Annotated in this window: 52 protein-coding genes (2 of these 52 cut by a window edge); 31 read left to right on the forward strand and 21 right to left on the reverse strand. The window is 65.7% G+C overall.

The window, feature by feature from the left end; genetic code table 11:
• Window positions 1–639, forward strand: partial view of an MFS transporter gene (locus tag NRS07_RS06610; RefSeq protein WP_259211988.1) — the 3' portion only. 564 nt of this gene lie to the left of the window's left edge; only the last 639 of its 1,203 coding nucleotides appear in the window; the start codon falls outside the window, past its left edge; it ends in the stop codon at window positions 637–639.
• 12 nt (window positions 640–651) lie between these two features.
• On the opposite strand, the gene NRS07_RS06615 is transcribed toward NRS07_RS06610, so the two are convergent.
• Complete coding sequence (locus NRS07_RS06615; protein WP_307729927.1) at window positions 652–1,944, reverse strand: amidohydrolase family protein; 1,293 nt, start codon at window positions 1,942–1,944, stop codon at window positions 652–654.
• A 92-nt stretch (window positions 1,945–2,036) separates the two neighbouring features.
• The gene (locus NRS07_RS06620; protein WP_259211989.1) at window positions 2,037–2,963 is read right to left on the reverse strand and encodes a hypothetical protein; all 927 of its coding nucleotides are present in this window, start codon (window positions 2,961–2,963) and stop codon (window positions 2,037–2,039) included.
• A gap of 274 nt (window positions 2,964–3,237) precedes the next feature.
• On the opposite strand from NRS07_RS06620, the gene NRS07_RS06625 reads away from it, so the two are divergent.
• Window positions 3,238–3,561, forward strand: a complete 324-nt coding sequence (locus NRS07_RS06625) for a hypothetical protein (RefSeq protein WP_259211990.1) — start codon at window positions 3,238–3,240, stop codon at window positions 3,559–3,561.
• A gap of 1 nt (window position 3,562) precedes the next feature.
• Here NRS07_RS06625 and NRS07_RS06630 read toward each other — a convergent pair whose 3' ends face one another.
• The 3 genes from NRS07_RS06630 to NRS07_RS06640 form a co-directional block, all read right to left on the reverse strand.
• On the reverse strand, window positions 3,563–4,810 hold the full coding sequence (locus tag NRS07_RS06630) for a CaiB/BaiF CoA-transferase family protein (RefSeq protein ID WP_259211991.1): 1,248 nt from the start codon (window positions 4,808–4,810) through the stop codon (window positions 3,563–3,565).
• A gap of 92 nt (window positions 4,811–4,902) precedes the next feature.
• Complete coding sequence (locus NRS07_RS06635; protein WP_259211992.1) at window positions 4,903–6,669, reverse strand: cation:proton antiporter; 1,767 nt, start codon at window positions 6,667–6,669, stop codon at window positions 4,903–4,905.
• A gap of 110 nt (window positions 6,670–6,779) precedes the next feature.
• Window positions 6,780–9,098, reverse strand: coding sequence for a family 1 glycosylhydrolase (locus tag NRS07_RS06640; RefSeq protein WP_259211993.1), 2,319 nt, complete (start codon window positions 9,096–9,098; stop codon window positions 6,780–6,782).
• A gap of 315 nt (window positions 9,099–9,413) precedes the next feature.
• Here NRS07_RS06640 and trpS point away from each other — a divergent pair, with 315 nt between their 5' ends.
• Window positions 9,414–10,448 carry a tryptophan--tRNA ligase gene (gene trpS, locus NRS07_RS06645; RefSeq protein WP_259211995.1) on the forward strand — a complete coding sequence of 345 codons (1,035 nt, stop codon included), beginning with the start codon at window positions 9,414–9,416 and terminating at the stop codon, window positions 10,446–10,448.
• Between the two features lie 81 nt (window positions 10,449–10,529).
• On the opposite strand, the gene NRS07_RS06650 is transcribed toward trpS, so the two are convergent.
• On the reverse strand, window positions 10,530–10,961 hold the full coding sequence (locus tag NRS07_RS06650) for a DUF3597 domain-containing protein (protein WP_259211996.1): 432 nt from the start codon (window positions 10,959–10,961) through the stop codon (window positions 10,530–10,532).
• A 300-nt stretch (window positions 10,962–11,261) separates the two neighbouring features.
• On the opposite strand from NRS07_RS06650, the gene ugpQ reads away from it, so the two are divergent.
• From ugpQ to NRS07_RS06680, 6 genes are all read left to right on the forward strand, one after another.
• Window positions 11,262–12,017 (forward strand): glycerophosphodiester phosphodiesterase, encoded by a 756-nt coding sequence (gene ugpQ / locus NRS07_RS06655; RefSeq protein ID WP_259211997.1) that lies wholly within the window; start codon window positions 11,262–11,264, stop codon window positions 12,015–12,017.
• Window positions 12,018–12,099: 82 nt separating this feature from the next.
• Complete coding sequence (gene alaS, locus NRS07_RS06660; protein ID WP_259212001.1) at window positions 12,100–14,709, forward strand: alanine--tRNA ligase; 2,610 nt, start codon at window positions 12,100–12,102, stop codon at window positions 14,707–14,709.
• A 299-nt stretch (window positions 14,710–15,008) separates the two neighbouring features.
• The gene (locus NRS07_RS06665) at window positions 15,009–15,236 is read left to right on the forward strand and encodes a sulfurtransferase TusA family protein (RefSeq protein WP_259213060.1); all 228 of its coding nucleotides are present in this window, start codon (window positions 15,009–15,011) and stop codon (window positions 15,234–15,236) included.
• Between the two features lie 391 nt (window positions 15,237–15,627).
• On the forward strand, window positions 15,628–16,377 hold the full coding sequence (locus tag NRS07_RS06670; RefSeq protein WP_259212004.1) for an electron transfer flavoprotein subunit beta/FixA family protein: 750 nt from the start codon (window positions 15,628–15,630) through the stop codon (window positions 16,375–16,377).
• Window positions 16,378–16,409: 32 nt separating this feature from the next.
• Window positions 16,410–17,351, forward strand: a complete 942-nt coding sequence (locus NRS07_RS06675; protein ID WP_259212006.1) for an electron transfer flavoprotein subunit alpha/FixB family protein — start codon at window positions 16,410–16,412, stop codon at window positions 17,349–17,351.
• Window positions 17,352–17,501: 150 nt separating this feature from the next.
• Entirely contained in the window at window positions 17,502–19,292 is a 1,791-nt protein-coding gene (locus tag NRS07_RS06680) for an acyl-CoA dehydrogenase (protein ID WP_259212008.1), read from the forward strand.
• A 111-nt stretch (window positions 19,293–19,403) separates the two neighbouring features.
• Here NRS07_RS06680 and NRS07_RS06685 read toward each other — a convergent pair whose 3' ends face one another.
• The 4 genes from NRS07_RS06685 to NRS07_RS06700 form a co-directional block, all read right to left on the reverse strand.
• Entirely contained in the window at window positions 19,404–21,551 is a 2,148-nt protein-coding gene (locus NRS07_RS06685) for an ATP-binding protein (RefSeq protein ID WP_259212009.1), read from the reverse strand.
• A gap of 48 nt (window positions 21,552–21,599) precedes the next feature.
• Window positions 21,600–23,834, reverse strand: coding sequence for an ATP-binding protein (locus NRS07_RS06690; protein ID WP_259212010.1), 2,235 nt, complete (start codon window positions 23,832–23,834; stop codon window positions 21,600–21,602).
• 173 nt (window positions 23,835–24,007) lie between these two features.
• Window positions 24,008–24,781, reverse strand: coding sequence for an anti-sigma factor (locus tag NRS07_RS06695; RefSeq protein WP_259212011.1), 774 nt, complete (start codon window positions 24,779–24,781; stop codon window positions 24,008–24,010).
• Window positions 24,778–25,266 carry an RNA polymerase sigma factor gene (locus NRS07_RS06700; protein ID WP_259212012.1) on the reverse strand — a complete coding sequence of 163 codons (489 nt, stop codon included), beginning with the start codon at window positions 25,264–25,266 and terminating at the stop codon, window positions 24,778–24,780. The genes NRS07_RS06695 and NRS07_RS06700 overlap by 4 nt, the downstream gene beginning before the upstream one ends.
• A 109-nt stretch (window positions 25,267–25,375) precedes the next feature.
• Between NRS07_RS06700 and NRS07_RS06705 the strand changes: the two genes are divergently transcribed.
• Window positions 25,376–26,719 carry a S8 family serine peptidase gene (locus NRS07_RS06705; RefSeq protein ID WP_259212013.1) on the forward strand — a complete coding sequence of 448 codons (1,344 nt, stop codon included), beginning with the start codon at window positions 25,376–25,378 and terminating at the stop codon, window positions 26,717–26,719.
• A 95-nt stretch (window positions 26,720–26,814) separates the two neighbouring features.
• Window positions 26,815–27,780, forward strand: a complete 966-nt coding sequence (locus tag NRS07_RS06710) for a hypothetical protein (RefSeq protein WP_259212015.1) — start codon at window positions 26,815–26,817, stop codon at window positions 27,778–27,780.
• A 48-nt stretch (window positions 27,781–27,828) separates the two neighbouring features.
• On the opposite strand, the gene NRS07_RS06715 is transcribed toward NRS07_RS06710, so the two are convergent.
• Together NRS07_RS06715 and NRS07_RS06720 are read right to left on the reverse strand one after the other, a co-directional pair.
• Window positions 27,829–28,911, reverse strand: coding sequence for a sensor histidine kinase KdpD (locus NRS07_RS06715; protein WP_259212017.1), 1,083 nt, complete (start codon window positions 28,909–28,911; stop codon window positions 27,829–27,831).
• 147 nt (window positions 28,912–29,058) lie between these two features.
• Entirely contained in the window at window positions 29,059–29,472 is a 414-nt protein-coding gene (locus tag NRS07_RS06720; protein ID WP_259212019.1) for an NINE protein, read from the reverse strand.
• Between the two features lie 317 nt (window positions 29,473–29,789).
• On the opposite strand from NRS07_RS06720, the gene rpsP reads away from it, so the two are divergent.
• The 10 genes from rpsP (at window position 29,790) to NRS07_RS06770 (ending at window position 38,584) form a co-directional block, all read left to right on the forward strand.
• A complete protein-coding gene (gene rpsP, locus NRS07_RS06725; protein WP_259213061.1) occupies window positions 29,790–30,038 on the forward strand; it encodes a 30S ribosomal protein S16 in 249 nt (82 codons plus the stop codon).
• Window positions 30,039–30,054: 16 nt separating this feature from the next.
• Complete coding sequence (gene rimM, locus NRS07_RS06730; RefSeq protein ID WP_373889863.1) at window positions 30,055–30,615, forward strand: ribosome maturation factor RimM; 561 nt, start codon at window positions 30,055–30,057, stop codon at window positions 30,613–30,615.
• Window positions 30,616–30,641: 26 nt separating this feature from the next.
• Window positions 30,642–31,403: a tRNA (guanosine(37)-N1)-methyltransferase TrmD gene (trmD, locus tag NRS07_RS06735; protein WP_259212020.1), complete on the forward strand. Its 762-nt coding sequence runs from the start codon at window positions 30,642–30,644 to the stop codon at window positions 31,401–31,403.
• Between the two features lie 116 nt (window positions 31,404–31,519).
• Window positions 31,520–31,906 (forward strand): 50S ribosomal protein L19, encoded by a 387-nt coding sequence (gene rplS, locus NRS07_RS06740; RefSeq protein WP_259212021.1) that lies wholly within the window; start codon window positions 31,520–31,522, stop codon window positions 31,904–31,906.
• Window positions 31,907–31,974: 68 nt separating this feature from the next.
• Window positions 31,975–32,643: a CoA pyrophosphatase gene (locus NRS07_RS06745; protein ID WP_259212022.1), complete on the forward strand. Its 669-nt coding sequence runs from the start codon at window positions 31,975–31,977 to the stop codon at window positions 32,641–32,643.
• A gap of 125 nt (window positions 32,644–32,768) precedes the next feature.
• A complete protein-coding gene (locus NRS07_RS06750) occupies window positions 32,769–33,728 on the forward strand; it encodes a CobD/CbiB family protein (RefSeq protein ID WP_259212023.1) in 960 nt (319 codons plus the stop codon).
• Window positions 33,729–33,831: 103 nt separating this feature from the next.
• Window positions 33,832–34,170, forward strand: a complete 339-nt coding sequence (locus tag NRS07_RS06755) for a DUF3579 domain-containing protein (RefSeq protein ID WP_259212024.1) — start codon at window positions 33,832–33,834, stop codon at window positions 34,168–34,170.
• Between the two features lie 152 nt (window positions 34,171–34,322).
• A complete protein-coding gene (locus NRS07_RS06760; protein ID WP_259212025.1) occupies window positions 34,323–34,772 on the forward strand; it encodes a CBS domain-containing protein in 450 nt (149 codons plus the stop codon).
• Between the two features lie 90 nt (window positions 34,773–34,862).
• Window positions 34,863–37,685 (forward strand): pitrilysin family protein, encoded by a 2,823-nt coding sequence (locus NRS07_RS06765; protein WP_259212026.1) that lies wholly within the window; start codon window positions 34,863–34,865, stop codon window positions 37,683–37,685.
• Window positions 37,686–37,792: 107 nt separating this feature from the next.
• Window positions 37,793–38,584: an SDR family oxidoreductase gene (locus NRS07_RS06770; RefSeq protein WP_259212027.1), complete on the forward strand. Its 792-nt coding sequence runs from the start codon at window positions 37,793–37,795 to the stop codon at window positions 38,582–38,584.
• Between the two features lie 14 nt (window positions 38,585–38,598).
• On the opposite strand, the gene NRS07_RS06775 is transcribed toward NRS07_RS06770, so the two are convergent.
• From NRS07_RS06775 to NRS07_RS06800, 6 genes are all read right to left on the reverse strand, one after another.
• Window positions 38,599–39,669 carry a flavodoxin family protein gene (locus NRS07_RS06775; protein WP_259212028.1) on the reverse strand — a complete coding sequence of 357 codons (1,071 nt, stop codon included), beginning with the start codon at window positions 39,667–39,669 and terminating at the stop codon, window positions 38,599–38,601.
• A gap of 152 nt (window positions 39,670–39,821) precedes the next feature.
• A complete protein-coding gene (locus NRS07_RS06780; protein WP_259212030.1) occupies window positions 39,822–41,129 on the reverse strand; it encodes a hypothetical protein in 1,308 nt (435 codons plus the stop codon).
• 152 nt (window positions 41,130–41,281) lie between these two features.
• Entirely contained in the window at window positions 41,282–42,814 is a 1,533-nt protein-coding gene (gene nagZ, locus NRS07_RS06785) for a beta-N-acetylhexosaminidase (protein WP_259212031.1), read from the reverse strand.
• A 15-nt stretch (window positions 42,815–42,829) separates the two neighbouring features.
• Window positions 42,830–43,840, reverse strand: a complete 1,011-nt coding sequence (locus NRS07_RS06790) for an SIS domain-containing protein (RefSeq protein WP_259213078.1) — start codon at window positions 43,838–43,840, stop codon at window positions 42,830–42,832.
• Window positions 43,841–43,851: 11 nt separating this feature from the next.
• Window positions 43,852–44,949 (reverse strand): N-acetylglucosamine-6-phosphate deacetylase, encoded by a 1,098-nt coding sequence (gene nagA, locus NRS07_RS06795; protein ID WP_259212033.1) that lies wholly within the window; start codon window positions 44,947–44,949, stop codon window positions 43,852–43,854.
• Entirely contained in the window at window positions 44,946–45,824 is an 879-nt protein-coding gene (locus NRS07_RS06800; RefSeq protein ID WP_259212034.1) for a BadF/BadG/BcrA/BcrD ATPase family protein, read from the reverse strand. Before NRS07_RS06800 ends, nagA begins: the two co-directional genes overlap by 4 nt.
• A gap of 299 nt (window positions 45,825–46,123) precedes the next feature.
• Here NRS07_RS06800 and NRS07_RS06805 point away from each other — a divergent pair, with 299 nt between their 5' ends.
• From NRS07_RS06805 to NRS07_RS06845, 9 genes are all read left to right on the forward strand, one after another.
• The gene (locus NRS07_RS06805) at window positions 46,124–48,403 is read left to right on the forward strand and encodes a TonB-dependent receptor (RefSeq protein WP_259212035.1); all 2,280 of its coding nucleotides are present in this window, start codon (window positions 46,124–46,126) and stop codon (window positions 48,401–48,403) included.
• Window positions 48,404–48,534: 131 nt separating this feature from the next.
• Window positions 48,535–48,720 carry a hypothetical protein gene (locus NRS07_RS06810; protein ID WP_259212037.1) on the forward strand — a complete coding sequence of 62 codons (186 nt, stop codon included), beginning with the start codon at window positions 48,535–48,537 and terminating at the stop codon, window positions 48,718–48,720.
• A 5-nt stretch (window positions 48,721–48,725) separates the two neighbouring features.
• Window positions 48,726–49,220, forward strand: coding sequence for a hypothetical protein (locus tag NRS07_RS06815; protein ID WP_259212039.1), 495 nt, complete (start codon window positions 48,726–48,728; stop codon window positions 49,218–49,220).
• Between the two features lie 11 nt (window positions 49,221–49,231).
• Window positions 49,232–50,821, forward strand: coding sequence for an AAA family ATPase (locus tag NRS07_RS06820; RefSeq protein ID WP_259212041.1), 1,590 nt, complete (start codon window positions 49,232–49,234; stop codon window positions 50,819–50,821).
• 2 nt (window positions 50,822–50,823) lie between these two features.
• The gene (locus tag NRS07_RS06825; RefSeq protein ID WP_259212043.1) at window positions 50,824–51,492 is read left to right on the forward strand and encodes a general secretion pathway protein GspB; all 669 of its coding nucleotides are present in this window, start codon (window positions 50,824–50,826) and stop codon (window positions 51,490–51,492) included.
• Between the two features lie 58 nt (window positions 51,493–51,550).
• Window positions 51,551–52,102 carry a molybdopterin-guanine dinucleotide biosynthesis protein B gene (gene mobB, locus NRS07_RS06830; protein ID WP_259212045.1) on the forward strand — a complete coding sequence of 184 codons (552 nt, stop codon included), beginning with the start codon at window positions 51,551–51,553 and terminating at the stop codon, window positions 52,100–52,102.
• A 1-nt stretch (window position 52,103) separates the two neighbouring features.
• Window positions 52,104–52,301 (forward strand): YjfB family protein, encoded by a 198-nt coding sequence (locus NRS07_RS06835; RefSeq protein ID WP_259212046.1) that lies wholly within the window; start codon window positions 52,104–52,106, stop codon window positions 52,299–52,301.
• Window positions 52,302–52,412: 111 nt separating this feature from the next.
• On the forward strand, window positions 52,413–52,715 hold the full coding sequence (locus NRS07_RS06840; RefSeq protein WP_259212047.1) for a DUF2282 domain-containing protein: 303 nt from the start codon (window positions 52,413–52,415) through the stop codon (window positions 52,713–52,715).
• 4 nt (window positions 52,716–52,719) lie between these two features.
• Window positions 52,720–54,459 (forward strand): DUF692 family multinuclear iron-containing protein, encoded by a 1,740-nt coding sequence (locus NRS07_RS06845; RefSeq protein WP_259212049.1) that lies wholly within the window; start codon window positions 52,720–52,722, stop codon window positions 54,457–54,459.
• Here the strand turns inward: NRS07_RS06845 and NRS07_RS06850 are convergent.
• The 3 genes from NRS07_RS06850 to fumC form a co-directional block, all read right to left on the reverse strand.
• The gene (locus NRS07_RS06850; RefSeq protein WP_259212050.1) at window positions 54,456–54,740 is read right to left on the reverse strand and encodes a DUF883 family protein; all 285 of its coding nucleotides are present in this window, start codon (window positions 54,738–54,740) and stop codon (window positions 54,456–54,458) included. The genes NRS07_RS06845 and NRS07_RS06850 overlap by 4 nt on opposite strands.
• A gap of 134 nt (window positions 54,741–54,874) precedes the next feature.
• Entirely contained in the window at window positions 54,875–55,087 is a 213-nt protein-coding gene (locus NRS07_RS06855) for an RNA-binding S4 domain-containing protein (RefSeq protein WP_259212051.1), read from the reverse strand.
• Between the two features lie 66 nt (window positions 55,088–55,153).
• Window positions 55,154–56,551 carry a class II fumarate hydratase gene (fumC, locus tag NRS07_RS06860; RefSeq protein ID WP_259212054.1) on the reverse strand — a complete coding sequence of 466 codons (1,398 nt, stop codon included), beginning with the start codon at window positions 56,549–56,551 and terminating at the stop codon, window positions 55,154–55,156.
• 89 nt (window positions 56,552–56,640) lie between these two features.
• On the opposite strand from fumC, the gene NRS07_RS06865 reads away from it, so the two are divergent.
• Window positions 56,641–56,783, forward strand: partial view of a FimV family protein gene (locus tag NRS07_RS06865; protein WP_259212056.1) — the start only. Its footprint extends 922 nt past the window's final position; 143 of the gene's 1,065 nt are visible here — the first part of the coding sequence; it begins with the start codon at window positions 56,641–56,643; its stop codon lies beyond the right edge, outside the window.

A 56,783-nucleotide genomic window follows, 5' to 3' on the forward strand; every position in this document is an offset into this window, starting at 1 on the left:
TCGCGCAGCCTGCCGCCGTCGCGCCACGCGGGCATAGTGCACGTGCGTGGGCCCGGCTGGCGCGACGGCCTGCGCATCCACTTGCGCGACGCAGGCCTGCCCTGGCTGTTCGTCTTGCCTTTTTTGATGATGGGCGTATTCGTCAGCCTTTATAACTACATCGGCTACCGCCTGCTGGCGCCGCCCTTCGGCCTGAGCCAGAGCGAAGTGGGCGCCGTCTCGCTGCTCTACCTGCTTGGCATCGTCAGCTCGATGTGGGCCGGGAAGCTGGCCGACCGCCTGGGCCGGCGCAACGTGCTGTGGCTGGTGCTGGGCATCATGCTGGCCGGGCTGCTGGTGACGCTGCACGATTCGGTGGCGGCGATCGTGCTGGGCACGGGCCTGGCCACCTTCGGTTTCTTCGCCTCGCATTCAGTGGCCAGCAGCTGGGTCGGGCGCAGGGCGCGCCCACCCCAGGCGCTGGCATCAAGCATCTACCTGTTCAGTTACTACGTGGGCTCGAGCGTGATCGGCTGGTGCACCGGTTATGTATGGGAGCACTGGGCCTGGCCCGGTGTGGTCGCGGCACTGGGGGCGCTGCTGGGGGTGGCGCTGGGCATCGCGTTGCGGCTACGCTACCTGGCGCCGGCAACGCGATGAACCCAATTCGGATCAGGGCGCGCTGCGCTTGACCACTACGCCGCCCTGGATCACCACCGCCGGGGCCTCCAGCAGCTGCACGTTCGCCGTCGGATCACCCGGTACCGCCACCATGTCGGCGAAGCGGCCCGCCTCGATCACGCCGACATCCTTGCGCGCCAGCGCTTCGGAGGCATTGATGGTGGCGGCCTGGATGGCTTGCAGCGGCGTCATGCCGTACTTGACCATGACCGCGAACTGCTTGCCGTTGCCGCCGTGGGGATGGACGCCGGCGTCGGTGCCGTAGACCATCTTCACGCCGGCAGCATGGGCCTTGCGGAAGTTCTGGCGCTGGAGATCGGTCACTTCGCGGTCCTTGCGCAGGTTATCTTCGAGCACGCCGTTGTTCTTGCCCTCGGCAGCGGTGTAGTCGCCGTTATAGATATCCATCGACAACCAAGTACCGTGTTTTTTTGCCAGCGCAATGCCTTCGTCGTCAATCAGGCTGGCGTGCTCGATCGTGTTGACGCCGGCGCGGATGGCATCCTTGATGCCGGCTGCGCCATGCGCGTGGGCCGCGATCTGCAGTCCCCATTGCTTGGCTTCGTCGACCGCGGCGCGCATCTCGGCGAGGTTCATCTGCTGCTGGCCGGGTTCGGTATTACGCGAGAACACGCCGCCGGTGGCGCAGATCTTGATGACCTGGGCGCCGTATTTGCGCAGCGCGCGGATCGACTTGCGCACCTCGTCGGGGCCGTCGGCGTTATACGGCCCTTTTTCTTCCATCGACGGCGGGAAATAGGTGCTGTCGCAGTGGCTGCCGGTCGGCCCGAACGACCATGCGGCCGGAACGATGCGCGGACCGCGCACCTTGCCGGCGGCGATGGCCTGGCCCAGGCCCACGTCGTTCCAGTCGGACGCGCCCAGGTTGCGCACCGTGGTGAAGCCCGCGTCCAGCGTCTTGCCTGCATGGACCACGCTCAGGGCCGACCAGAAGCGGTCGTTGTATTGCAGGTTGGTGTAGCCGCCGTAGGTCGGATCCGAATCGAGGTGCACGTGCATGTCGATCAGGCCGGGAACCAGGGTCATGCCGGGCAGGGCGATGCGGGTGGCGCCGGTAGCGCTCACGGCCGCCGCATCGGGCTTGATGCTGACCACCTTGCCGTCGCGCACCAGGATTTCGGGGTTCTGGATCATGCGTCCCGCGCGCACGTCGAGCAGGCGGTCGGCGGTGATGATCACGTCCGCGGCCAGCGCGGCAGGGCAGGTGAGTAGTGCGAGGCAGAACAGGGCGGTGCGCGATATTGGGCGATGCAGTTGGTCCAAAAGATTCCCCTTACGTGTGATGTAGGCAAGTAGCAACTTATACAGATAGTCGCCGCCAGCGTCCAGATGCACGTAAGGGGGAGCAAGGCGCGTTAGCGGTATGTCGACACCAGCGCCTTGAGCCGGGCGGTGGCGGTACGGACCGAGAGGTCGAGCTTCGGTTGCAGCGCCGGATGCTCGGCCGTGAATAGCTGCAGGCGCGTACTGGGGGGGTAGAGCTCGTCGAAGTCGATGTGATAGCGCTCGACGAACTGCAATCCGAGCCTGCGGGTCGCCGCTTCGATCGCGGCCAGGCGCCCGAGCTCGAAGCGTTCCGGCAGCATCTCGCCTAGCTTGTGCTGTCCATGCGCGGTGGCCAGCAAGAACCTGAGCTTGGCTTCGTCTTCGGTGAGCGAGACCCGCCGGATCTCGTCGCGCAATGCGCTCCGCTGGCGCGGCTGCAGCGCGCGCAGCAGCTTCGCGTCCGGGTCGAACGCATCGGGGCGCAATGCCAGCACCAGGTCGATCGCGTTGTTCAGCGCGATCAACTCGGAGCGGAAGCGGGCCGCGATGCCGGCCCACTTCACCGCATGGTCGTCGGCCAGAAAGGCATCCCAGCCCGCGTTGGTCAGGGTGGCGCGGGCCAGTTTGCCGTAATTGCGCGCCCATGCGTCGTGCGCGGCGAACAGCGGCGTGATGCTGTTGCAGAGCTGGTCGTTGATGTCGACATAGCGGCTGGCGATCTGGCGCACCTGCGCGGCGGTCAATTCCGGATGCTTGTTGACGCCAACCCCGCGATGCAGGCCCTGCAGCAGCCCGATGCTGACCAGGCCAAGCTTGTCGCAGCGATCTTGCTCAAGGAAGCGTGAGGTGAGGATGACATTGACCACCCCGGCCGGGCTGGCGGCAGCGGCGGGCAGGGCGGCGCCGAGCGCGAGCAGCGCAGCTGCACAGGCAGCGCAGCTGCGCAAATAGCGCCGCAGACACTGGCGGACGAAGCGAAGCGCCGGATGCTGCGGCGTGGGAGCGTGAACGGGCATGGCGTCTCCGGGCGGTGGCGTGAAACGGTCGACAACCCGGAAATTGTAGGGAGTGCTTGCGGTTGGCAAGTCGGGAACGCGCACGTGCGGCGAACTTTACCTATCAATGCGTTTGATCGGTATCGATTGTTTTACCGATTTCTCGGACGCAAACTAACCGGCAGCCTGCACCAGCTTGACCGCACACGGCAGAAATGCTCCCTTGACCTCTGCGCAGGGCGGTCTAAAGTGAGTAGGTCCAGCGGCCTTGCCGCGCCACTAACAGGAGCCCATCATGCTACAGCCTGCCGAAATTCAACAACGCTTCAGCCAGATCCAGCAGACGATCAACCAGGCCGAAGAAGTCACCCGCAACGACCAGGGTGCGCCCGACGACATTCGCGACTGCATCCAGAAGATCGCGCATGAGATGCCGGCCGCCGAACGCGCGATGCGTTCGAACGACCAGAGCCGCATCATCGAATGCATCGACCGCCTCGAAGAGATGGGCGACGATGCCAAGCGCATGGTACGTAGTTCACAGCCTTCGCCGCAGGTGGCGTCGGTGGTGACGCGGGTGCACGACGTGTTATCCGATCTGAAGCACCAGCTGCACTGAACTACACGACGCCCTTGCCGCGCAATGCGGCAATCTCGGCCTCATCCAGGCCCAGCACGCCGGCCAATACCTCGTCGGTGTGCTGGCCCAGCAGCGGCGGCGCCTTGTCGCTGGTCGCCGCCGTGCCCGACATCCTGATCGGGTTGCGCACCAGCTTGACCTTGCCTGCGGTCGGATGCGGCAGCTCGAATGCGACCTCGCGCGCCTGTACCTGGGGGTTGGCGAACACGTCGCCGATATCGTTGATCGGTCCGCAGGGCACGCCGACCGATTCGAGCAGGTCGATCCAGGCGTCGCGGCTGCGCAGCTTGACCATCTCCGCCAGCATCGGCACCAGCAGGTCGCGGTTCTGCACCCGCAGCGGGTTGCTGGCAAAGCGCGGATCGCTGGCCAGTTCCGGGCGGCCGCCGGCCTCGACGAACTTCTGGTACTGGCCATCGTTACCGGTGGCGACGATGATATGGCCGTCCGCGCAGGCGAAGGTCTGGTAGGGCACGATGTTGGCGTGCGCATTCCCCCAGCGCTTGGGCGGCTTGCCGCTATTGAGGTAATTGCTGCCCATGTTGGCCAGCATCGCCACCTGCGTGTCGAGCAGGGCCATGTCGATGTGCTGGCCTTGTCCGGTGCGGTCGCGCTGGGTCAGCGCGGCCAGCACCGCCACGGTGGCATACATGCCGGTCATCAGGTCGGTGAGGGCCACGCCGGCCTTTTGCGGGCCGCCGCCGGGCAGGTCGTCGCGCTCGCCGGTGACCGACATCAGGCCGCCCATGCCCTGGATCAGGAAGTCGTAGCCGGCCCGGTGCGCATAGGGGCCGTCCTGGCCGAAGCCGGTGATCGAGCAATAGACCAGGTCGGGCTTGATGCCCTTGAGCGTAGCGTAATCCAGGCCATAGCGTGCCAGGTGCCCGACCTTGAAGTTCTCCAGCACGACGTCGCAATGGCGCACCAGTTCGCGCAGCAGCGCCTGGCCCTGGCTGCTGGCGATATCCACCGTCACCGAGCGCTTGCCGCGGTTGGCCGCCAGGTAGTAGGCCGCTTCGCTGGTGTCGCGGCCTTCCTCATCCTTTGCGTACGGCGGGCCCCATGCGCGCGTATCGTCGCCGTGGCCGGGGCGTTCGATCTTGATCACGTCGGCGCCGAGGTCGGCCAGGTTTTGCGAGCACCACGGGCCGGCAAGCACGCGCGACAGGTCAAGCACGCGGATGTGGCCAAGCGCCTTGGGCAGCGCGGCGGAAGAGGTGAGCGTCATGGCGTTCCTGCTGGAATAAGGGACAGCGCGGATTATAGCTGCCTGCGCGTCGTGGGTTGAAGCGAAGCGCGCCCAGCCAGAGCGCTCAGCAATTACGCGCGGTTTTCTGGTTCCAGCAGTCCGGCGGCGAACAGCGCCCGTTCGTGGTCGACGATGCCATCGACCAGGCGCTCGTCCAGGCCCATCGCTTCGAGCACGAAGGCCGACAATTGCAGGCTCGCTTCCAGGGTTTCCGGCACCACCACCGTGGCGCCGGCCAGGCGCAGCGCGCGCGCATCGTTCTCGTCGCGCGAGCGGACAAACAGGGGAATGTGCGGGAACTCGCGCCGGATGCCGCGCACAGCCTGCATCGCCGAGCCGGGGTGGTCCATCGTCAGCACGATGGCCGGCGCTTCGCCGGCATGCACGCGGCGCAGCAACTCGGGGCGCGATGCGTTGCCGAAGTAGACCGGCTTGCCCTCGGCGTGCAGGCTTGACACCAGCTTGGCATTGCATTCGAAGGCGACGAAGGGGATGTGTTGCTGGGTCAGCAGCTTGGCCAGTTGCTGGCCGACGCGGCCGAAGCCGGCAATGATGATGCGCCCGCGCGCCGATGCCAGCTGGGCCCCGTCCTGGCTGGCCGCCAGTTCGCGCGCGGTGGTATCGCCACGCTCGCCGATGATGCGGCCCAGGCGCGCCAGCATTGGCGTGATGAACAGGCTCAGGCCCACCACCAGTATCACGCGCGCGCCCAGTGCCGGCTCGAGCACCTGCGAAGTGACGGCATAGCCGATCGCGACAAAGGCGAATTCACCGCCCTGGCCCAGCAGCAGGCTGCCCTCCAGCGCGCGGCTCCACGGCAACCCGCCGATCCGCAGCAGCGGCGCGATCACGCTGGCCTTGATCAGCACCAGGCTGCCCACCAGGGCGGCCAGCAGGAGCGGACCTTCCAGTACCTGCCGGGTATCGATGCTCATCCCGACACTCATGAAGAACAGGCCCATGAGCAGGCCCTTGAACGGTTCGATCATCAGTTCGACTTCGTGCTTGAATTCGGTCTCGGCCAGCAGCAGGCCGGCGATCAAGGCGCCCAGCGCCATCGACAGGCCGGCGGCGGCGGCCAGGCCCGCGATGCCGAAGGTAGTGAGCAGGATCAGGGCCATAAAGACGTCCGGCTGGCGGTGCTCGGCAAAGGAGCGAAACAGTTTATGCACCACGCGGGCACCGACCAGGTAGATCAGGGCAATGGCGGCAACGGCCTTGGCCAGCGTCAGCAGCGCCAGCATGGCAACACCCTCGCCACCGCCGTGCGCGCCCGGCCCGAGGGCGCCGATCAGCAGCAGGATCGGCACCACGGCCAGGTCTTGCAGCATGAGAATGGCGAAGGTGGCCTGGCCCAGCGGGGTGCCAGTAGCTCCCTGCTGGGCCAGCAGTTGCAAGACCACTGCAGTGGAAGAGAGCGACAGCAGCAGGCCGATGATGATCGCGGTCTGGGTGTCGGGCTGCTCGAACAGGTAATAAGCGCCGCCGATCAGGGCCGCGCTCGCCAACACCTGCGCGCTGCCCGCCCCGAACACCCAGCGCCGCATCGCCCACAGGCGCGCGGTGGACAATTCAAGGCCGATCATGAACATCAGGAACAGCACCCCGATCTCGGCCAGCATCGAGGTTCCTTCGCCGCGCGGAAAGGTCAAAAAGGCGAGCCAGGGCAGTTCGCCGGCCAGCAGGCCGAGCCCGAACGGACCGACCAGCGTGCCGGCCGCCAGGAAGCCGACCACCTGGTTGATGCGCAGGCGTTGCAAGGTAGGGATCAGGACGCCCGCAAGGACCAGGAAGAGAATGATCTCACGCAGGAAGGGAAAGGCGTGTTGCTCTTGCACGTTGGGCGCCTGAAGTCGAGGGTCTGGTCGATTGTAGCGCGAGCAGGCAGGCCGGGCCGCTACGCTGGCGGGCCTGCGCCCGGTCGACGCTTACCAGGGCCGACCAGACCCTAGCAGTTCCCCGCCTGCACCGCCTCTGGCGGAGTCTCTTCTTGCTGCCGGTGGCCGCTGGCGACCGGCTGGCGGCTTTCGGCGGTCAGTTGCAGTTCGTCGATCTCCGGATCGTCGACGTTGCGCAGTTCGAGGTAGCGATCCAGGGCCTGGTCGAGGCGGGGCAGCAAGATGCCGCGTTCGCTGGCCAGTGCGCAATAGGCGGGGCGCGCCGCCGCGAAGGCGACCGGTCGTGCATCCAGGCGACTGGCATCGACGCCGGCGCGCTCGGCCGCTTTAAGGGCCAGCTCGGCCCAGCTCAGCGCGCCGCCGTTGGACAGGTGCCAGATCCCGGCCTCGCGGTCGACTGCCAGGTCGAGGCAGGCGTGCACCAGATCTGGCACATAGGTCGGCGTGATGGTCAGGTCGCTCGAGGCGGTAAACGACTCGCCGCGCGCGAGCGCATCGAGTGCCAGGGTGACGAAATTGTGCTGGTCCCAGGGGCCGAAAAAGGCGCTGGTGCGCACCATGAGCGCGCCCGGATGCTTGTCCAGCACCGCGCTTTCGGCCTCGGCCTTGCTGCGGCCATAGACACCCAGCGGGGCCACCGGGTCGGATTCGACATAGGGGCGCTGTTGCCGGCCGTCGAATACCAGGTCGCTCGAGAAGGTGGTGAGGTGCACGCCGTGGCGGGCGCAGGCGGCCGCCAGGATCGCCGGGCCGGCGGTGTTTTCGCGGAAGCAGCGCTCGGCGTCGTTCTCGGCATCGTCAACCCGCACATAGCCTGCGGTATTGATGACCGCCCACGGCTGGTGTTCGGCCAGGGCGCGCTCGACCGAATCAATGTCGGCGATGTCCATCTCCTGGCGCGACAGCAGGCGGTAGGCGATGTTGCGCTTGCGGCAGACGCGGGCAAAGGCGCGGCCCAGCGTGCCGGTGGCGCCCAGGATCAGGATCGGGGCGGCGCCGGTGCCGACCAGGCGGTGGCCGTCGGCCGCGATCGAGGTCAGGGCGCTCGGGGTGGCCACCGGCGGATGGCACAGGAAGCGGCCCGGACGGCGCCACCAGCCCTGGCCGCGCAGCACCGGATGCGATAGCGGCTGGCCGGAAGAGAGCTCTTGCATCATCTTCGCCAGCGCGGTCGGGCGCGGCGCGGGCGAGCGCACGTCGAACGGCCCCGGCTCGTAATAGCCCTTGTTCTGCGTGACCAGGCTGTTCCAGTCGAAGGAGCCGAGCAGCGACCAGACGGTCACGGCGCGCACGTCGATGCCGTTCTGCTGCGACTGCTGAGCCGCTTCCCAGATTTCGAGCAGCCAGCGCAGCTGGTCCTCGCGGTTGGCGTCGATGTGGGCTTCGGTGATCGCCAGCGGGATGGCATAGCGGTCCCAGACTTCGGCCAGCAAGGGGGCGATGCCGGGCGTCGGCGTGGCCAGCACGCGCGAGGCTTCGATGTCGGCGCAGGCGATGCCATCGGCCATGCCGCGGCGGTTGTCCGGAAAGCGCTCCGGACGATGGTCGAGCCAGCGCTCGGAAGTGACGTAGTAATTGACACCGATGATGTCGGGCGGGCAGGTGTTTTCGCGGAACCACAAAAATTCGGCGGCGTCGATCCCGGTCTTGAGCAGGTAGTTCCAGAGTGCGTGCTCGGGGCCGACCATGCCGCACAACAGGTCCCAGGCCAGCCAGCGCCGTTCGTTGTAGAACTCGGCAACTGCGGCCATTTCAGGCGTGCCATAGGTCTTGCCGAGGTCGTCGGTCTGGACCAGCTTGGCATTCGGGTTGACGGCGCGGATCGCGCGCATCGACAGCACGGTCGCACGGCATTGCACCAGCAGCGCCTCGATGAAGGTGCGGTCGTCGCGGCCATGCGGATACCAGACACCGTACAGGCCGGCGAAGCGGGCGGTGGTGCAGGGCTCGTTAACCGGGGTGTAGAGCTCGACCCAGGGATAGCGCGCGGCGACCGCGCCGGCGTACTCGGCCAGCTGTTGGGCAAAGTCCGGGTCGACCAGGCTGGTATGGCGCGGGCCGCTGCCGTGGTGCACCAGACCGACGATCGGGTTCACGCCGGCCTCGCGCAGCGCCGCCAGGCGCTCGTCGGGCCAGCTCCAGTCGGCATTCGACAGGCCTTCGGGGGCGGTACGCTCCCAGAGCACGGGATAACGGATGGCGCGGATGCCAGTGGAGGCGAAGCGTTCGATGTCGCAGGCGCGTCCGGCATGGCCGTTGCGGTCGAGTTGACTGAAATATTCGTCGCGCACGCGGTTAACCGTGCATTCGAGGCCACCCCACAGTTCCAGGGGGCGGGTTTGGCTGTTCGTGCTCTTTTTTGGATTCATGACCTTCACCATTCTTAATCTTATTGCAACAAAAAAACTGCAGGTCGGCAACCCGGTTAACAAATACTAGAAGGGGAGCCGCGCCTGCCAGGTCATGGCGCCGGAAGCGGTTGACAGCAGAGCGTCAACCTGCAACCATGCAGTCCATGAATTTTCCGAAAGCACATTCTAATTTCCCTGCCTGGTGGCGCTGCTGACAGCGCGCGGCCACGGAAATGATGTGCATTTCAACTAACGCCGCCTCGATCCGGGTGGCGTTTTCTTTTGGGGCGCAGGACGATCGGGGCTTTGAAAGAATAAAGCCAAGGAAACACGATGAGCTCGCAAAACCCCTCCGCACCACCTGCCAACCCTGCGCCAATCATCCTGACCGGTGACCGGCCTACCGGTCCGCTGCACCTCGGCCACTTTGTTGGCAGCCTGCGCAACCGTGTCGCTTACCAGGACACTTACCGTCAGTTCATCATGCTGGCCGACGCCCAGGCGCTGACCGACAACATGGATGACATTGGTAAGGTACACCGGAACGTTGTCGAGGTGGCGCTCGATTACCTCGCCTGCGGCATCGACCCGGCCCGGACCACCATCCTGATCCAGTCGCAAATCCCCGAGCTCACCGAGCTCACTTTCTATTACCTGAACCTGGTCACGGTGGCGCGCCTGGAGCGCAATCCGACGGTCAAGGCCGAAATCGTCCTGCGCGGTTTCGAGCGCGACATCCCGGCCGGCTTCCTGACCTATCCGGCCAGCCAGGCCGCCGACATCACCGCCTTCAAGGCCACCGTGGTACCGGTCGGCGACGATCAGATCCCGATGATCGAGCAGTGCAACGAAATCGTGCGCAAGTTCAATCGCAATGTTGGGCAAGAAATCCTGGTCGAGTGCAAGGCGATCGTGCCTGAAGTAGGCCGCCTGCCGGGCATCGACGGCCGCGCCAAGATGAGCAAGTCGCTGGGCAACACCATCAACCTCGGCGCCTCCGCCGATGAGATCCGCGCGGCGGTCAAGCAGGTATATACCGATCCGCTGCACCTGAAGGTGTCCGACCCCGGCCATATCGAAGGCAACGTGGCCTTCATCTATCTCGATGCCTTCGATACCGACAAGGAAGGCCTGGCCGAGATGAAGGCGCACTACCAGCGTGGTGGCCTGGGTGACAGTGTCGTCAAGAAGCGCCTGGAAGGCATCTTGCAGGAAATGCTGGCGCCGATCCGCGCCCGCCGCGAAGAATTCGCCCAGGACCGGGGGCAGGTGATGCAGATGCTCAAGGAAGGCACGATGCGCGCGCGCGAAGTGGCGGCGGCGACGACCGATGAAGTGCGCAAGGCGCTGGGGCTGTCGTACTTCTGATTGGTCACTGTGTTTCGATGACACGGGCCGGCTGAACCTCAGCCGGCCTGTCGTCTTGCTAGCGCGCGCGGCGCGCGGTCTTCAATCGCGCAGGTCGGCCGGCACCTTGCCGCCATTGGCCGCCAGCTTGTTCATGACCTGCTTGTGCAGCCAGATGTTCATCTTGGCCGAGTCGCTGGTGTCGCCGCTGTAATGCAGTTCGGCGGCCAGTTCCTTGCGGGCCTGCAGGCTGCTGTCCAGGTCGAGCAGCTTGAGCAGGTCGACGATCGAGCTGCGCCAGTTCAGCTGCTGACTGGAGGCCTTTTGCTTGGCAGTCAGGATCTGCTCGACGTCGACCTGGTCCATGGCGGCCGGGGCAGGGGCTGCAGGAGCTGCCTGCGGCTGGGCCTGCGGGGCAGGGGCTGCAGGGGCGGCCGGGGCCGGTGCCGGTGCCTGAGCAGGCGCGGCCGCGTCCTTGTTGGCGGCATGCGATTTCGGGAAGATCTTGCTGAAAATATTGCTTAGAATGCCCATGGGGTCCTCGTCATTGGTGGATGGTTGGCAGGGTGTGGCAAAGCAAGGGCGCAGCTTGTGCGCCATCGCCAGTTCAATGGCGTTCTCAAAGATTCTGCAACGCGCGGTGGAAGATCGAGGGTAGGCGCGATGAGCGGGCTTCTCTGTTCGGTAACCAACGGTGGCCCGGTGAAAGGCGCACTTCGTTTCCATATAGACATCTAGCCACTGGCCGGGTAAGCTCCCTGCATGCGTCGGCCCGCCTGGGCCCGGCGCGGCTGGCAAGCCAGTTGGTTGAGATCCTTCGGGAGGAGTGCAAGCATGTGGCCATATCCCCGCATCCTGTCCCATCGTGGCGGCGGCACGCTCGCTCCGGAAAACACCGTGGCCGGCTTGCGCCGGGCCATGGATCATGGTTTTCGCGCGGTGGAATTCGACGTCATGCTGGCACGCGACGGCGTGCCGGTGGTGATGCACGATCCCTACCTGGGCCGCACCGTCAGCGGCGCTGGCCACGTTTTCGACTACGACGCGGCCGAACTGGCAGGCATGGATGCCGGCAGCTCGTTCGGCGCGGACTACCGCGGCGAACCGGTACCCTTGTTCGTGGAGTTCGCCCAGTATTGCAAGGCGCACGGGATCTGGATGAACATCGAGATCAAGCCGGCGCGCGGGTTCGATGTCGAGACCGGCGAGACCGTGGCGCGCCTGGCGCGTGCCATGTTCGCGGACGAACTTGCGGCAGGCGCGCTGGCGCGGGCGCCGCTGTTGTCGTCGTTTAGCCTGGCGGCGCTCACGGCCGCGCAACGGGTCGCGCCAGACCTGCCGCGCGCCTGCCTGATGAGCGAACTGCCGCCGGGCTGGGAGCCGCTGGCGCGCTCGGTCGGGGCAATCGCCATTCATACCAACCACAAGCACCTGACGCCGGAACTGGCGCAGGCCGTGCGCGATGCTGGTTTTGGCCTGTTCTGCTACACCGTCAACGAGCCGCAGCGGGCCATGCAGTTGCTGGCGTGGGGCGTCGAGGCGTTCTGCACCGACCGGATCGACCTGATCGGACCGGACTTCGGCAGCTAGCCTGCCCGGCCGGCACAGCACAATCGCCCGCTGCTATAATCGGTTCTTTATCCAGCATGCTGTCTCCTCACGCCCATACGACATGAAATCTTCTGAAATCCGCGAAAAGTTCCTCAAGTTCTTCGAGTCCAAGGGCCACGCCATTGTCCGCTCCAGCCCGCTAGTACCGGGCAACGACCCGACCATGCTGCTGACCAATAGCGGAATGGTGCAGTTCAAGGATGTGTTCCTGGGCCTGGATACCCGCCCGTATTCGCGCGCCACCTCGGTGCAGCGCTGCGTGCGCGCCGGCGGCAAGCATAATGACCTGGAAAACGTCGGCTACACCGCGCGTCACCACACCTTCTTCGAGATGCTGGGTAACTTCAGCTTCGGCGACTATTTCAAGCGCGACGCGATCAACTACTGCTGGGAGCTGCTGACCCAGGTCTACCAGCTGCCTGCCGAAAAACTCACCGTCACCGTCTATTTCGAAGACGACGAAGCCTACGACATCTGGGCCAACGAGATCGGCGTGCCGAAAGAGCGCATCATCCGCATCGGCGACAACAAGGGCGCGCGCTACGCGTCCGACAATTTCTGGCAGATGGCCGACACCGGACCATGCGGCCCGTGCACCGAAGTGTTCTACGACCACGGCGCCGACATCTGGGGCGGCCCTCCGGGGTCCAGCGAAGAAGACGGCGACCGCTTCATCGAGATCTGGAACCTGGTCTTCATGCAGTTCAACCGCGACGAATCGGGCAGCCTGACCCCGTTGCCGAAGCCGTCGATCGACACCGGCATGGGCATGGAGCGCCTGGCCGCGGTGCTGCAGCACGTGCACAGCAACTACGAGATCGACCTGTTCCAGGCCCTGATCCGCGCCGCGGCGCGCGAAACCGGCGCCGAAGATCTGGGCAACAACTCGCTCAAGGTCATCGCCGACCACATCCGCGCAGCGTCGTTCATGATCGTCGATGGCATCATTCCGAGCAGCGAAGGCCACGGCTACGTCCTGCGCCGCATCATCCGGCGCGCGCTGCGCCATGGTCACAAGCTGGGCCAGACGAAACCGTTCTTCCACAAGCTGGTCGCCGATCTCGACCTCGAGATGGGCAGCGCCTACCCGGAACTGCATGAAGCGGCGCAGCGCGTGGCGCAGACCCTCAAGACCGAAGAAGAGCGTTTCGGCGAGACGCTGGAAAACGGCATGAAGATCCTGGAAGCCCAACTGGCCAAGGATGCAAAGAACCTCGACGGCGGCACCGCGTTCACGCTGTACGACACCTACGGCTTCCCGCTCGACCTCACCGCCGACATTTGCCGCGAGCGCGGCATCACCCTCGACGAAGCAGGCTTTACCGCGGCAATGGAGCTGCAGAAGAAGACAGCGCGCGCCGCCGGCAAGTTCAAGATGGCCGCCAAGGTCGACTACGCGGGCGAGAAGACCAAGTTCGTCGGCTACGATGCGCTGGCCCACAACACCCATGTGTTGGCGCTGTACGCCGACGGCGTGAAGGTCGACGAACTCAAGGCCGGCCAGGAAGGCATCGTGGTGCTCGATACCACGCCGTTCTATGCAGAATCGGGCGGCCAGGTCGGCGACCAGGGGGTGATCGGTAGCGATGCGAACGTATTCGAAGTCGAAGACACGCTCAAGATCCAGGCCGACGTATTCGGCCACCATGGCGTGCTGCGCGAAGGCTCGCTCAAGGTGGGCGATACGGTCGACGCGCAGGTCGACACCGCCAAGCGCGCCCGCACCATCCGCAACCACTCGGCAACCCACCTGATGCACAAGGCCCTGCGCGAAGTGCTGGGCGGCCATGTGCAACAGAAAGGCTCGCTGGTCGATGCCGACAAGACCCGTTTCGACTTCAGCCACGGCGCGGCGCTCACGCTCGAAGAAATCGCCCGGGTCGAGACCATCGTCAACCGCGAGATCCTCGAGAACCACGCCACAGCTTCGCACAACATGAGCTTCGACGATGCCGTCAAGCATGGCGCCATGGCGCTGTTCGGCGAGAAGTACGGCGACACCGTGCGCGTGCTCGACATCGGCAGCTCGAAAGAACTGTGCGGCGGCGTGCACGTGACCCGTACCGGCGACATCGGCCTGTTCAAGATTGTGTCGGAAGGCGGCGTCGCCGCCGGCATCCGCCGCGTCGAGGCCGTGACGGGCGAGGGCGCGCTGGCGCTGGTGCAGGCGATGAACCGCAAGCTGCAAGAAGCGGCGGGCGCACTCAAGACCAGCCCGGACGAACTGCCGGCGCGTATCGCGCAGGTGCAGGATCAGGTGAAACTGCTGGAAAAGGAAGTGGCGGCACTGAAGTCGAAGCTGGCGTCGAACCAGGGCGATGAGCTGGTGGCCAAGGCAGTCGACGTCAACGGCATCAAGGTGCTGGCCGCGACGATGGAAGGCGCCGACGCCACGGCATTGCGCGAGACCATGGACAAGCTCAAGGACAAGCTGCAGACCGCAGCCATCGTGCTGGCGAGCGTGGTCGACGGCAAGGTCGCCCTGATCGCCGGCGTCACCAAGGACGCCACCGGCAAGGTCAAGGCGGGCGAGCTGGTGAACTTCGTGGCCCAGCAGGTCGGCGGCAAGGGCGGCGGCCGTCCGGACATGGCGCAGGCTGGCGGTACCGATCCAAGCAACCTGGCGGCGGCACTGGCCGGCGTGGCAGGCTGGGTCGGCGAGCGCGCCTGATCCTTATCCCTGGCAATGACGACGCCGCCTTCGGGCGGCGTTTTTTTGAGCGCTGCAACCCTGCTATTTACCCATGATGCATAATACGGGGCGCATGGCAAGCGGCGCAACGGGGCGCAAAAGTGTTGTAAAAAAGTGCATTAGCATGGTGTATTTGACATCCGGTTGCAGGCCTGCAACAATGTGTGACAATTTTGGTGCGCTGCGTCATACGGCCGGAATTGGAGTATATTCGAGTTCCGAGTACCACCCATTAAGTAGGGCAAGCGATGAGCGTCACCATTATCGACATTGACACCATGGAATTCCAGAGAGACCTGGATGCGCGCGGGCTAAATTGCCCGTTGCCTATCCTCAAAGCCAAGAAGGCACTCGCCGACATGGAAAGCGGGCAGGTATTGCGTATCGTCGCTACCGACACCGGTTCGGTACGCGATTTCCAGGCCTTCGCCAAACAGACCGGCAACGCCTTGCTGGCCCACACCAGTGAAAACGGCGAATTCACCTTCCTGATGCGCCGCAAATAAGCGCGGCGCTGTCGTGCTGGCGGCGGCCTGCGCCGGGGCTGCCCGCTTTGCATGACTAATATGTTCGGCCGATGCAGCGACGCATGCTGATCGTGCTGTCTGCGCCACCTCCTTTCCCCTCTTCATCTGAACAAAAGCCGTTGCTGGCAGTGCCGCATGTGGCAGAATTGACCATGATCGATCTGTTACGGGTTTTGGCTGGCCCTCTGATGGCCTGGGCAAGGCGCTGGCCGGGCAGGGCAAGGATGCCGACGCCCCATCGCGCGCGCGGTTTAGGGGAAACCCTCTAGCATGAAATCGCACGATCGTGCTTTAATTTCGACCTGAAGCCGAATTTCTCATATAATCTAGGCCCTCGTCTGTCACTCACTTCATTTTCTAAAGGCACCCTATGAAAGTCCTGGTACCCGTCAAACGCGTGGTCGACTATAACGTCAAGGTCCGCGTCAAATCCGACGGCAGCGGCGTGGATATCGCCAACGTCAAGATGTCGATGAACCCGTTCGACGAGATCGCGCTGGAAGAAGCTACGCGCCTGAAGGAATCGGGCAAGGTCACCGAAGTGGTGGCAGTCTCGGTGGGCGTGGCCCAGTGCCAGGAAACCCTGCGTACCGGCATGGCGATCGGCGCCGACCGCGGCATCCTGGTCGAGACCAATGGCGAGACCGAGCCGCTGGCCGTGGCCAAGATCATGAAGGCGCTGGCCGACAAGGAACAGCCGCAGCTGATCATCCTGGGCAAGCAGGCGATCGACGACGATTCGAACCAGACCGGCCAGATGTTGGCAAGCCTGCTGGGCTGGCCGCAGGCCACGTTTGCCTCGAAAGTGGTGCTCGAAGAAGGCAAGGTCACCGTGACCCGTGAAGTCGACGGCGGCCTGGAAACCATCTCGCTGACCCTTCCGGCCATCATCACCACCGACCTGCGCCTGAACGAGCCGCGCTACGTGACGCTGCCGAACATCATGAAGGCCAAGAAGAAGCCGCTGGAAACCGTCAAGCCGGAAGACCTGGGCGTCGACGTCAGTCCGCGCCTGAAGACCCTGAAGGTCGTCGAGCCGGCCAAGCGCTCGGCCGGCGTCAAGGTGCCGGACGTGGCGACGCTGGTGCAGAAGCTGCGCACTGAAGCCAAAGTCATCTGATCGCAGTACGCAACCCAATACAAGGAAATAACATGGTCGCACTCGTCATTGCAGAACACGACAACGGCTCCCTCAAGGGCGCTACCCACCACACCGTGACCGCCGCCGCCCAGTGTGGCGAAGGTGGCGCAAATGAGGTCCACATCCTGGTCGCCGGTTCGAACTGCGGCGCCGCCGCGCAAGCCGCCGCCGACATCGCCGGCGTCACCAAGGTGCTGGTCGCCGATGCGCCGCATTTCGCCGATGGCCTGGCCGAGAACGTCGCCGAGCAGGTGCTGGCGATCGCCGCCGGCTATTCGCATATCCTGGCGCCGGCCACCGCCTACGGCAAGAACATCCTGCCGCGCGTGGCCGCCAAGCTGGACGTCGCCCAGATCTCGGAAATCACCAAGGTCGATTCGCCGGACACCTTCGAGCGTCCGATCTACGCCGGTAACGCCATCGCCACCGTGCAATCGAGCGACAGCGTCAAGGTCATCACCGTGCGCGGCACCGCCTTCGATTCCGCCGCCGGCGGTGGTTCGGCCACGGTCGAGCAGATCGCGCCTAGCGCCGATTTCGGCAAGTCGGCGTTTGTCGGCCGCGAGCTGGCCGTCTCGAGCCGTCCGGAACTGACCGCCGCCAAGGTGATCGTCTCGGGCGGCCGCGGTCTTGGTTCGGCCGAGAACTTCAAGATCCTCGAGCCGCTGGCCGACAAGCTTGGCGCCGCCATGGGCGCCTCGCGCGCCGCGGTCGACGCCGGCTATGTGCCGAACGACTGGCAGGTTGGCCAGACCGGCAAGATCGTCGCCCCAAGCCTGTACGTCGCCATCGGTATCTCGGGCGCGATCCAGCACTTGGCCGGCATGAAGGATTCCAAGGTCATCGTCGCGATCAATAAAGACCCGGAAGCGCCGATCTTCTCGGTGGCCGACTACGGCCTGGTGGGCGACTTGTTCGACGCCGTGCCGCAGATGGTGACAGAACTGGGTTAAGCCCTGTTCACGGTGGTAGTCACCACCACCCCATGACCCGTCGTTCCCGCGCATGCGGGAACGACGTTTTTGCTTGACACGGTCATTGGCTGCGGCGTTCGACGCCGGCAGCCATGCCCACAGAATCAGACGTCACATCAGGAGACAAGCTTGAGCTACCATGCCCCGCTGAAAGACATGCAGTTCGTACTCAACGAGCTGGCGAACCTGGCCGAGATCAGCCAGCTGCCCGGATGCGAAGACGCTACGCAAGATACCGTCAGCGCCGTGCTGGAAGAAAGCGCCAAGTTCTGCGGCGAAGTCATCGCCCCGCTGAACCACGCAGGCGACAAGGAACCGAGCTATTGGCGCGACGGCAGCGTCACCACCTCGAAGGGCTTCAAGCAAGCCTTCCGCGCCTTTGCCGACGGCGGCTGGCAGGGCATCCAGCACCCGAGCGAATTCGGCGGCCAAGGGCTGCCCAAGCTGGTGGCCACCCCCTGCATCGAGATGCTGCACGCTGCGAACCTGTCGTTCGCGCTGGCGCCGCTGCTGACCGATGGCGCCATCGAAGCGCTGCTCACCGCCGGCAGCGACGAACAAAAGGCGCTGTTCCTCGAGCCGCTCATCAGCGGCAAGTGGACCGGCACCATGAACCTGACCGAGCCGCAGGCCGGCTCCGACCTGGCCGCCGTGCGCACCCGCGCCGAGCCGCAGGGCGACGGCACGTTCAAGGTGTTCGGCACCAAGATCTACATCACCTACGGTGAGCACGACATGGCGGAGAACATCATCCACCTGGTGCTGGCGCGTACTCCCGATGCGCCACCGGGCGTGAAGGGCATCTCGCTGTTCATCGTGCCGAAATTCCTGGTCAATGCCGACGGCTCGCTGGGCGCGCGCAACGATGCGCACTGCGTCTCGATCGAGCACAAGCTGGGCATCAAGGCGTCGCCGACGGCGGTGCTGCAGTTTGGCGACCATGGCGGCGCCATCGGCACCCTGGTGGGCGCAGAGAACCGCGGCCTGGAATACATGTTCATCATGATGAACGCGGCCCGCTTTGGCGTCGGCATGCAGGGCGTCGGCCTGGCCGAGCGCGCCTACCAGCAGGCGGTGGCGTTCGCGAAAGAGCGCGTGCAGTCGCGCGAAGTGGCCGGCTCGCCCGGCCCGGTGGCGATCATCAACCACCCGGACGTGCGCCGCATGCTGATGTCGATGCGGTCGCAGACCGAAGGCGCGCGCGCGCTGGCCTACGTGGGCGCGGCTTACTCTGATATCGCCCACAGCCATGCCGACGAAGCCACGCGCAAGGCCAACCTCGCCATCTACGAATACCTGGTCCCGATCATCAAGGGCTGGTCGACCGAGATGAGCGAGAACGTCACGCGCGACGGCGTGCAGGTGCATGGCGGCATGGGCTTCATCGAAGAAACCGGCGCCGCCCAGCATTACCGCGACGCCAAGATCCTGACCATCTACGAGGGCACCACCGCGATCCAGGCCAATGACCTGGTCGGCCGCAAGACCGTGCGCGACGGCGGCGCCGTGGCCAAGGGCCTGATCGAGCAGGTGCGCGCGGTCGAGGCGCAGCTGGGCCAGGTGCAGGGCGAAGAGTTCGCAGCCATCCGGCGTCAGCTGGCCTCTGGCAGCACCGCGCTCGAGCAGGTGGTGGAGTATGTCGTGGCCAATGCCAAGTCGGACGTGCGCGCCGTGTTCGCCGGCAGCGTGACTTACCTGAAGCTGGCCGGCATCGTGCTGGGCGGCTGGCAGATGGCGCGCGCCGCGCTGGCGGCGAGCAAGATGCTCGAAGCGGGCGAGGGCGATGCATCCTTCCTGCGCGCGAAGATCGCCACCGCGCGCTTCTTTGCCGACCACCTGCTGTCGACGGCGCCGGGGCTGCGCACCGCGATCGTCGAAGGCGCGCCTGGCGTGCTGGCGCTGGAGGTCGAGCAGTTCTAAGGAAGCCTGACGTCAGCAAGCAAAAAAGCGGCCTCGGCCGCTTTTTTGTTATGCAAATTAAATTTGCATTTAAGGTGAAAAATGCAAATTAAATATGCCTGATTGAACGTTTTACTGGGGAATATTCCAGGACCGAAGGCTCGACAATACCGTCAGCAGCTCGGCCGGCTCTACCGGCTTGGCCACGTGCATCTGGAAGCCCGCCGTCAGCGCGCGCATGCGGTCCTGCACCCGCGCGTAGGCGGTCAGGGCCACGGCAGGAACGCCCGGTTGTCCAGCTTCCCGTTCACGCCTGCGCAGCTCGGCAATGAACTCGTAACCGTCCATGCCGGGCATGCCGATATCGCTCACCACCAGGTCGGGATGGATCCCGTCGAACAGGGTCAAGGCTTCGCTCGCGTTGGAGGCGGTTTCGACCACGGCGTGCGCACTGAGCAGGACCGAGGCGAGCATGCTGCGGGCATCGTCGTCGTCTTCCACCAGCAAGATCGTGGCACCCCGGAGGCCGAACTCTTCGGTATCTTGCGGGAGCGTGAAGTTGGCTGCCGCCGCCGCGCCGGCTTCCGGCGCGGCCCCAGATTCCTTGACGGCCGCCAGCGGCAGCGTCACGGTGAACACCGACCCTTTGCCCACGCCGGGGCTGCTCGCCTGTACGTAGCCGCCGTGCAGCTCGACCAGCTTCTTGACGATCGCCAGGCCCAGTCCCAGCCCGCCCTGCTGCCGGGTCGAGCTGGGGTCGACCTGCGTGAAGGTGTCGAAAATGGCCGGCAGGTGTTCGGCCGGTATGCCTGCGCCGTTGTCGCCGACGATGATCTGGACGTTGGAGTCGATCTTTTTCAGCGTCAGGTAAACCCGGCCCCCCTTGGGGGTGAACTTGACCGCATTGGACAGCAGATTCCAGACGATTTGCTGGAGCCGCTCCGGGTCGCCGGAAATCGGACCGGCCGAGGGATCAAGCACCAGTTGCAGGGTGATGTTCTTGGCCTGGGCGGCCGGGCGCAGCGACTCGAGCGCGGCATCGACCGACATCTGGGGCGAAAACAGCTGGACGTTCAGGCGCAACTTGCCGTTGACGATGCGCGAGATGTCGAGCAGGTCTTCGACGATCTGGGCCTGGCTGCGCGCGTTTCGCTCGATCGTGTTGATGGCGCGCTGGCGCATCGTGTCGTCGAGCTTGCCCGAAGTGAGCATCTGCGCCCAGCCCAGGATCGAGGTCAGGGGAGTGCGCAATTCGTGCGAAACGGTAGCCAGGAACTGGTCTTTCGCCTCGTTGGCGCGCGCCGCTTCTTCGTACAGCTTCTGTTTTTCGAACGCATCGAGTTCGGCGCGGCGCCGGGCGAACAGGGCTTCCTGGTACAGCGAAGCCTTGTTCAGGCCGATTGCTGCCTGGGCTGCCAGGGTTTCCACCAGGCGCTCATGGCTTTCGGTAAAGCGGTCGGTATCCTCGTGACCGAAGAACAGCCCGCCAATCACCTCGCCACCGCCGAGGCTGACCGGAACCGCGAGATACGAGCGCACCGGCAGATGGCCGGGCGGCATGCCGTGATGCGGGGCCATCTTGCCGTAGCGTGGGTCGGCGCGAATGTCGCCGCTGCGAATCGCGCCTTCACCCCGGAAGGTCGGGCCGAACAGGTGGGTCGCCCGGGGCAGCGGAAACTGGCTGAAGTTCTCTTTCGGCACGCCCGCGATGGTATACAAGGTATAGCTTTCGCCGGCCTCGTCCTGGACGTTGTAGAAGAACGCCCCGAACTGGGCGCCGATCAGCCCGGTAGCCGCCTCGGTGACGGCTTCCACGATTTTTTCATGGCTCAGCTCTTGCAGGATCAGCGAGCCGATCGAGTGCAGCGCTTCCCGTTCGCGCTCCTGTTGCTTGCGCGGGCGCGCATCCTGCACCTCGATCACCGTCCCGACCACCTTGCCCTCCCGGCGCACCGGGCTGGCAGTGAAATAGACCGGGTAGAACGAGCCGTCGCGGTGCACGAAGATTTCTTCGCCCTGCTCCTGCATGTTGGCAGGAGCGGCCTGGTCGATGGGGCATTCTTCGAGCGGATAATGCGTGCCGTCCGGCCTGGTATGGTGGACGAAATTGTGCAAGGGCGCGCCTTGCACCTCCTCGAGCTGGTATCCCGTGAGCATTTCAGCCGCGGGATTCATGTAGACGCAGCACTGGCGCTCGTCCATGACGAACATGGCGACGGTTGCGTTGTCGCAGACGTCCTGGAGGTGCGAGAGGAGAGTAAGTCGGATGGGTGAGGACACGGGCGGCTCGCTAAAGTGAGCCGCAATTATACATAGCGGCGCGTGCTCTCACTGTCCCGTTGGTACCAGCCGTGGCCGGCTGGCCTGGAGCGCGATGTCGGCCAGGATCGCCAGCAGCACGTCGGTGTCGACCGGCTTTGCCAGATGATGGTCGAAACCGGCCTGGCGCGACCGTTCCCGGTCGCGCGGCTGGTGATAACCGGTCACCGCCACCAGCGGCACGTCCGCTGCCTGCGGCATGGCGCGCAGCCTGGCGGCCAGCGCCAGGCCGTCCATGTCGGGCAGGCCGATATCGAGCAGGAATACCTGCGGGCATCGCGTGGCTGCCGCCGCCAGCGCCGCCGCGCTCGAATACACGGCCTGCGCGTCATGTCCGAAGGCCGACAGCAGCGCTGCCAGTGCATCGGCAGCGTCGCGGTTGTCGTCCACCACCATTACCCGCAGGGGGTGACCGGCCGTGCTGGCCGGCGCTGGCCGGCAACTGCCGGCATCCCCGGCATGCCCGGCAAGGCGCGGCAGGCGGATGGAAAACGTGCTGCCCAGTCCGGCGCCCAGGCTGGCCGCCGCGATCGTCCCGCCATGCAGTTCGACCAGGCTCCTGGCCAGCGCCAGGCCCAGTCCCAGGCCGCCCTGGGTCCGGGCGAGCGTGCGCCCGCCTTGCACGAACAGGTCGAAGACCTGGGCCGCCAGGGCCGGATCCATGCCGATGCCCGTGTCTGTTACCGCCAGCTCGACATCGGCCCCGTCGGCGCGCAGTTGGATGGCGATGCTGCCGCCGTCCGGCGTGAACTTGTTGGCATTGGAGACGATATTGGCGAGCACCTGAATGATGCGCTTCGGGTCCGCGTTCACCAGCACGGGGTCGGCGGGCAGGTCGAGCTGCACGCGCTGGCGGCGGGCCTGGGCCAGCGGGGCCACCTGCTCGACGGCGTCGGCCACCAAGGTGCGCAGATCGATGGGGGAGCGGTCGAGCACGACAAGGCCGCGGGTGACCCGGGCAACGTCGAGCAGGTCGTCGATCAGGCCTGTCATGTGCCGCACTTGGCGCGTGATGACGCCTGCCGCATAGCGCACGCGCTGCGGATCGTCGGCCATGATCGCCAGCATCTGCGCGGCCGAGCTCACCGGCGCCAGCGGGTTTCTCAGTTCGTGGGCAAGCATCGCCAGGAATTCGTCCTTTGCCCGATTACTTTGGGACAGCTCGGTCACCAGGTCTTCGCGCTCGCGGTGCAGCTGCGCCAGCAAGTGGCGTTCGGTTGCGTCGCGGGTAAAGCAGCGCGTATAGCGCAAGCTCCCGTTCTCGAAGCAGGCGTTCGAGCTGATGACCACATGGCGGATCGTGCCGTCGCTGCACAGCAGGCGAGCCGGTTCGTCCTGCAGGGTCTGCCCACGTTGCAGGCGATCCAGGATCGAGGCGATGACTTCGGCGTCGGCATGGAACTCGGCAATGTGATGGCCCACGTACTGGTCCCACCGGTAGCCTAGCAGCGCGAGTTCGGCCTTGTTGGCCCACAGGATGGTGCCGTCGGGCCCTACCCGGTGCAGCGATTCGGCGGCATTTTCCAGGAAGTCCATCAGTTCACGCTCGCGTTGGCGCAGCATCGCCTCGGCCTGCCTGGCCCGTTCGAGCTCGCCTTGCAAGGCGCGATTGTGCTGTTGCGCGATGGCGAGCTGGCGCGCGACATCTTGGGCAGACTCGTGCGCGGCGCCGGCATGCACCCCGCCGCAGACATGGTCGTGCGCGGCGCAAATGCGGCGGAAGGCCACGGCCTCTTCGGTCGTGGAAAACTGTTGCCACGGATAGGCGCAAAACAGCGCGAACCTGCATTCTTGCGCCAGGGTGTTCCAGTATTGCTCGAGCCGGACCGCCGCGTCGTAGAGTCCGCGCGCGCACAGCAGGGCAACCATTTCGCCGAACGCTTGCACGGGTGTGCCGGGCGCGCAAGTGGCGCGGACGACGTCGCCGACCGCAATGCCGAACAGCTGTTCATCGGGCCAGTCGTCGACCATGATGCGCGCCAGCGTCGCCCCTGCATCGAGCACCAACAGTTGTTCAGCAGACCAGCGGCGCCCCTTGAGTGATGCCAGCCCCATCAGCTGTTGCTGCAACGCCTGCGCATGTTCGGCCGTCGCAATGATTATCCCCGTGCCGCCGCCGTCGAGTCCCTGGTCGATGAACTCCGCGACTTCGGTCAGTAAGGCGAGGTCGCCCTGGTAGAAGCGGACGAAATGGGATGACGCCGGCGCTGGCTGGTAGAGAGGATAGTCGAGGTGTGCGGACATGCATGGCCCCTGCAAAAGGGTAGAAAGTGCCTACAAGCGGCAATTGTATCAGCCCTGTCCAGGATGAATGACACAGTGTTTATTAATAGCATTACTTATCAAGCGATTTGTGCTTGATATAGATCTAGCGCAAAAGAGCGGCATGTTGCGCCGTGTCCGCTTGCGCATTGCAGTCAAGGCTGCCAGCGCCGGTCGCGTGCCTTGCGCTCGGCTGCGGCGTCGAGGGCGGCGCCGGCAATGCGCTCGTCGATGGCGTCGAGCACGGCGGCAGGTGCCGCGCTGGATGCTTGCCGGTATGCAGCGCCATCTGCGGTACCCTCGCGCAGGACCGGAATGCGCCAGTGCTCGCCCTGGCGGCAGGCCAGGCCGGCACTGCCGCTGACCGTGAAGCTGCGGCAAAAGCTGCCGTCGCGCGCCGCGAAGCTCAGCCCGATCTGGACCGGCTTGCCCGCTTGCCCGCTGCCGGCAAGCTGCTCGGTCAAGGCATTGGCCAGCGCGCCGCGTGCCAGCAGCTGCCCGCTGGCGTCGAGGGCGGCGAAAGCGCTTTCGTCACCGCCTGGGCCGCCGAGCCAGGCCTGGCCGGCCAGCACGCCAACCACCAGCGAGGCCGCCAGCGCCCCCCAGCGTGGCCAGTTGCGTGCACGCGCATCTTCGATGCGGGGCAGGGCAGCGGCCAGCCGGGCCTTGCGCTCGCGCGCGGCGCCTAACGAGCTGATGTTGCCACCCGCGCCGGCGGCGGCCGCGGTGCCGGCCTGCAGATGGGCCGGGATCGGCTCGTCGAGCACGCCGTCGAAGGCGGCGAACACATCGGCGCGCAAGGCGCGGTGACGCGCAATAGCCGCGGCGACTGCGGGATCTTCGCGTTCGGCGCGCTCGACCAGGCTGCGTTCGGGCTCGTCGAGCTCGCCGTCGGCGTAGATCATCAGGGTGTCGTCGGAAAACTTCATGCCGGGCTCCTCGCTCCATCTTGCAAGATTGTCTGTAATGTGTCGCGCGCCCGCGCCAGGCGGCTGGTCAGGGTGCCGATCGGTATCTCCAGCACCGCTGCCGCCTCCTTGTAGGGCAAGCCATCCACCAGTACCAGCGCGACCACGATGCGATGCTCGTCGGACAGCAGGCTCATGGCTTTTTGTACGGCCATGCGCTGCTGGTGCGCGCCGATCGCGTCGTGTCCGACCTGTTCGCCCTCGTCTTCGGGTGCGAACAGGTGGTCACGCCGCACCCGGCTGCGCACTTCATCGATCCAGGCATTGCGTACGATGCGAAACAGCCAGCTGTCCAGGCGCGTGCCTTCTGTATATTGCTCGGTGCGTCCCAAAGCGCGTTCCATGGCGACCTGCACCAGGTCGTCCGCGTCTTCACGGTGAAACGTCAATGACCGCGCAAAGCGGCGCATGCGGGGCAACAGGGCGGCAAGTTCTTCGGCAAGCATGGGAAAGTTGGCGGTCACAAGAGATAAACGTCTGGGCCAGGGATTTTATTCCATCTGCCGTTCGTTTACTTCGATATAGTTCTCAATTTCAACGAAAGCCTGCCCAGCCATGACACTCGGTCGATCGCTGTTCGCCATCCTGGCGCATGCCGCTATTGCACTGGGCCTGTACTGGCCCGGCATGGCCACGGCCCAGCTGCGCCTGCCATCCCTGAACTTGCCGCAAGGCCTGGGCAACCCCGGTCTCGATGGCCTGGTGCGGCCGGTTGGACCGCTGCTGGACCGGGTGGTGCCGGGCCAGTTGGACAAGTTGCGGCTGGAGGGGGTAAGCGAGCTGCTGCGCCGCCATCCTGACGTGCTCGAGACCGATACGCGCGGCGAACCGGTAGTGCGCTCCGAGATCCTGGCCTCGTCCCCGACACCGGCGCTGATGGCCGCTGCTTTGCGCCTGGGTTTCGAGGTGATCCGCGAGCAGCGCTTCGAGCTTCTCGGTGAATCGCTGGTCGTGCTGCGCGCGCCTGCCGGCTTGAGCACGGGCGCCGCACTGGCAAGCCTGCGCGGGCTCGACCCGCAAGGCGCGTTCGATTTCAATCATGTCTACCTGGGTGGCTCGAGCATGGCGCTAGGTGGCGGTACTGGCGCGAACATCGGTGCCAGTGCCGGTGCCGGTGCCGATGCTCGCGCCGCGGCAAGTCGCGGCGGCGTCGGGCTGATCGACAGTGGCGTGGCCAGCGCGCACCCGGTGTTTGCCGGGACGACGATCGAACAGTTCGGCTGTGGCGGCACGCGCCATCCGGCGCCGCACGGCACCGCCGTGGCCGCACTGATGGTAGGCCGCAGCGACCGTTTTCGCGGCGCCGCGCCCGGCCTGCGGCTGTTTGCCGCCGATATCTATTGCGACGCTCCGACCGGCGGCTCGGCCGACAAGATCGCCGCGGCCCTGGAATGGATGGCCAGGCGCCAGGTTGGCGTGATCAACCTGAGCGTGGTCGGCCCGCCCAACGCGACCCTGGGGCGGGTGGTCGGGGCAATGCTCGCGCGCGGTCACTTGCTGGTGGCGGCGGCAGGCAACGATGGCCCGGCGGCGCCGCCGCTGTACCCGGCCAGTTATCCCGGCGTGGTGGGCGTGAGCGGCGTCGACCCCGAGGGCAGGCCGCTGCCGGAATCGGCGCGTGGGCCGCAGGTCATGTTTGCCGCACCGGGCAGCCAGATGGTAAGCGCGGCGCTGGGGGCGCCGCCTTATCGGCAAGTGCGGGGCAGTTCGTTCGCCGCGCCGATTGTCTCGGCCTTGCTGGCGCAATCCTTGCCGCAACCGGAACGCGATGCCGCGGCGCGCGCCCTGGCCGCGCTGGCGCGGCTGGCGGCAGGCAGCAACCAGGCGACGGTGAGCAATGCGACCGGCCATGGCGTGGTTGGCGCAGCGCTGCGGATGGCGCCGGCAAGGTTTCGGTAAAAAAATATTTTTTGGGTGAGGGAATAAACGGCCGAGCCCGCTCGTTTTCCATGTATCGGCGCGCACTTCGCGTGCTACCTACAGGAGAATTCACCATGAAAACCACCACTATCGCCCGTCATCTCGCCATCGTCATCATGTCGGGCTTTGCCGTGTCGGCCCAGGCCCAGTTGCTCGGCGGCGGGGGCGGCGGCCTGGGCCTGGGCGGCGGGGCCGGCGGCATGATCGGCGGCGGCTTGAGCGGCCGCATGGGCGCGATGGGCGCGATGGACGCGATGGGCACCCGTGGTGCACTGGAGGCGCCGCGCGGCATCGACCGCCGCGCCGCGCGCTCCGCGGTCGTGCCGGCCGCCGCCCCATCTGCATTGTCGGGAGCGGCAGGCATGGACGGCGCCCTGGCCGGCAGCCTGCAATCGACTGGCCGTGCGGCCAACGCCGGTTCTGCTGGCAGCGGCCTGCGCGGGATGCTGGCTGGCGGCGCCAATGGCGCCGCAGCGATGGGTGACAATGAAGCGGCGCAATCGGGCGGCCTGGGTGGCAATGCGGCGGGCGCACTGCAGCGCCGCGGGCTCTCGGCGGCAGGTGCAGCTTCGCGCTCCGCCAACGCCGGAGCTGGATCAATGGGCGAGCCGGCACGGGCAGGTATGGCCGGCGGTGAGGCCGAGGCCGGCGGGAACGGCTCGCTCGGATTATCCGGCGCCCTGTCGGGAAGCGCCGGCATGCAGGCTGGACAGGAAGCAGCGGCCATGGGCAGCAGCACCGGCGCCAATGCCGCCGGTGGGGTGGCGTCCGCTACGGCGTCCGCTACGGCGTCTGGTGCGGCAGCTGTCCGTGCCCAGGCCGGCAACGCGGCCCGGCAAGCCGGCTCGGCAGCGCGCGCCGCGCGCGGCGCAGTATCTGGCGCAGTATCTGGCGCAGTATCCGGCGCAGTATCTGGCGGCGCAGGTGCTGCCGGTTCGGTGGTGCAAAAGGCGAAATCGACGCAGTTGCCGGCCTCGGTCCAGGCTGGGGGCTCGGTCTCGGCCAGCGCTTCGGCGAGCGGCGAAGCCGGCGCTGATTAACCCAAACGCCAACGCGGCCAGTCGCGCAGGTTCGGCATGGGCTTGTTGTTAGTGTAGCGCAATCGGCAAGCGGATCTCGAAACGGCTGCCCTGGCCCGGACCGTCGGAAAACGCCTCGATGGTGCCGCCGTGCCTGCGGGCGAGGTCCAGGGCCAGCGCCAGGCCGATCCCCATGCCGCCCTGGCGCGCACTGTCCTGGTGGTCGATTTGCGCATACAAGGTGAAAATCTCGGACAAGCGGCCAGGTTCGATCCCGATGCCATCGTCGCTGATATTGATGATCACGACCTTGCCGGCCAGTGCGACAGCGACGTCGATGGCGCCATGGTGCGGGGTGTACTTGCTGGCGTTGGCAAGGATGTTGCCGATCAGCTGGGCGACGCGCACATCGTCGCAGTCGACCATGAGCGACTCTGGCAGCGGCGCGATGCTCAAGCGCTGATGGCGCAGGTCGATCGATGGACGCGCCATGTCGAGCGCCACCAGCAGCACGCGCTGGAACGGCACGGCGGCCTTGTGCAGGGGCAGGTCGCCGCGGGCGATCCTGGAAGCGTCGAACAGGTCGTTGACCAGGCGTCCGAGCATGCGGGCCTGGCGCGTGATGACGCCGGCCATGCGTTTCATGGTATCCGGGCTGTCTGTCGTCTCGATCATTTGCGCGGCCGACATGATGGGCGAGAGCGGGCTGCGCAGTTCATGCGCCACGGTGGAAATAAAGGCGTCCTTGCGCAGGTGGCTCTCGAGCAGCTGGTTTTCTGCGAGGCGGCGTTCGGTGATGTCGATCACGACATTGACCGCTCCCGCAACCTGGCCGTGCGCGTCGTGGATCAGCCGTGGATGGGCCAGCACGTAGCGCCGCTCGCCACCTGGCCGCTCCAGCATGGCCTCGATGCGGCCTACCTCGCGGCGCTCGCGCAGGGCAAGCGCCATCGGACACTCGTCATGTCGCAAGGCCACGCCCTGCGCCGTAAAGAGCGCTTTCGAGCCGCACCAGTATTCGGCCCCGAGCGCCGGAGCGCGTCCCCACAGCACTTCGGCGGCGCGGTTGAAGTCGATGACGCGGCCTTCCAGATCACAGCTGTAGACGGCCTCGGGCAGATAATCGGCAAGCTGGCGCTGACGGGTTTCCACGATGTGTTCTCCCATTAAAGTAGGCGAGAAGGGCGCAGGATGAAGCCTGGAATTCCACTATACACCGACCCCAGGGCGCTGTGCGGCGAAGGTTTGGCACGGCATGGAAGAAATGGGCCGGTCGCAGGCAAACCGGCGTCCAGCAGCTCAGCCGTAGGCGCCACCCGTATACAGCAGGTCGAACACCCGCGCAATCGTGCCGATCAGCGCAACCGCCCCCACACCCACGGTCAGCACCAGCAACAGTGCCAGCATCCAGTTCGAGCGCGAGCTCTTGCCGCTACCCGGGTTGTATTGCGCATCCCAGGCGTCGTCCGGCGTGAGTCCGATCACCAGGCCCTCGATAAATCCTGCCACATACGACAGCAGGATCGGTAGCGCCACATAGAAGGGGTGGGGCTGCACCACGGCCCACAGTGCGGCGCTCATGGGCAGGCTGCCCAGGTGCAGCAGGCCGAGCCGGTCGAGCGGCCCCTTCAGGTAAAAGCGGTGGGCGCCCACGCCGCCCAGCAGCAGGGCGAGCAGGGTCGCGAAGGTCTTGTTCTTGTGCCAGACAGCCATGAGCGTTGCCTAAAGTTCAGTAAAGCAGCAGTATGGTGCAAATTGACAAGGATGTCGCCTGCGAAGCGGTCGAATACCATCGCGTCTCGCGCGGCCGTCTCGCGCGGCCGTCACGCGCATTTCGGCGCGCATGCGCAAGATCCCGGTGGGACAATCGCCGCCAAGGACAGGCAACGGTAGTCTTGCGGCGCGAAATCGGCGATAATGCTCAATTCGCCGGGGTTGCGCGCCGGGTTGTCATTAACGCTTGCTGCTGTGCGGACATGCGCGCTATAATCGTCGGCTTTCTCCGTCCAGTACAACTTTTTGGAATTATTATGGTCGTTATCCGTTTGGCTCGTGGCGGCGCAAAAAAGCGCCCGTTCTACAACATCGTTGCAACCGATTCGCGTAACCGTCGCGATGGTCGTTTCATCGAGCGCATCGGTTTCTACAACCCGATGGCGTCGGGCGCTGAAGTCGGCCTGCGTATCACTGCTGACCGTCTGGCCTACTGGCAAGGCGTTGGCGCACAACTGTCGCCAACCGTTGCTCGTCTGGTCGCAAACCAGCAGCCTGCAGCCTAAGTAAGGTTTTACCGGTTTGATCGATTCAGCAGCATCCGGGGTGGAAGTCCCCGACGACCTGGTGCAGGTTGGCTATGTGTCCGGTGCGTTTGGAATCGTGGGTGGACTGCGTGTTACCCCGTTTTCTACCGACGCAGATGCGCTGCTGAGCATCAAGACCTGGTGGATCGACAAGCCGGCACTGCATTCCGTGAAGCCTCGGAATGCAAAAATGCATGGTGGCGACGTGGTCGTCACCCTGGTCGGCTTGCGCGACCGTAACGATGCCGAGGCGCTCAAGGGTGCAGCGGTGTTGGTATCGCGTAAAGAATTCCCGCAGCTCGAAGAAGACGAGTATTACTGGTCCGACCTGATCGGCCTGGATGTGGTCAACCTCGAAGGCGACGCCCTCGGCAAGGTGACTGACATGATGCACAACGGCGCGCAGTCTATCCTGCGTATTGCCCCTGTGCCCGTTCCAGAAGCAGCACCCGAGGTCAAGGTGCCGGAGCGCCTCGTGCCGTTCGTGGACCAGTTTGTCAAGACCGTCGACCTGGGCGCGAAACTCATTACCGTGGACTGGGGTCTGGATTATTAACCCCGCCAATGCGAAGCGAGGTCCCGATGCAATTTGACGTCGTGAGCTTGTTTCCAGAAATGTTTGCCGCGCTGACGCAGTCGGGTGTAACCCGGCGCGGCATCGAGCAGCAGCGCTGGGGCCTGACGCTCTGGAATCCGCGCGATTTCACGCAGGACCGCCACCGTACCGTGGATGATCGCCCCTATGGTGGCGGCCCCGGGATGGTGATGCTGGCAAAACCGCTCGAAGCCGCGATCGCCGCCGCCAAGCAGCGCCAGGTCGAGCTCGGCTTGAGCGCGCCGCGCGTGGTGTTCATGTCGCCGCAAGGCAAGCCGTTGACCCATGCGCGCGTGATGGCGCTGAAGGACGAGCCAGGACTGGTCGTGCTGTGCGGCCGTTACGAAGGAGTGGACCAGCGCTTGCTGGACCGCTGCGTCGACGAAGAAATCTCGCTCGGCGACTTCGTGCTCTCGGGCGGCGAACTGCCAGCAATGGCCTTGATGGATGCAGTGGTGCGGCAACTGCCCGGTGTATTGGGCGACGATGCCTCGGCGATCGAAGACAGCTTTGTCAACGGCCTGCTCGATTCGCCGCATTACACGCGCCCCGAAGTCTATGATGGCGAGCCGGTGCCGCCGGTGCTGATGGGCGGCAACCATGCAGAGATCACCAAGTGGCGCCGCCAGCGCATGCTGGAAGCGACCTGGACAAAACGGCCGGAACTGATAGGCAGGGCGCGCGACGCCGGCCTGTTGACGAAGCTGGACGAAAAGTTTCTGGCAGGGCTGGACCAACCTGCCGAGTAAGAATGTACCTTGTGTGCATGTAATGCAGGCAATTTGCCTGCGTGTTCAACCCCATCCTCTACCGGGCGTCGCAGTTCAACAGTACGCGCCAGCAAGATGGTTAATGGAGTCATAAAATGAATCTGATTCAGCAACTCGAGCAAGAAGAGATTGCGCGCCTCGGCCGCAGCATTCCTGATTTCGCACCAGGCGACACCGTCGTCGTCAGCGTCAACGTCGTCGAAGGCAACCGCAAGCGCGCCCAGGCATACGAAGGCGTCGTCATCTCGCGTCGTAACCGCGGCCTGAACTCGAACTTCATCGTTCGCAAGATCTCGTCCGGCGAAGGCGTCGAGCGTACGTTCCAGCTGTATTCGCCGCTGATCGCTTCGATCGAAGTCAAGCGCCGTGGTGACGTCCGTCGTGCGAAGCTGTACTACCTGCGCGAGCGTTCGGGCAAGTCGGCACGTATCAAAGAAAAGCTGCCACAGCGTAAAGTCAAGACCGCACCAGCCGCAGCGTAATAGCGTCTGTGTTCTGGAAAAGGCATCCGCAAGGATGCCTTTTTTCGTTTGCGTTAGAGGAAGATGATTTGATCAAGCCTGTATTCGATCCGATGGTGTTTCCGGTGGATGGCATCGGCGGCGAGGCCGCGCTCGACCCCGCCGCCCTGAGCGCCGCCAGCGTTCGCGCGCGCTTCGCCCGGACGCTGCCCTGGGAGCCCGAGGCCTCGGATGAAGCGCTTGGCACGCCAGCATTGCGCCTGCGCCGCGCCGCGGTGCTGGTGCCGCTGGTCGAGCGCGGCACCAGCCTGAACGTGCTGCTGACCAGGCGCACCGACCACCTGGCCAGCCATGCCGGCCAGGTCAGCTTTCCGGGTGGCCGCGCCGAAGAGCTCGACTCGTCGCCGATCGAGACCGCGCTGCGCGAGACCGAGGAAGAAATCGGCCTGCATCGCCGCCACATCGAGATCGTCGGCGTGCTGCCCGATCACGCCACCATCAGCGCCTACCGCATCACCCCCGTGGTGGCGCTGGTGACCCCGCCTTTCACGTTGCATGCCGATCCAGGCGAAGTGGCCGAGATCTTCGAGGTGCCGCTGACTTTCCTGATGGCCGGCGCACATCACCAGCGGCGCACGATGGACTTGCCCGAAGGGGCGGGCAAGCGCACTTTCTACGCAATGCCGTACGAGCAATATGTTATCTGGGGGGCCAGCGCGGCGATACTGCGCAATCTGTTTCACTTTTTGCGCGCTTGAGTTTTTTCCAGGACGGGCCCGGATACGCTACTGAAGAATTATTCCACCCCCTGATTTGATTCCGGCCCACTTCTCCGTTATCGTAGCGGCAGCACAGTATTGCCAGAACAAAAAAGGATTCCTGAATGACATTTTTCTCCATCCTAGTCGCGCTGATCATCGAGCAGCTCAAGCCTTTGCGCGCCGACAACCAGGTCTATGGTGGCATCAAGCGGTTCGCGATGCGCATCGAGGGCTGGTTCAATGCGGGCGAGCAGAACAATGGTCGGATGGGCTGGATCCTGATGATGCTGGCACTGCTGCTGCCGACCTGGCTGGTGTACTGGGTGTTCATGCATTACAACCTGGTATTGCTGGCCTTTGCCTGGAATGTGCTGATCGTCTACATGACGCTGGGCTTTCGCCATTACAGCCATTACTTCACCTCGATCCAGCTGGCACTGAACACGGGCGACCACGCCGGCGCGCGCCAGTTGCTGGCAGAGTGGACCCGCATGGATACGGTCGGGATGGACGCCACCGACATCACCCGGATAGCGGTGGAAAAGGCGCTGGTGACCACCCACCGCAATGTATTTGGCGTATTCTTCTGGTTCCTGATGCCGCTGGGACCTGCCGGTGCGGTGTTGTACCGTGTGTCCGAATACCTGGCGCGCGCATGGAATGAACCCGAGCACATGCGTAACGAAGCCTTCGGCCAGTTCGCGGCCAAGGCGTTTTACTGGGTCGACTGGCTGCCGGTGCGCCTGACGGCGGTGGCCTTTGCCGTGGTTGGCAATTTTGAAGACGCCATCTACGCCTGGCGCAATTTTGCGCGCCGCTGGGCCGACGAATCGCGCGGTATCATACTGGCGGCGGGTGGTGGTGCGATGGGCGTGCGCCTGGGCACGCCGAACGAAAACGCGCCGCAATTGTTGCCGCTCGACGCAGCCATCGTGGACCTGGGTGACAGCGAATCCGATACCTTGCCGGGCGAAGAGCCAAACCTGCGCGCCCTGCAAAGCACCGTGGGACTGGTGTGGCGGGCGCTGGTGCTGTGGATGATCCTGCTGCTGCTGCTGTCGAGCGTGGTGTGGCTCGGTTGACCCATAACTGCACCTGGCCTCGTACCTGAGTCTTCTATAAGATATAATACTGCGCTGAAGTTGTCCTCATCCACGCAGTATTCTTGTTTCAGCAAGCAGCACTATGGCCGAGTTACCGCACACCGCGGATAAAGAACTCACAGACGAGTTTTTTATCCTGGGCATTACCAGCAATGGCAGGCAGTTCCGGCCCAGCGACTGGGCCGAGCGCCTGTGCGGCGTCATGTCGTGCTTCGCGCCGGGCAAGGCCGGTCCAAATTCTCACCTGCAGTTTTCTCCCTGGGTACACCCAACCGTGGTCAACGGCACCAAGGCCGTGGTCGTCAGCCGCGAGCTGCAGAAGGTCGAGCCGCTGGCCTACCACTTCGTGCTCAATTTCGCAAAAGACAATGACTTGCAGGTTGCCGATGCCTGCTTCGTGCCGCCACCAAAAAGCACGTAGCGCACCGTCGGGTGCGAACAATTTGACCTTACACATTCCGGAACTGGCGCTATGATGAACTCATGGCGCCAGCGTCGTTTCTGGGGGGCGAATGGTGATGCCCACCGCTCGTCCTGGCCCGGCCGCTGCGCCCACAGCTCGGGAGAATCAACATGCATATCGGTGAAATCTGCACCAACCAGGCTAGCTACTGCGGCCGCGACGAAACCGTCCAGGGCGCGGCCCTGATCATGCGCCGCTACCACGTGGGCGACGTCATCGTGGTCGACCAGTCCGATAGCGCCAAGGTTCCGGTCGGCATCCTGACCGATCGCGACATCGTGGTGTCCGTCATCGCCCCCGGCCTCGACCCGGCCAGCCTGCAGGTGGGCGACATCATGAGCGACGACCTGCTGACCGCGCGCGTCTCCGACGACGTCTACGAAACCATCGATCGCATGCGCCTGCGCGGCATCCGGCGCGTGCCTGTCGTCGACGCCGCCGGCAGCCTGGCCGGCATCGTGAGCGCCGACGACCTGCTCGAGTTTCTCGCCGAAGAAATGGGCGAGTTGTCCCGGATCAGTCCTCACCAGCAGGCCCATGAACGGCGGGCCCGGCAATAGCCGGTAGACCGGCCGCGGGCGAGGTCTGTTACCATCCTGCATGTTCAAATCATGCAGGACGGCAGTGTCCTGCCAATATAACGGGGCACTATGAACTGGATCGATGGAATGGACCCGCGGCGCGTTGTTGCCGTGCGGGTGGTGGCTGCCAGCCTGGCTTTTGGTGTCGTCGGCTCGGCCTGGGCGGCGGTTGCGGCGCAGCCGCCTGAAAAGCAGGCAGAAAAGCAGGCCGAGAAGCAGGCAAAGAAGCAGGCAAAGAAGCAGGCCTCGCCGTTGCCGAAAGGCGTGGTGCTGGGACCCTCGGTCGAGGGCATCACCGAATACCGCCTGCCGAATGGCCTGAAAGTGCTGCTGTTCCCCGATGCCTCGCGCCCGACCGTGACCGTGAACGTCACCTACCTGGTCGGCTCGCGCCACGAGAACTACGGCGAAACCGGCATGGCCCACCTGCTCGAACACCTGCTGTTCAAGGGCACAAAGAACAACCCCGACATTACCAAACAGTTCGCGCGCCGCGGCATGGAGTTCAACGGCACCACTTCGCTCGACCGTACCAATTACTACGAGGTATTCCAGGCTTCGCAGGACAACCTGGACTGGGCGCTGCAGATGGAAGCCGACCGCATGGTCAATTCTCCGGTGGCGCAGAAAGACCTCGCTTCCGAGATGACGGTGGTGCGCAACGAGTTTGAAAGCGGCGAGAACTCGCCCGGCAACGTGCTGTTCAAGCGCATGCAGAGCGTAGCCTACGACTGGCACAGCTACGGGCGCTCGACCATCGGCAACCGCAGCGATATCGAAAACGTCAAGATCGGCAACCTGCAAGCCTTCTACCGCACCTGGTACCAGCCTGACAATGCGGTGCTGCTGGTGGCCGGCAAGTTCGATGCTGATGCGACTTTGGCGACCATCAACCGCCTGTTCGGCGCGATCCCGAAACCGAAGCGCACGCTGCCGCAGTTCTGGACGGTCGAGCCGACCCAGGATGGCGAGCGCAGCTTTGCGGTGCGGCGCCAGGGCGACGTGCAGATCGTCGCGGTCGGCTACAAGATCCCTTCCGACCTGCATCCCGATGCCGAGGCCCTTGGCTTTGCGTCCGAGGTGCTGGGCGACGCGCCCAACGGCCGCCTGCACAAGCTGCTGGTCGAATCGGGCAAGGCCAGCCAGGTGTTTGGCTTCGCGCAGTCGGGCTATGCGCCGGGGCTGCAGTTCTTCGGCGCGGTAGTGAAAAAAGGCGAGCCCATCGAACCGGTACGCGACGCCCTGATCGAGGCCGTCGAGGGACTGGCCGGGCAAGCCCCGACACCCGACGAAATGGAGCGCGTGCGGCGCTCTTACCTGAACACCATCGAACGCAGCCTGAACAACCCGCAGGCGGTCGGCGTGGCGCTATCCGAAGTAATCGCGCTGGGCGACTGGCGCCTGTACTTCCTGGCCCGCGAGCGCGTCAAGGCGGTCAAGGCCGACGCAGTCGCCGCGAGCAGCAGCCGTTACTTCATGCGCAGCAACCGCGTCACCGGCACCTTCGTGCCGGAAGACGCGCCGCAGCGCGCGCAGGTGCCGGCCGCGCCGACGGTAGAGGCGGTGATGAAAGACTTCAAGCCGGCGGCAAGCAGCCTGGTGTCGGAAGACTTCGACCCGAGCCAGGCCAACATCATGCAGCGCACGACCCTGACGACGGTGGGTGGGGTAAAGCTGGCCCTGCTGCCCAAGAAGAACCGCGGCGAGACGGTGACGGTGAGCCTGCGCCAGCATTTCGGCGACGAGAAGAATTTGTTCGGCAAGGGCGCGGTTGCCCACCTGACCTCGGCCATGCTCGAGCGCGGCACCACGAAATACAGCCGCGCCGAGCTGGCCGACGCCTTCGACAAGCTCAAGATGACGGGTAGCCCGAATCACTTCCAGACCACGCGCGAACACCTGGTAGAAGCAATCAAGCTGGCGGCCCATGTGCTCAAGGAGCCGGCGTTCCCGGCGGCCGAGTTCGAGCAGCTGCGCAAGCAGATGCTGGTGGGGCTGGAGGCTGGCCGCGCCGAGCCGCAAAGCGTGGCCGCGCGCGCGCTGGCCGCGCACTTCGAGCAGTACCCGCGCGGCGACATCCGCCATGCCAACACCCTGGAAGAAGACATCCAGGACATCCAGGCCGTGCGCCTCGAAGACCTGGCCCGGCACCACCGCGAATTTCATAACAGCAGCCCGGCCGAGATGGCGATCGTTGGCGACTTCGACCCGAAGCAGGTGCTGCCGCTGGTCGATACGCTGTTTGGCACCTGGACTTCGCCAGCGAATGTGGCGCCGGTACTGAACAAGCATGCCGAGGTGGCGCCAGCCACCAGGATGCTCGACACCCCGGACAAGGAAAACGGGTTCTTCGTGGCGCGCATGAATCTCGACCTGAACCTGGAAGACCCGGATTACCCGGCCCTGATACTGGCCAATTACATCTTTGGCGAAGGCGGCCTGAAGTCGCGCCTGATGGACCGCATCCGCCAGAAAGACGGCCTGTCGTATGGCGGCGGCTCGAGCCTGGCGGCGGGCGACTTCGACCGCGCCGGCGCCTTCACGATCAGCGCCATCGCCGCGCCGCAGAACCTGCGCAAGCTCGATGCCGCCGTGCGTGCCGAACTCGAACGCGCGGTCAAGGATGGCTTCACGGCCGAAGAACTGGCCGGCGCCAAGTCGGGCCTGATGCAGCAGCGCCTGCAGAACCGTACCAGCGACGGCGTGCTGGCCTCGGGCTGGACCAGCTACCTGTACCGTGACCGCACCTTCGAGTGGTCGGCGGCGCTGGACCGCAAGCTGCAAGCGGTCACGCTGGCGCAGCTGAACGCGGCCTTTCGCAAGGCGATCGATCCTGCCAGGCTCAGCGTGGTGATGGCGGGCGACCAGGCCAAGGCCAAGGCAGCGCCCTGACTGTCGACCGCGATGCAACACCTCGGGTGTCCGACTGTGACAGCACCCCGATGCTGCTGTAAAATGTTTCTTTTAGGAAGCATCAGTTGCAAGGCATCGGGAGCATCATGAAAGCAACATCCAAAGCACAGCCGGCAGACGGTTCTGCATTCGCCGGAAAAGTCGCACTCGTCACCGGCGCCGCCAGCGGCATCGGTCGCGCCACCGCACTGGCCTTCGGGCGTGCTGGCGCCCACGTGGTGGTGGCCGACACCACCATCGACGGCGGCCACGCCACTGCCGCCATGATCGTCGAGTCGGGCGGCAAGGCGCTGTTCGTGCGCTGCGACATCACCCGGGCCGACGACGTCCGGGCGCTGGTCGACAAGGCGGTCAGCTATTACGGCCGCCTCGATATCGCGGTCAATAACGCTGCCCTCGACGAAGAGGCCGCGCCGCTGGCCGAGGGCGCCGAAGACCAGTTCGACCGCATCATGGGCACCAACGTCAAGGGCGTCTGGCTGTGCATGAAATACCAGCTGCGCCAGATGCTCGAGCAGGGTAGCGGCGCGATCGTCAACGTGTCCTCGGTCGCGGGCCTGGTCGGCGCGCCGAACCGGTCGATCTACGCCGCCAGCAAGCATGCGGTGGTGGGCCTGACCAAGAGCGCGGCCGCCGAATACGCACGCTCGGGCATACGCATCAATGCGCTGTGCCCGGCCGCGGTGAAGACCCCGATGCTGGCGCGCGCCGTCGAGCGCGATCCAGCCAGTGAGAAGAAGCTCAAGGCGGCCCAGCCGATGGGGCGTTTCGCGGAAACGGCCGAGATCGCGAACGCCGCGCTGTGGCTGTGTTCGGAGGGGGCTTCCTACGTCAACGGGCACGAGCTGATGGTCGACGGCGGCTTGACCGCGGTGTGACGCCCACGCGGCCCTTACTTGGGGCGCGGACTGGTCAAGGGGTGCTGGACCACGGCTACCCGGCCGGCGCGGATTTCGCTCACCGCCGCGCTCACTGCACGCGCCACGTTGCGCATTTCCTCTTGCACCGCGCAGTCGCGGTCGAGCGTGGCGTGGCTGTCGGCATACGACTCGTAATACCCGATATAGCGGTCGAGCTGGGCGAAGCTGCCGGCGTCGACCAGACCCATCCACGATAGCCAGTCGGCCAGCGAACGGCGCGTGCCTTCGATACCGGCCACGTCGCCATGCACCATCAGGCCGTAGGCACGGCCGGCCAGGTGCTTGGGATAATCCCAGCCGGCCAGTTCGACCTCCTTGGCCCGCTCGGCCGACTTGCCCTGGGTCGAGGTCGGGTCGGGGTTGCCGCCGTCGGCACAGACCAGGCGGTCGATCATCAGCTTGAGCACCGCGGGCGTCTGGTACCAGTAGACCGGGGTCACGATAATGACGCCGTGGGCCAGCACCCAGCGCTCGTAGATCTCGCTCATCCAGTCGTTGACCTGGCGCTCGCCGTGGTTCGGGTAGCAGCTGCAGGGCCAGTGGCACAGCGGCATGGCGGTGGACACGCAGCCTTTGCACGGGTGGATATGGCGGTCGTAGTCGGAGTTGAGCAGGCTCAGGTCGAGCAGGTCGGCCTCGACGCCATCGGCCTCGAGTACTTCGCGCGCCAGCTGCGCCATGCGCCAGCTCTTCGACACTTCGCCGGGGCAGGTGCCGTCGTTGCGCGCCGAGCCGTTGATGATCAGGACCCGGCTGCGCGTAGCGGGATCTTTCTGGTGCTGCTCGGCGGCCAGCAGGCGGTCGCGCGTCTGCTTCCATTCGACCGACAGATCGTAGTCGGGATCGGCAAAGCCCGGTCCGGCCTTGGCCGTGCGCGGCGCCTTGCGGCCTTCGTCATAGGCTTCCCAGGCCACCTTTTCGATGGCGTCGAGTTCGTGTGCGAGCTGGTCGTAGGCGGGGTCGTAGAAGGCTTTGCGAAAGTGCAGGTGAAATTCGTTGCGCCCGAGTTTTGCGGGCGCCTGGCCCTTGCGTATCGTCGTCATGTTGCCTCCCGTGATGTCATTGGATTATCGGCCGGGCAGGGCGCTGCAAATGTTCGCGCACGCACATAGCGTTAACGAAACTGGGGTGGGTGGGGTGTTTCCTGGCATTGCCTGGAAACACCCCGCCCACCCCAGGGGAAAGCGAAAAAAACTTACTTGGCCGCGGTCGCCGCACCATCCTGCTGGTTCAGCAGCATGATCCAGTACTTGGCCAGGTCGCCGGCACCAGCACCGCCCTTGACGCCTTCGAAGGTCTGGATCGCTTCGGCTTTCTTGCCGGCGCGCGCCTGCGCCATGCCCAAGCGCAGCTTGGCTTCTTCGGGATTCTTCAGGCCACCCTTGGCAATACCCTGCTGGATGAAGCCGATGCCCTTGTCGGCCTGGTCCATCGTGGCATAGGCCCAGCCCAGGTTGACCAGGCCGGCACCGGTCTTGGCCTTGGCCGCGCCCGCTTCACCGCTGGCGATGTTGCGCGCATCGTCGGCCGCGCCCTTGTTGGCCTTGTCGCGCAGCGCGGCGTGGGTCTTGGCGTTGGCGCCCTTGCCCAGCACGCCGGCTGCGTAGCCCGCATCCAGCACCTTCTTGGCTTCGGTCGGGAAACCGTCGCGCAGCGCCAGTTCGGCCAGGTCGACGTATTCTTCAGGCGCCATCTGCTTTACGGCCGCGAACTCGAGACGGTAGACGTTGACCATGTTGGTCTGGGCGTCGAAGCCCTTCTGGCGGGCGACACCGCGGTTGAGCAGGTCGGTCCAGAAGTCGTCGTTCGGGTAGTAGCGCGCCAGCTTCTCGAGGCCGACCAGGTAGGCGGCATCGTCCTTGACCTTGACCGCGGCCGAGGCCAGCAGGCGCAGGTCTTCCTCGCTCGGCTTCTGTCCAGCTTTTTCCATCTCGTTGATCATTGGCAGCAGCGCACTCTTGGCGGCGGCAAAGTCGCCACCCAGGTATTGGGCGCGAATCTTCGAAGAGCGCACTTTCTCGGGCGTCGGGCTATCTTTCTCGTAGCGGTTGAACCACTCGATCGCCTTCGGATAATCCTTGGCGTTGTAGTGCATGTTGGCCAGAGCCTGGATGAAGTCGGCGCGTTCGGCCGGGGACAGGCGCTCCGAATTGATCACCGCTTCCAGCGCCGGCATGGCCATGGCATTGTTATTGGTGGTCGAGCCCAGCGACAGCTTCATGCGGTTGATCACGTACTGCTCGTACGGGGTCTGGTTCGGGAAGGCCTCGGCCTGGGTGATGCGGCTCTGGATTTCGGTGTAGTTCTTGGCGTCCATCAAAGGTTTGATGGCGGCCGGATCGAGCAGCTTGAAGATTTCCGGACGGACAGTGTCCTTCGCCGGGGCAGGCGCGGCGGCCGCATCGGTCTTTTGCTGAGCGTGGACACTGGTTACCAGCGCCGGGGCGGAGACGCCGATTGCGGCGAGCATCAGGCAGAGGCGGGCAAGACGGAATTGGGCCATGGAGTATCCTTCAATCAAGTCGATAATGATGAGAAATGCACATAAGCCAATATGGCAAAAATGCCAATCTCGGCAAAGGGAGCATTGTCCCATAAAGCGCCGTTTTCAGGCTCGGCAATTGTGCCGCAGGGCGCGCCGGCGCGCCCGTGTCGTTACATAGCGTTACTGTCTGGCGCAAGCACAGGGCCGAAGCCCGGTACCGGGCAGCGCCCCGCAGCCTCGGTCTCGCCGGCCAGCCAGGCGATGGCGGCATCCACGGCGGGCGCCGCAAAGCCATAGGTCATCAGTGCGGGGGCATCGAAGTCGAGCGCCTGGTAGGGGTTCCACAGTGCCAGGTGCAGGTCCGGGCGCCAGCTGGCGCGGGCATGCGGGCCATAGCGGCGGCGCGAGGTCGAGGCCAGGATGGTAAAGCAGCCGTCCTGCGGCAGGGCATCCCAGGCGAAGTTCTCGGCATCGACAAAGGTGACCAGCTCGACCTGGTACAGGCGCTCCAGGCTTGCTGCCACGCTCGCTGCCGGCACGCCGGATTCCGAGACGCCGTCGCTGACCACGTCGGCGCGCGCCACCAGGCGTATCTTGCTGCCGCGTGGGGGACGCTGGGGCTGGCCCCGCGTGGTCAGGCCGGCGCGCCAGGCGCGTGCCATCAGGGCGCGATCGCTTGCGTCGGTCAAGTAGCTGGCCGCGCCGGCGGGGAAGCTGGCGGCCAGGCTGGACAAGCGCGCCAGGCGCGCCTGGACTTCGGGCGGCGGCAGCAGGCCGTCCCGGATCGCCTCTGCAATGGCGTGCACGGTCTCGATTTGCGATTCGCGCGAGCCGATCGCCATGACCATGTCGGCACCCGCCAGCAGCGCATTGACCGCGGCCTGGCCGGCGCGGTAGCGGTGGGCGATGGCGTGCATGTCCATGCTGTCGGTAATGATCACACCCTGGAAACCGAAGCGCTCGCGCAGGATGCCGGTCAGGATGGGGCGCGACATCGTGGCCGGGAACTCCGGGTCGAGCGCCGGGTAGACGATGTGCGCGGTCATCACGGCGCGCGCCGGCTGGTGTGCCTGGGCGGCGATGCGAAAGGGCGCGAACTCGAAGCGCTCCAGTTCGGCCAGCGGCTTGTCGACGGTCGGCAGGTCGCGGTGCGAATCGACATGGGTGTCGCCATGGCCGGGAAAGTGCTTGACGCAGCAGGCCACGCCTTCGGCTTCGCTGCCGGCCATCCAGGCCAGCGCAAGGCCGGTCGCAACGTGCGGATCGGCGCCGAAGGAGCGCTCGGCGATCACCGGGTTGTGCGGGTTGTTGTTCAGGTCCAGCACCGGCGCGAAATTCCAGTTGAAGCCGAGCGCGCGTACCGCGCGCGCCACCGCGGCGCCAACCTCGCGCGCCAGTTGCGGGTCGTTCGCCGCGCCCAGCGCCATCGCGCTCGGCGGCGCCGGCACCCAGGTTGCCCGGACCACGGCGCCGCCTTCCTGGTCGAGTGCGATCAAGGCATTCGGGCCCATGGCCTGGCGCAGGCCGGCGGTAAAGCGCGCCAGTTGCACCGGGTCGAGCATGTTCTGGCGGAACAAACAGGCGCCGCGCACCTTGTGGGCGCGCAGGAAAGCGTCGGCCTCGGCATCGAGTTCGGTGCCGGACAGCCGCACCATCATCAGCTGGCCGGCCAGTTCGAGGTAGTCGTGCATTGTTAGGCTCATGGGATCTTTCGTGCGTCAGTTGGTCCGGGTGACCTTGCTCAGGTGGCGCGGGCGGTCGGGGTCGAGGCCGCGCGCCTGCGCCAGGTTCGCCGCCAGCATGTAGAACGCCTGGATCGCGACGATCGGGTCGAGCTCGGGGATGGCCGCGGTGGGTAGCAGCAGGTCGCGGCTGGCGACATCGTGCGGCGCGGCCAGCAGCACGCGCGCGCCGCGCCCGCGCATCTCGTCGGCCAGCGCCACCAGGCCAGCTTGCGCCGGGCCGCGGGTGGCGAAGATCAGGAGCGGATAGCCTTGCTCGATCAGCGCCATCGGGCCGTGCTTGATCTCGGCGCCCGAGAACGCTTCGGCCTGCAATGCCGAGGTTTCCTTCAGTTTCAGGCTGGCTTCCAGCGCCACCGGAAAGCTGATGCCGCGACCGACCACCATGATGTTGCGGGCCGGAGCCAGCACCTCGAGCGCGGCCGACCAGTCGCTCTGGCTGGCCGCGCGCAGGGCGTCGGGCAGGGCGGCGATGCCGGCGCGCAGTATGGGGTCGTCCTGCCATTCGGCCACCAGGCGCGCACCGGCGACCATGCTGGCAATGAAGCTCTTGGTCGCAGCCACGCTCTGCTCCTTGCCCGCATGCAGCGGCATGGTCCATTCGGCGGCCTGCGCCAGCGGCGATGTGGCGTCATTGACCAGCGCCACCGTGGTGGCGCCGCCGGCGCGGAAGTATTGGATCGGCTCGACCACGTCCGGACTCTGGCCCGACTGCGAGATCGACACGGCCAGCGTGTCGCGCGTGACCAGGGGCGACTTGTACAGGGTCACCAGCGACATCGGCAGCGAGGTCACCAGGCGGCCCATGCGCGCCATGATCAGGTAAGCCAGGTAGCTCGAGGCGTGGTCCGAGCTGCCGCGGGCGACCGTCACCACGCTGTGCAGGGTGCTCGCGCGCAGGGTGCGGCCCAGTTCCGCGTAGCGGTCGGCGTCGCGCGCCAGCTGCGCGGCGATGCAGTCGCCCGCGGACAGGGCTTCGTGATACATCAGCGAACCCGTCACAGCGCTACTCCTTCGATATAGACAGCCTTGATGTTCAGGTCGCGGTCCAGCACCACGATATCGGCATGGCAGCCCGGCGCCAGGCGGCCGCGCTCGGTTTCGCCGAGGTAGTCGGCAGCGTTGGTGGAGACGCGGCGGCTGGCGTCTTGCAGCGACAGTCCGATCTTGACCAGGTTGCGCAGCGCCTGGTCCATCGTCAGGGTGCTGCCGGCCAGGGTGCCGTCGGGCAGGCGCACGCCGCCCATGCATTTGTGCACCACCTGGCGGCCCAGCATGTACTGGCCATCGGGCATGCCGGCGGCGGCGGTGGAGTCGGTCACGCAGAACAGTTTCGGGATGCAGCGCAGCGCAGTCTTGATCGCGCCGGGATGCACGTGCAGCAGGTCGGGGATGATCTCGGCGTACTCGGCGTGGGCCAGCGCCGCCCCCACCATGCCTGGATCGCGGTGGTGCAGGCCGGGCATGGCGTTGAACAGGTGGGTGAACCCGACCGCGCCATGCTCCAGGGCCTGCACGCCGGTGTCGTACGAGCCGTTGGTGTGGCCGATCTGCACCCGGATGCCGGCATCGGCCAGCGCGCGCAGCAGTTCCATGTGGCCGTCGATCTCGGGCGCCACCGTGATCAGGCGCATCGGCGCCTGCGCGCCGAAGCGGCGCACTTCGTCCAGGCTTGCCTCGCGCGCGTATGGCGGCTGGGCGCCCAACTTGCCCGCGTTGATATAGGGCCCTTCGAGGTGCACGCCGAGGATGCGTGCCTCGTTCTTGCCGCGCGCGCGGCAGGCCGCCCCAATGGCGCCCAGGGCCCGTTCGATATCCTCGAGCGGGGCGGTCATGGTGGTGGCCAGCAGGGAGGTGGTGCCGTGCCTGGCATGCATCGCGGCGATCACGTGCGGCGCGTCGCCGCCTTCCATCATGTCGCGCCCGCCGCCGCCATGGACGTGGACGTCAATGAAGCCGGGCAAGATAAAGTCGTCGCCGTTGGCAGACGGGTCGACTTGGTGGCCGTCGATGCTGTCGATACGTGCGTCGAAGCCGGCGCCATGGCGCAACTGGCCATGGATCCAGCCGTCCGGAGTGAGGATATTGCCCTTCATTGCACTGCTCCTTCGAGTGTGGTCCGGATCATGCGTAGTGCGCCGGCAGCCGAGTCGCCTTGCGCCGGCACGCAGCGCGCCAGCGTCTGCGGCGGCAGCCAGGCGCGCAGCGCTTCGCCCAGGCCGCCGCACAGGGCCAGCGGCAGTGCGCCGCTGCGGTCGAGCGCTGCGGCGATGCTGGCCACTTCGCGGCCGGCATGTTCGAGGATGGCGCGCGCCACCGGATCGGTGTCACCATGCGCCAGCACGAAGCGCGCCAGGCTGGCATAGGCGGCCGGATTGGCCTGGCCGAGCCAGACCTGCACCGCGTCGCGCGAGCCGCCGCAGAAGGCAATGACCTCATGCGCAAAGGCGCGGCCTGCGACGCGGCCATCGAGTACCTGCTCGATGTGGTTGAGCGCGCGCAGGCCCATCCAGGCGCCGCTAGCTTCGTCGCCGGCCGGAAAGCCCCAGCCGCCGACTTCGACCTTGCTACCGTCGTCCAGCAGCGCTTCGCCGACGCTGCCGGTGCCGATGGCGACGATTGCGCCGGGCCGGCCGCCGTGCGCGCCCATCAGGGTGGTGAAGCCGTCGGTGTCGAGCGTGAGCAGGGCATAGCCTGGATCGGCGGCCACGAATTGCGCCGCCCACTGCTTGTTGTGCACGCCCGCCAGGCCAAGGCCGATGGCGCACGAGCCCAGTGGCGTGGCGGGGATGCCGATGGCGGCGAACGCCTGCCCGACGGCGGCGCCGATCGTGATCCAGGCATTGTCGATGCCGCGCGACAGGGCAGACGGCCCGCCGCTGGCCTGGGCCAGCTCGGTGCCCTCAAAAGAGGCCACGCGCACGCGCGTACCGGTGCCGCCGCCATCGACGCCGATCAGATAATCGATCATGGGAATAAGTGTTCTGCCGAGAGGTCAGCGCACTATAGGCAGGCGTTATGGGGCTGTCAACAGGTATTTAAGTGGTATGCAAATATTGTAGGCAGTGCTCGCTTAGATGCCAGAGAATATTTGCCTAAGTGATTGAATTTGCGAATGTTTTTACTGATGAGGGGTGTGGTGCGTACGCCCCTTGCGAACCCGTTGCCAGGCTAGACAAGCTGTAAACTTTGCTTGAGTACACAGTTGCCGGCTTGCTATAGTTGCGTATTTACCAGTCCGCTTTTCGTCCAACTCATTCGAGGATACCCATGACACGCCGCGCTTTCCCACGTTGCCGCACCCTGATGTGCCTGGCCATTGCCAGTGCTTTTCCCCTCGACGCGGCCCTGGCGCAAGAAGCCGGCGCCGTCCAGGAAGCACCGGCCGCGCAGGCAGGCCAGCGCCTCGACGTGGTGATCGTGACGGCCCAGCGCCGCTCCGAGAATATCCGTGAAGTGCCGATGGCGATCACTACCCTCAGCGGCGACAAGCTCGATACCCTCACCGCCGGCGGCCAGGATATCCGCTTCCTGTCGGGCCGCTCGCCGAGCCTGAACGTGGAATCCGACTACGGCCGCTCGTTCCCGCGCTTTTACATTCGCGGCCAGGGTAATACCGACTTCGACCTGAACGCATCGCAGCCGGTTGGCCTGGTGGTCGACGACATCGTGCAGGAAAGCCCGATGCTCAAGGGCTTCCCGGTATTCGATACCGAGCAGATCGAAGTGCTGCGCGGCCCGCAGGGCACCCTGTTCGGGCGTAATTCGCCGGCCGGCGTGATCAAGTTCGATTCGGTGCGCCCGGTCTTCAAGCAAGAAGGTTACCTGAGCCTGGGCGTGGGTAACTATGGCGCCCGGAATGCCGAGGGCGCGTTCAACCTGCCGCTGAGCCAGACGGTGGCCGCGCGCGTGTCGCTGCAGTCGCAGAACCGCGACGACCGCGTGCACAATCCGCGCCCGACCGGCACCCGCGATTTCGAGGGCTATCACGACAACGCCGGCCGCATCCAGGTGCTGTTCCAGCCGAACAAGCAAATGAGCGCGCTGTTGAACGTCCATATGCGCGACCTCGACAACAACGCCACGCTGTTCCGCGCCAACATCATCAAGGCCGGCACCAATGACCTAGTGGACGGCTTCGATTACGCCAGCTACCCGACCGACGGCATCAACCAGCAGACCCTCAAGACCAAGGGCGCCAACATGCGCCTGCGCTGGAACCTCGAGAACATCACCCTGCATTCGATCACCGGCTACGAGTCGGCCGATTTCTACAGCCGCGCCGACGTCGACGGCGGCTACGGCGCCGTGTATGCGCAGCCGATGGGCCCGGGCTATATTCCGTTCTCGGTGGAGACGGCCGACCTGCTGCCGCACCACCGCCAGTTCACCCAGGAGTTGCGCGTCGAGTCGAACGGCACTGGCCCGCTGCAGTGGATCGGCGGCCTGTTCTACTTCAACGAAGACATCCAGATCGACAGCATCAGCTTCAATTCGCTGGCGCCGGGCAATCCGCAAAGCCCGTTCTTCGCGACCCAGAACCAGTCGACCGAATCGTGGGCGGCCTTCGGCTCGCTGAACTACACGGTGTCGGACAGGTTGAAACTGCGCGGCGGCCTGCGCTACACCAGCGACCAGAAAAACTTCTCGGCGCGGCGCGTCGAGGCCACCACCGCCGGCCCGTTCATCATCGACAACGACTCGACCAACATCAGCTGGGACCTGAGCGGCACCTATGCGCTCGATGCCGACACCAACCTGTTCGCCCGCATCGCCACCGGCTACCGTGCACCGAGCATGCAGGGCCGCCTCAACGGCCTGCTTGATCGCCCATCGTTTGCCGATGCCGAAAAAGTCCTGTCCTACGAGGCGGGTATCAAGCAGGAACTGTTCGACCGCCGCGCACGCCTGTCGGCCAGCGTGTTCCAGTACCGCGTCAATGACAAGCAGCTCACTGCCGGCAGCGGCGTGATCAACATGAACCAGTTGATCAACGCCGACAAGGTGACCGGGCAGGGCGTCGAGCTCGATTTCCAGGCGGTGCTGGCCGATGGCCTGCGCCTGTCGACCGGCGTGAGCTACAACGACACCGAGATCAAGGATAGCGCCCTGTTCGTCCAGCAGTGCGGCAACTTCGCCAATACCGGCGGGCGCGCCGGCTGCACCGTGGTCGATCCGGCCGGCCCCTTCCCCGGCACCGTGCGCATCGACGGCAACCCGCTGCCGCGCGCACCGAAATGGCAGGCCAACGTGAGCCTGTCGTACACGATGCCGCTGGCCGACGGCGACTTCTTCGCCAGCACCGACTGGGCCTACCGCACCACCTACAACATGTTCTTGTACGAAGCGAAAGAGTACAAGGCACGCGCGCTGCTCGAAGGTGGCCTGCGCGCTGGCTACAAGTGGAACGACGGCAAGTACGAGGTGTCCGCGTTCGCGCGCAACATCACCGACCGCGTACAGGTGGTCGGCGCGATCGATTTCGACAACCTGACCGGCATCCTGAACGAGCCGCGTACGCTGGGAGCGCAGTTCAAGGTGAACTTCTAGCCTAACGCCCGCGCAACAGACGTGTCCACCCCGCGCGCGCTCGGCGGCTCCTGGGGTGGTCGCCGCGCGCCAGCCGGGTGGCATTGCCACCCCGGGCGGTGGCATAATGGCGGCATGCTAGGAGAACCTTCGTGATTCGCTATATGGGCACCCGCACCAACAGTGACGGGGCGGCTGTCTACGTCTTCATCGTCAATGGCATGCAGAAAGAAGTGCGTGAGCATGCGCTCAAGCAGCACCCGGGCTGCTTCGACGCCCTGCCAGCCACGGTCAAGGCCAAGATCGCGGCCAACCGCGCCTGGCTGTCGAAACTCTGATTCCCATGCTGCTGCTGCCGCTGCGCTCGCCGCGTCTCGCCTCTCTCGTGCTGCCGCTTCTGTGCACGCTGGTGCCGGGCGGCGTGGTGCAGGCCATGCCTTCGACCTTGGGGCCGGTGATCGGCCATGCGCTGCTGTGCCGCAGCCAGCTCGACAACCGTTATTTCCACGATTACCTGAGCACCGCCTTCGGACCGGCCTACAAGCGCGAGGGCGGGGCCTGGTGGTTCAAGGCCGAAGGCGCCGCGCTGTGGGGCGTCGAGGTGAAGGAATTCATGGTCAGCGACGACAGCAACGAACTGGTATTCATCGCGGCCGTCATGGATGCGACCCCGCTAGAACTGGAGCAGGGCATCCGCACCGCCTACGGCATCCGCTTCAAGCCGGTCGACGCCACGGCGTTTTCCTTGCGCGTGTCGAACCCGGGCAGCACGATTGCTTATGTGAACGATAAAAGCAAAATATACTGCGCGAAGTTCAAACCGCAGCCGGTGCGCTAGCCCCTCCACGCATGTATAACCACTACTTCCAGCTCAAGGGCGCGCCGTTTTCGATCGCGCCCGATCCGCGCTACCTGTTCATGAGCGAGCGTCATCGGGAGGCGCTGGCGCATCTGTTGTACGGCATTGGCAGCGGCGGCGGCTTCGTGCTGCTCACCGGCGAGATCGGCGCCGGCAAGACCACCGTGTGCCGCTGCTTCATGGAGCAGCTGCCCGAGAACTGCCGCCTGGCCTATATCTTCAACCCGCGCCTGAGTGTCGAGGAGCTGTTGCTCAGCGTGTGCGACGAGCTGCGCATCGCGCTGCCGCCGGCCGCCACGCCACTCAGCCTCAAAGGCTACGTCGATGCGATCAACCGCTACCTGCTGGCATCGCACGCGCAGGGCCTGAACAACGTGCTCGTCATCGACGAGGCGCAGAACCTGTCGGCCGAGGTGCTCGAGCAGCTGCGGCTGCTGACCAACCTCGAGACCAGCGAGCGCAAGCTGTTGCAGATCATCCTGATCGGCCAGCCGGAATTGCGCACCATGCTGGCCCGTCCCGATCTGGAGCAGCTGGCGCAGCGCGTGATCGCGCGCTACCACCTGGGACCGCTGTCGGAGCCGGAAACCGGCGCCTACGTCGGGCATCGGCTGGCGGTGGCCGGTGCCAGCGGCATGCCGTTCCCACCTGCGCTGACGCCCACCATTCATGCCCTGAGCCATGGCGTGCCGCGCCGCATCAACCTGCTGTGCGACCGCGCGCTGCTGGGCGCCTATGTCGAGAACCGTCCGCAGGTAACCCGCCAGATCCTGGCCAAGGCCGCCACCGAAGTGTTTGCGGGCGAACCGCTGGCACGCCGCCTGCGCTTGCCGCGGCTAGCCGGCGGCGTGCTGGCCGCGCTGGCCGTGGCGTCGGTGGCTGCCGCGGCCTGGCAGATCTTGCCCGAGCGCGCGACCATCCCGGTGGTCGCGGCGCCGGCGGCCGCAAGGGTAGGCGCGGCGGTGCCGCCGTTCCCCCCGGTGCAGGCCGACGAGCAAGAAGCGCTGCGTGAACTGGCGCTGCTGTGGGGGCAACAGCTCGAAGGCGCTGCTTCTTGCGAAGCGGCCCAGCGCCTGGGGTTGCGCTGTCACCAGGGCCGCGGCGGCCTGTACGAGCTGCGCCAGCTGGACCGGCCCGCCGTCGTCACCCTGCACGACGGGCCGCGCACCGGCTATGCGGTGCTGGCGGCGCTGGATGCCCAGGGCGTGGTCCTGGGCGCCGGCGCCCGCCGCGAGCGCATCGACCTGGCCACTTTTGTTAGCCGTTTCGGCGGCGAATTCACGACCCTCTGGCGCATGCCGCGCGGTTTCCGCGAGCAGCTGTCCGAAGGCGACCGCGGCGCCGATGTCGACTGGCTCGCCGCGCAGCTGGCCAGGGATCAAGCTGCACCGGCGCCGGCGGCCGGGCGCGCCTTCGATGCCGACATGCGGCAATGGCTGCAGCGCTTCCAGGCCGCGCACAACCTCAAGGCGGACGGCGTGGCCGGCCCGCGCACCACCATGCGCCTGAACCAGGTCTCGGGCGTGCCCGAGCCACGCCTGCTGGGCGCCAGCCTGGCAGCAGCCGGCACCGGAAAATAACGATGTCGTACATCCTCGAAGCCCTCAAGAAGGCCCAGGCCGAACGCCAGCTCGGCAACGCCCCCACCATCCATGCGCCGGCGCCCTCGTATGCACCGCCGGCGTCGGGCGGCAACCGCAAGGCGCTGCTGATCGGCCTTGGGGCCGGTGCGCTGGCGGTGGCCGCGGCGGCGCCGTTCGTGCTGCGCCAGCCGGCAGTCGTGCCGGCCGTGCAGGTGGCAGCTAGCGCCGCGCCGGTGCCGGCCGCCGCGATCGCCGTGCCGGCGCCGGACGTTGCGCCGCCGAGGCAAGCCGCAGCCCGCGTCGAACCGCCACGGCAATCCAAGCCCGAACCCGAACCCGAACCTCGGCGCCGCGCCACAGCCGTCGCAGCCGTGCCGGAGCCGGCGCCTGCCGCCCGGCCTGCGGCCGCGCTCCCGGTCGATCCACCGGGTGCCGACGACAGCGTCGGCCCGGCGCAGTCGCTGCCCGAGGCGGTGCAGCGCGAGCTCCCGACGGTAGCCTTTGGCGGCTATATCTATTCGCCGAATCCGGCCGAGCGCCTGCTCCTGGTGGACAAGACGCTGCGCCGCGAAGGCGAAGAAGTCGCCCCCGGGCTGGTGCTGGAACGCCTGCTGCCGAAGGCGGCAATCCTGAACTTCCGTGGTTACCGCTACCGTGTCGCTTACTGAATCACATCCAAACTTACACCCGGACTCACACCCGGACCCTGGCGCGCGCCGCGGCCCGGTGCTGGGCGTGGTCGGCTGGTCCGGCAGCGGCAAGACAACGCTGCTCGAGCACCTGATCGGGCGGCTGGCGGGGCAGGGGCTGCGCGTGAATATCGTCAAACACAGCCATCACGACATCGAGCTCGAAGCGCCGCGCAAGGACAGCGCCCGCCTGCGCATGGCCGGCGCGGCCGAGGTCATGATCGCGTCGCCCTACCGCGTGGCGATCCTGCGCGAACTGCGCGGCGCGGCCGAACCTTCGCTGGCCGAGCACCTCGCACGGCTGGCCCCGGCCGACCTCACGCTGGTAGAAGGCTATAAATGGGAGCGCATCCCCAAGCTGGAAGTATTCCGGCCGGTGCTGGGCAAACCGGCCTTGTACCCGGACGATGCCGACATCATCGCCGTGGTCTCCGACCTGCCGTCTCCCGGCGCCCTTGCCGGGAGGGCCTGGCTCGACCTGAACGATCCGGACCGGGTGCTCGCCTGGCTGGCCGGCTGGATGCGCAGCAATCCTCAAGTTCCGTTCGCGGCTGCCGATAACGGTAGAGTCGCCTCAATCGGAGAATGATATGGATGTCTCGAACATTGCCAAGCTGTCCACCAGCCTGGCCGAAACGGGTACCCGCCAGGAAGTAAGCCTGGCTGTCTTCAAGAAGGCCCAGCAGATCGACGCCGCAACCGCCACCCAGCTACTCGACGCGCTGCCGGCGGTGCCATCGGCAAACTTGCCGGCGCACCTGGGAAACAAGATCAACACGACGGCTTGATTGCGGCGCCAGGCGACTCGGGCCGCGACGTTCTGGCGTGGCTCCCGCCCTTGCTTCTTTGCCCCACCTGATAAATACTGTCCCCTTCCATTCCAGAGCCGGAGTAGCAGCATGAATAACCGTCACGCCCTGATCGCCGCCGCCCTCGCCAGCGTCTGCGCCACCCAAGCCGCCGCGCAGGACATGGGGGCGCCGAAGGCCGACCAGGAAGCCTGCTACGGGGTCGCCAAGGCCGGCCAGAACGACTGCGGCACCGCCACCCATGGCTGCGCCGCCGCTGCCAAGACCGACAACGACCCGAACGAATGGAAGTTCGTTGCCAAGGGCACGTGCACCAGCATCGGCGGCGCGCTCGTTCCAGGCAAGGCGCAGCCGGCCAAGGCTGAACCGGCCGCGCCGGCGCCGCAGAAATAAACCGATGTCGGTCGCGCCCGCGGGCGCCAGCATGAAGGCCGGGGTCGGCTTGCGCGCGCCGCATTACCGCGCCTTTCTTGAAGCACGACCGGCGCTCGGCTTCATCGAAGTCCATAGCGAAAACTACCTGGCCCGCACCGGCTGGGACTGGCATGTACTGGCTACGCTGCGGCGCGACTACCCGGTCAGCCTGCATGGCGTGGGCCTGGGCCTGGGCTCGGCGCGCGGCTTTTCGCAAGAGCACCTGGCGCGCGTGTGCGCGCTGGCCGAGGCGGTCGATCCTTTCCTCGTCTCCGAACACCTGAGCTGGGGCGCACTGGCCGGCCGCCAGCTCCACGACCTGCTGCCCGTCACGCTCACACCTTCGACGCTGGCGCTGGTGTGCGAACGCGTCGAGCGGGTGCAGGATGCCCTTGGCCGCCGGCTGCTGCTCGAAAACGTCTCGACCTATGTCCGCTTTCGCGCGGATGCGATGAGCGAGGCGCAATTCTTGGTGGAGCTGGCGCGCCGCACCGGCTGCGGCATCTTGCTCGATGTGAATAATCTCTACGTCAACCAGCACAACCACGGCGCCGACGCCCTGGCCGCGCTCGATGCGCTCGCGGCGCTGCCGCCGGGCAGCGTCGGCGAAATCCACCTGGCCGGCCACCTGGCCACGCCGCTGGCGCTGCTGGACCACCACGGCGCGCCAGTGGCCGAGCCGGTGTGGCAGCTGTACCGCGCCGCACTCGAGCGCTTCGGCCGGGTACCGACCCTGGTCGAATGGGATGCCGAACTGCCCGCGCTCGATATTCTGCTGGCCGAGGCGGCGCGGGCCGACGCCGTCGCCCACGATGTCGCGCCGGCGCAGCCCGCGCCACCCGCGACCGCGCCGGCAGCGCCGGCAGCGCCGGCATGGGGGCGGCACACCGCAAGCGACGACGACCTGGCGGAACTCCAGCAGCAATTCGGCGACGCGTTGCTCGATCGCCGTCACGAAGCCAGCCTGGCGCCGCTGCTGGCAGCGGGTGGGGTAGAGCGCTTGACGTTTTACCGCGGCAACCTGGCCGCTGGCTGGGAGCGCGCGCTGGGCGAGGCTTTTCCGGTCGTTCGCCAACTCGTCGGCGAAGAATTCTTCCAGGGACTGGCGCGCGTCTATGGTAAGGCAACGCCCTTGCACGACCCCGACCTGGCCGGCTTCGGCGTGCACTTTGCGGGTTTCCTGGACGGTTTCGCCCCGGCCGCCAGCTTGCCCTATCTGCCCGACATGGCGCGCCTGGAATGGGCGGTTCACCGCGCCTGCCTGGCGCCGGACGCGGCACCGGCTTGCATCGAGGTGCTGGCGCAGCTGTCGCCGCAGGCGCTGGCCGCCGTCCGCTTCACCCTGCACCCGAGCCTGGCGCTGCTGCGTAGCCGCTGGGCAGTGGTGCCGTTATGGCAGGCGCACCAGGCCGGTGGGCCGGCGCTGCCGTCACAGGTGCAGGTGCCCTGCGTGGCGCTGGTGCTGCGGCCGCGCTGGGCGGTCCAGGTGGTGGAGCTCGATCGGCTGGAAGGTGTCGTGCTGGAGCAGTTACTGGCGGGCGCCAGTTTTGGCGAGGCGCTCGATGCCATGCTGGCCTGCGCGGCAGACGGGAAAGAAGAATCGGGCGGGGCTGCGCCGGACATTGGCGCCATGCTGCAAGGCTGGTTCAAGCTCGGCGTGGTGGTGTCGGTAGTGACGGGCCCGCAAGGCGCGGCGCCCGCCGGGGCCGGCCAGCCGGCTTAATGAAAGGCGCGCAGGATGCGCTGCTCGCCAGAGTAGATCTGGAAGCGTTCGTTGGCGGCGCGGGTGGCGGCCATCATGCGCTCGAGCTGGGCGTCTTCGAAGCGCGCCAGTTCTTCGTTGGCCGCTTCCAGGGCCAGCGCCAGCTTGGCACGGGCGTTCTGGTATAGCGCGCTGGTGTAGTGATCGGTGTTCTTGAGCAGTTCTTCGGCGTTTTCTATCACCATACGCAGATCGCCGATGAGCTGCTGTTGCGATTGCGCGCACTGGTTAGGGGTTTCCATTGCTTCACCTTTTGCCGTTGATATTTGTCGATGCCTGATGACTTAAAATATAAACAAGGAAGCCCCGTTCTGTTTGTTAGCGCGCAAACATAAGCCCGCCAATAAACCGTAATTCTGCAGCCGTCTATCGCCCTTTATTGCACGCGAATCTGTACATCGCCCAGCGTTACCAGCTGGCCGCGGCGGATCTTGGCTGTCTTGCGGAGCTCTTGCTTGCCGTCGACCGACACGTCGCCGCTGGCGACCATGTGCTTGCCGGCGCCGCCGCTGTCGGCCAGGCCTACCAGCTTGAGCAGCTGGTTGATCTCGACGAATTCTGATGTCAAATCGAAAACTATTTTTTGCATTCTATCCTCGGGCTGGGTAAGGGGGGCGTACGATTGATGAGCGCCTGGGGGGAATCGATCGTGCGCTTACTCGACCACATCGGGCCGGGTCATGTCGATTGGCACGATCCACTGATCAAATTGCTGCGCGTTGACGAAACCGGACTGCAACGCGGCCTGGCGCAGTGTCAGGCCCTCGTGCGACGCGGTCTTGGCGATCTGGGCGGCGCGATCATACCCGATGTGCGGGGCCAGTGCAGTCACCAGCATCAGCGATTTTTCCATCAGCTCGGCGATGCGATCGTGGTTGGGCTCGATACCCTGGGCGCAATGGGTGTCGAAGGAACGCATGCCGTCGGCCAGCAGGCGCGCGCTTTGCAGAAAATTATGCGCGATCATGGGCTTGAACACGTTCAGCTCGAAATTGCCCTGCGAGCCACCGACCGTGATGGCCACGTCGTTGCCGAACACCTGGCAGCACAGCATGGTCAGCGCTTCGCACTGGGTCGGATTCACCTTGCCAGGCATGATCGAGCTGCCCGGTTCGTTCTCGGGGATGCTGATCTCGCCCAGGCCCGAGCGCGGGCCCGATGCCATCCAGCGCACGTCGTTGGCGATCTTCATCAGCGCGGTGGCCAGGGTTTTCAGTGCGCCGTGGCTGGATACCAGGGCATCGTGCCCGGCCAGCGCCATGAACTTGTTCGGCGCGGTCTTGAACGCCAGTCCGGTGAGCGAGGCCAGTTCGGCGGCAATGCGCTGCGCAAAGTCGGGGTGGGCGTTCAGGCCGGTGCCCACGGCCGTGCCGCCGGCCGCCAGGGCCAGCAGGCCGGGCAAGCTGGAGCGGATCGCGCTTTCGGCAAATTCGAGCTGGGCGACATAGCCCGAGAATTCCTGGCCCAGGGTCAGCGGGGTGGCGTCCTGCAGGTGCGTGCGGCCGATCTTGACGATGTCGTCGAAGTCGCGCGATTTGCGCAGCAAGGTCGAGCGCAGCTGGCCCAGCGCCGGCAGCAGGTTTTTCGCGACGGCCACGGCCGCCGCCACGTGCATGGCAGTGGGGAAGATGTCGTTCGACGATTGCCCCATGTTGACATGGTCGTTCGGGTGCAGCAGGCGTTGCTCGCCGCGCTCGCCGCCCATGAGCTCCGAGCCGCGGTTGGCCAGCACCTCGTTCATGTTCATGTTGCTCTGGGTGCCGGACCCGGTTTGCCAGACCGCCAGCGGGAATTGGTCCGGGTGTTCGCCGGCCAATACTTCGTCGGCGGCGCGGATGATGGCGCCGGCCTTGTCGGAGGGCAGCTTGCCCAGCGAGCGGTTGACGGCGGCCGCAGCGCGCTTGACCTGGGCCAGCGCGGCGACCAGTTCCGGCGCCATGCGTTCGGTCGAAATATGGAAATGGTGTAGCGAACGCTGGGTCTGCGCGCCCCAAAGACAGTCTGCCGCTACCTCGATCGGGCCGAAACTGTCTTTTTCAATCCTGTTTTCCATGGGCATGTCCTGTCGAATGCGATACTGGGATTAAAGAGTTTATCGCAATGTCCGTTAATGACGCTTGGGCTTCATTTTTGGCGTTCGATATGGCTTGCCGCCTTTTACTGTTATTGCTGTGTACGCTGCTGGGCGCCGGGCCCGGACCGGCCCAGGCCGCCGAGCTCGGTGAGCCGCGCGTGAGCTCCTTCATCGGCCAGCCGCTGGTGGCCGATATCGAATTGATCATGCT

Origin of the sequence: Massilia sp. H6 (assembly GCF_024802625.1) — a bacterium.
Classification (GTDB): domain Bacteria; phylum Pseudomonadota; class Gammaproteobacteria; order Burkholderiales; family Burkholderiaceae_D; genus Telluria.

Bases quoted from the DNA above. Each gene is read 5' to 3' on its own strand.
- NRS07_RS06805 (WP_259212035.1), top strand. From the start codon at position 46,124: ATGACACGCCGCGCTTTCCCACGTTGCCGCACCCTGATGTGCCTGGCC.
- NRS07_RS06625 (WP_259211990.1), top strand. From the start codon at position 3,238: ATGCTACAGCCTGCCGAAATTCAACAACGCTTCAGCCAGATCCAGCAG.
- NRS07_RS06770 (WP_259212027.1), top strand. From the start codon at position 37,793: ATGAAAGCAACATCCAAAGCACAGCCGGCAGACGGTTCTGCATTCGCC.
- NRS07_RS06670 (WP_259212004.1), top strand. From the start codon at position 15,628: ATGAAAGTCCTGGTACCCGTCAAACGCGTGGTCGACTATAACGTCAAG.
- NRS07_RS06835 (WP_259212046.1), top strand. From the start codon at position 52,104: ATGGATGTCTCGAACATTGCCAAGCTGTCCACCAGCCTGGCCGAAACG.
- rplS (WP_259212021.1), top strand. From the start codon at position 31,520: ATGAATCTGATTCAGCAACTCGAGCAAGAAGAGATTGCGCGCCTCGGC.
- NRS07_RS06695 (WP_259212011.1), bottom strand. From the start codon at position 24,781: ATGAAGTTTTCCGACGACACCCTGATGATCTACGCCGACGGCGAGCTC.
- NRS07_RS06815 (WP_259212039.1), top strand. From the start codon at position 48,726: ATGCTGCTGCTGCCGCTGCGCTCGCCGCGTCTCGCCTCTCTCGTGCTG.
- nagZ (WP_259212031.1), bottom strand. From the start codon at position 42,814: ATGAGCCTAACAATGCACGACTACCTCGAACTGGCCGGCCAGCTGATG.
- NRS07_RS06760 (WP_259212025.1), top strand. From the start codon at position 34,323: ATGCATATCGGTGAAATCTGCACCAACCAGGCTAGCTACTGCGGCCGC.
- NRS07_RS06765 (WP_259212026.1), top strand. From the start codon at position 34,863: ATGAACTGGATCGATGGAATGGACCCGCGGCGCGTTGTTGCCGTGCGG.
- NRS07_RS06845 (WP_259212049.1), top strand. From the start codon at position 52,720: ATGTCGGTCGCGCCCGCGGGCGCCAGCATGAAGGCCGGGGTCGGCTTG.
- NRS07_RS06650 (WP_259211996.1), bottom strand. From the start codon at position 10,961: ATGGGCATTCTAAGCAATATTTTCAGCAAGATCTTCCCGAAATCGCAT.
- NRS07_RS06630 (WP_259211991.1), bottom strand. From the start codon at position 4,810: ATGACGCTCACCTCTTCCGCCGCGCTGCCCAAGGCGCTTGGCCACATC.
- NRS07_RS06690 (WP_259212010.1), bottom strand. From the start codon at position 23,834: ATGTCCGCACACCTCGACTATCCTCTCTACCAGCCAGCGCCGGCGTCA.
- fumC (WP_259212054.1), bottom strand. From the start codon at position 56,551: ATGGAAAACAGGATTGAAAAAGACAGTTTCGGCCCGATCGAGGTAGCG.
- alaS (WP_259212001.1), top strand. From the start codon at position 12,100: ATGAAATCTTCTGAAATCCGCGAAAAGTTCCTCAAGTTCTTCGAGTCC.
- NRS07_RS06700 (WP_259212012.1), bottom strand. From the start codon at position 25,266: ATGCTTGCCGAAGAACTTGCCGCCCTGTTGCCCCGCATGCGCCGCTTT.
- NRS07_RS06840 (WP_259212047.1), top strand. From the start codon at position 52,413: ATGAATAACCGTCACGCCCTGATCGCCGCCGCCCTCGCCAGCGTCTGC.
- NRS07_RS06755 (WP_259212024.1), top strand. From the start codon at position 33,832: ATGGCCGAGTTACCGCACACCGCGGATAAAGAACTCACAGACGAGTTT.
- NRS07_RS06705 (WP_259212013.1), top strand. From the start codon at position 25,376: ATGACACTCGGTCGATCGCTGTTCGCCATCCTGGCGCATGCCGCTATT.
- NRS07_RS06800 (WP_259212034.1), bottom strand. From the start codon at position 45,824: ATGATCGATTATCTGATCGGCGTCGATGGCGGCGGCACCGGTACGCGC.
- NRS07_RS06620 (WP_259211989.1), bottom strand. From the start codon at position 2,963: ATGCCCGTTCACGCTCCCACGCCGCAGCATCCGGCGCTTCGCTTCGTC.
- trpS (WP_259211995.1), top strand. From the start codon at position 9,414: ATGAGCTCGCAAAACCCCTCCGCACCACCTGCCAACCCTGCGCCAATC.
- ugpQ (WP_259211997.1), top strand. From the start codon at position 11,262: ATGTGGCCATATCCCCGCATCCTGTCCCATCGTGGCGGCGGCACGCTC.
- NRS07_RS06775 (WP_259212028.1), bottom strand. From the start codon at position 39,669: ATGACGACGATACGCAAGGGCCAGGCGCCCGCAAAACTCGGGCGCAAC.
- NRS07_RS06710 (WP_259212015.1), top strand. From the start codon at position 26,815: ATGAAAACCACCACTATCGCCCGTCATCTCGCCATCGTCATCATGTCG.
- NRS07_RS06780 (WP_259212030.1), bottom strand. From the start codon at position 41,129: ATGGCCCAATTCCGTCTTGCCCGCCTCTGCCTGATGCTCGCCGCAATC.
- NRS07_RS06675 (WP_259212006.1), top strand. From the start codon at position 16,410: ATGGTCGCACTCGTCATTGCAGAACACGACAACGGCTCCCTCAAGGGC.
- NRS07_RS06720 (WP_259212019.1), bottom strand. From the start codon at position 29,472: ATGGCTGTCTGGCACAAGAACAAGACCTTCGCGACCCTGCTCGCCCTG.
- NRS07_RS06820 (WP_259212041.1), top strand. From the start codon at position 49,232: ATGTATAACCACTACTTCCAGCTCAAGGGCGCGCCGTTTTCGATCGCG.
- NRS07_RS06855 (WP_259212051.1), bottom strand. From the start codon at position 55,087: ATGCAAAAAATAGTTTTCGATTTGACATCAGAATTCGTCGAGATCAAC.
- nagA (WP_259212033.1), bottom strand. From the start codon at position 44,949: ATGAAGGGCAATATCCTCACTCCGGACGGCTGGATCCATGGCCAGTTG.
- trmD (WP_259212020.1), top strand. From the start codon at position 30,642: ATGCAATTTGACGTCGTGAGCTTGTTTCCAGAAATGTTTGCCGCGCTG.
- NRS07_RS06640 (WP_259211993.1), bottom strand. From the start codon at position 9,098: ATGAATCCAAAAAAGAGCACGAACAGCCAAACCCGCCCCCTGGAACTG.
- rpsP (WP_259213061.1), top strand. From the start codon at position 29,790: ATGGTCGTTATCCGTTTGGCTCGTGGCGGCGCAAAAAAGCGCCCGTTC.
- NRS07_RS06790 (WP_259213078.1), bottom strand. From the start codon at position 43,840: ATGTATCACGAAGCCCTGTCCGCGGGCGACTGCATCGCCGCGCAGCTG.
- NRS07_RS06850 (WP_259212050.1), bottom strand. From the start codon at position 54,740: ATGGAAACCCCTAACCAGTGCGCGCAATCGCAACAGCAGCTCATCGGC.
- NRS07_RS06750 (WP_259212023.1), top strand. From the start codon at position 32,769: ATGACATTTTTCTCCATCCTAGTCGCGCTGATCATCGAGCAGCTCAAG.
- NRS07_RS06665 (WP_259213060.1), top strand. From the start codon at position 15,009: ATGGAATTCCAGAGAGACCTGGATGCGCGCGGGCTAAATTGCCCGTTG.
- NRS07_RS06825 (WP_259212043.1), top strand. From the start codon at position 50,824: ATGTCGTACATCCTCGAAGCCCTCAAGAAGGCCCAGGCCGAACGCCAG.